Source organism: Streptomyces sp. NPDC046985 (assembly GCF_040644415.1).
Taxonomy (GTDB): Bacteria; Actinomycetota; Actinomycetes; order Streptomycetales; family Streptomycetaceae; genus Streptomyces.
Genome location: NZ_JBEYWK010000017.1, coordinates 112,522 through 169,582, shown reverse-complemented (window position 1 = coordinate 169,582; position 57,061 = coordinate 112,522). Strand labels below are relative to the sequence as shown.

Genomic DNA, 57,061 nt, shown 5'->3' with positions numbered 1-57,061 from the left:
AGGACGTGCGGGACGCTGGTCGGCGACGAGGGCGAGAGCTTGGGCGACGTGGTCGTCGAACGACACGGACATGGCAGGTCGAGTCATGGCGAGGTCCTTGGAGAAGTCGTGCTCGCGGGCGGCGGAGCCGGTGTCCGTCGAGCAGGGGATGTCAGAGGCGGCCGGCGCCGATGGGAACGAGGAGCTGGCTGCCGGGGAGTGGCTGGTAGGCGGCGGCCAGACCAGGGCGCAGGAGTTCGTCGGTGCGGTTGCCCGGTGCAGCGGATTCGCGCGGCTGGTCCCGGTGGTCGGGTTCGGTCGGCGGTCCTGCATCCGCGTTGGCCAGGGCGAGGACCTGGTCGACGTGCGTCTCCCGGGGAGGCGGAGTCGCCGGCCCGGTCGGGGCAGGGGGCATTGTGCCGCCGTGCCGGGCTACGGCGGCGGGGAGCCATTCGCTCTGTGAGGTGTGGAACTTGCGGGCCCGCGGCGTGCCGATGCCGATGATGCGGGCGCACTTGTTGATCCCATAGGCCAGCTTGCCGTCGCGGTGGCGGGGGATGAGACGCACGAAACTCTCCTCGACCTCTGCGTCCGTGAGGACGTCGCTCGTGCTGTCCGCACTGTCCATACCGGCTTCCACCTGCGGATTCCCGCTGGCTCCCGCACTGGCGGACGAGGTGGTATGGGCGGAACCGGCACGGGCCGGAACGGGTGCGGTGAATCCGATCAGCGTGCCGCGCATGGCTTCGAAGGCCGCCGCGGAGCGCAGATTCATACCGGCCCATTCCGTCTGGCGGACGCGCAGTTGAAGTCGGCTGACGACCTGTTCCAGCACCGCGGGATCGGCGCACCGCGCCCGCTCGCTGGCGTTCTGGGCGCGACCGTCGGCCCGTACTTCGAGAAGACGGAATGCCCAGCGGGTTGGTCTGCTGGCCTTGCGGACCGCGTCTTGGGCGCGGCGCAACCGGTACCAGCGGTAGGCGGCGCGGGAGATGCGTACCTCGGCGGTGGCCTCTTCCTGGGTGAGTTCCTGTCGGGCTGCGAGCAGGAGCGCGACACGAACGGCCTCGACGGGGTGGAGAAGGCGGGTCAGCGCCAGGCGACGGTCCGGGCGGGCCCGGTTGCTGTGGGCCGCGCGGCGTTCCTCCAAAGAGCCGAGTTCCCACAAGACTGCAGCCAGGATGGGCCACACCGCGCGTACGGCGGCGCCGAGCGGGGAGGCCGCTTCGGCCGCGGAGAACAAGGAGCTGGTGCCGGCCAGCACCCAGAAGAGGATTCCGGACAGGCCGGGCCCCTGGCCGGTGCGTGCGCGGCGGCGCGCGCGGCGGCCGCAGACCATCGCGGCAATGTCCAGGGCGATGAAGGGCAGGAGATCGAACGGATCGGCCAAGCCCATCTGGTGCCGGCCCACACGGCGAAGGCCGGTTGCGGACAGAGCCGCGGCGGCGGCTGCGATCACCAGGGTGAGGCGGTCTTCGACGCGGCGGCCGCGGAGCTCGAGCGCGGCGGAGCGCTGCTGCTCGTCGAGGGCGGCGTGGACTGCCCGCCGGCGCCGCAGGGCGAGCGCGGGGCCGAGGGTGAGAACGACCGTGCCGACGACGAACTGCCACGAGGTGAGCAGCTCGGCGAGGGTGAGCGTCGTACCGGGGAGCAGATCGAGGTTCACAGCCTGTCCTTCTGCTCTGCGGCGGCGGCAGCGCGGGCTTGGCATTCCTCGGCTACGAGGGGCGGCTCCTCGGTCACCCAGTCGCGGAACGCCTCACGTTCCAGGACGGCCTGGTGCCACAGCACGAGGAGCACGACGTTCAGCGGTGCGATGTGCTCGTCGTCGTTGGCGGCGGAGACAGGTACGTCGACGACAAGGTGGACGGGATCGCGCCGGGCGAGGTGACTGACCAGGGCGCGGTGGCGGCTGCGGAGCTCGGCCAGGTCTCGGCGGGCGGTTCGGGCGTCGTGGCGGGCGGTCGCCGCCGCACGCAGCAGCCGGTGCAGCGCGTCGGAGCGCAGGATGCGGATCACTGTTCACCCCCACTGCGGCCGGTACGCCGGCGCCGCGCCGGCGAGTCAGTGCTGGCGTGGTGGAGGACGGGCGGCACGACGTGGTGGAGCAGGGCCTGGTTCATGCCGCCTCTTCCCAGCCGGCCTGGGTGCGGTGGGCGCGGCGAAGGGTGTCGCGGCGCTCGACGGCCGAGAGGATCGCGGCCTTGTTCTCGGCTCGTTTGTCGGCCGGGACGGAGGAGCCCATGTACTGCTGGGCGATGCGCTGGACGTCGGCCGCGGCCCGGATCAGTTCGTTCTGGTCGTGGGCGGTACGCGTGTCCTCGGCGCGGGCGGTGGCCAGCCGGTCGTGCTCGGTCTTCAGCCGCAGCGCGAGCTTGCGCTGGACCAGGCCGCCGCGGACGCCGTGGGGGTCTTCGTCCCTCAGGGCGAGCTCGGCGCACGCGGCGCGGACGGGGCAGATCGCGCAGTGGTCGCGGATGGCGGCTGCCCTGCGGCGGCGCCAGTTGGAGTCGGGTTCCTCGTCGCCCTGGTAGAAGCGGTCGGGGTCGGGGGCCACAGCGTGGCAGACGGAGTGCTCCAGGGCTTGGCGCAGCTGGGGTCGGCGCAGCTGTCGGGCGATGAGGTGGCCGTCGCGGCCGGAGAGGTAGCCGCCGGCCGCGAGGACATCGACGGGGTCGGCCTGGGCGAGGTAGAGGGCGATCTCAGTCTCGTCGGAGTCGCCGGTGCCGGGCGTCTCGGCGGCGGTGGTGGTTCGGATTCGGGTGCTCATGGTGGGGCGGTCTCCATCACTCGTGATCACATCTGGCTCATTTGGCTTAGTCCAGATGAGCCAGATGGGGAATGATGCTGCACCGGAAGATCGCTCACGTCAAGGGGATCCGCGATGAAGCAGTTCAGGGCCCGGCCCGGGCTACGCCGGTACGGCAAGATGTGCGTCATGCCGAACCCGCTCCAGCAGGACAGAGTCACCGCCGAACTGCGCCGCGACATCGCGGCCGGCACGTTCGAGCCGGGGACCTTCCTGCCCTCCGGCCGAGAGCTCGCCGCCCGATTCGGCGTTGTCCGGAACACGGTCGCGGCCGGCATCACCCCCCTCGTCGAGGAGGGCCTGGTCCAGTCGCTGCCGAAGCGCGGCTATCAGGTCATCGGGGTGCCGGCCTCGGCCTTCGAGGTGACCTGGACACGGGAGGGCATGCTCCTGCCCGCCGGCGAGGAGCGGCTCGACCGCGGCGAGCAGCTGCGTGTGGAGAGGCTTCAGGCGCCGCAGGTGGTCGCCGATCTCCTCCAGGCCCCGGAGGGGATGGAGGTGCTGGTGCGCAGTACGGTCCACCACCGTGCGGGTGCGCCATGGGTCCTTCGGCGGTTCTACGTGCCGCAGTCGGTCGCCGAAACCGTCCGCGGGCTGTCGACGCCGACCCACGTCGACGAGGTCCGGCTGCTGTCGGAGCACGACCTCGACGAGACGGACCTGCGAAGCCGGTGGTCCACGCGCGCGGCCGCCGGTGACGAGGCGCGCCTGCTGAAGTCCGGCCCCTCCCCCGTGCACGTCATCCAGCGCACAGGCTTCCGCGGCGAGGAGCCCGTCTACTGCGAGCTGCTGACCGTCAGCACCGGTCGCGTCTTTCTGTCACAATCACGCGGATCTGTCCGTGAACGATCCATCTCGTAGGCATTTTTGGTGTGTGCACGCCATGTGCTGCGGCCATGAATCGGCTGTCCACATACGAGGAGGATGGGGATATGGTGACTTTCAGTCGATCTAGTGTCGACGCCGAAGCACGATGCCCCCGCGACTTTGAGCAGGTCACGGGGGCTTGTCGAACCGAGAACCGATAAGGCGGTCTCGTGGTGAAGCGTACTCGCGCCCACGCGCAAGCCCTCAGCCAGCCCGCTGATCGAGCGGCGTCCTCGACGCCGTCGTGGCGGGCTGTTGTGCTGAGCGGCTCGCGCTCCGGGCGCACCGCCCCGGTCAAGGGGGGCGGGATGTCGTAGCCGACCGGGCGGGCGCCTTTTGCCAGGCCGCTCCTCGCCCCTTCTCCGCCGGTCTCGGAGTTTGCCGCTCCTCGATCCGGCCTTCACCGCCCAGCGGGAGTTTGCCGCTCCCCTGAGCGAAGTTCAGACCTCTCGGTCTGATGATCACTGCCTCACCAGCAGCTGCCCCAAGCGGGGCTTTGTCGTACCCCGGGCCAGGCTCGGGGAGGACGGAGTACATCTTGCAGTACCGCCATGCTCTTTGTCAGCTCAGGCGGCGCGCGCTGCGGCCGATCCCGGCCACCATCGCCTGCGCCGCCGTGCCCGCGGACGCGCATCGCGCCCCGTCCCCGGGGTCCCGCACGGCGCCGCCGCCGATCTCGCGGACCCCTTGTCCGGCGGATCTGTCCGGCGCACGGACCCCTTGTCCCGTTCCTGGACCCGCTCGGTTCCGCCGGCCTCGGCGGCCTCGGCGGCCTGTGTGCGCTGCCCGCTGACCTCGCGTCCCGTGCCGCAGGACAAGGGGTCCCGGTGGTCCTCACCAACCCCCTTGTCCCGCAGGTCAGCCCAGGTCCCGCCGCGGTCTGGAGGCCGAGCGGACCGACGACGGTCCGGCTGTGGACAAGGGGGGCCGAAATCCTCCGCGCTCTTCCGTCACACCGAACCGGGTCCGTGCACCTCTATGCCCGACACCCACTTCTGACCGGCTGAGGACCGCACCCGCATCGACAACACAACAGTCCCGCCCACCGTCGGAGGGACTGCGACACCCAGCGCAGCGAGCCTCGGGCCGCTGTGCCAGGAGAAGTGTGCCCACCACCGTTCTGAACGTCAGCCCAACCGCCTCCCCGGACGCGCACGCAGCCCCCGGGGACGAAACGAGCACCGCACCGCCGGGCAGCGCAGCCCCCTTGCCGCGCCCCGGCACGACGGCGTGCCCAAGCCCCGGTGCGCCCGTGCGCCGCCAGCGGGTCAGGGTCCCGATGCGGTTGGTGACCTCCGCGTTCTACGCGGACATCGCCTTGGCGGTGTACGTCAAGGTGAAGGCGCTGGGTCTACGCGAGGAGGGGTGCCAGGCCAGAGCGGCGACGATCGCCTCGTACCTGGGCATCTCGAAGGCCTCGGTGGAGAGGGGGCTCGCTCAGCTGGCCCGTCCCGCGCCAGACCAGGTCGTGGAGCTGACCTCGCGGCGGCGCACGCTGCGCGGCGGGCGCGGCACGTCGGCGTTGCGCCGGACCAGGCCGCTGTCGCGCACGGAGGCGTTCGTGTGGGTGCCGGTCGCGGCTGCGGAGGACCTCTCCCCCCGTCAGCTGCGCGCGTACGCGGTCATCGCCTACGCCCAGGCGGTGGGATTGGCGCTGACCGAAGCCGAGCTGGCCGGCTCCCTGTTCCACCACTCCGGCGCGAAGGCCGGACAGCCGCTGACGACCACGGCGGCGGGCGTGGTCGTGGACGAGCTCGAGTCCGCGCGATGGCTGACCGTACGGCGCAGGGCGGCAGCATACGGACGGCACCAGTTCGTCGCGCACGACATCGTGCCGGACGAGGTTCCGCCCGCCCTGTGCGAGGACGACGACGGCGGCCGCGAGGCTGCGGAGTCCGGGACGGACGAGTCCGGCACTTCCCCGGTTGGTGAGGGATCGGGTCCGCTGGGTGGTGAGGGGTCCCTCGCGAATGAGGAATCACCTACGACTGACCGACCTGATGACGTGAGCGCGCTTGGCTCACCCGCCGTAGGCGAGGCTCAGGTAGTAGAGGGCGCCTGGCCTGTGGAAAACCCGCCGGGCGCTCCCGCGCGAACCCGGCCGGCGGCTCCTCTCGCGCTCCGCGCGGGTGAAAACACCAACTCCTCCATCCCGAAGCAGCGTGGCGAACCGGCGCCCGCCCCCAGGAGGCCGTACGCCGGACCGCAGCTGACGATGAGCGCGGAGATCTACGCGGTGCTGGAACCCGTGCACTGGCTGCTGGGCCGCGTCGGCAACGCGTTCGTGGCCCGGAAGATCGCGCGGGAAGTCGGCCGCCAGCTGCGGTCCGGCATGGCCGCGGAGCGGATCCGCCACCGGCTCACGACGCGGTTCGCCCAGACCATGACCTCGGACATCGACGATGCCGGCCGGTGGCTGCTCGGTGTCGCGCTACCGCGGTGGGGGTGCGGGCATCAGGACTGCGAAGCCGGGGTGATGTGGTCGACCGGACGCCGGTGCGACGTGTGCGCGGAGGTCGTGGCCGACCGGTTCTTCGCCCGCCAGCGAGCCCAGCGGCTGGAGGACGGTCTGTGCCCTGAGCACGGAACCCGCCCCGGTATGTCCGGAGCCTGCACCGACTGCACCGCGGACGACGCGGTCCGGCGGCCGGCGGCGAAAAAGGCCGTCCTCGATCTGCCGCCAGGGCCGCCTCGCGGAACCTGCACCGGATGCTGCACCAGGATCTTCCTCGTCGGCCGGGCCTTGGCCGACGGGCTGTGCCCCCCGTGCCGCTCGGAGGTATCGAGGCCGACCGCCCCGGCGTCGATCCCCATGCCGACCAGGCCCTGGATGAGTGAGCCGATGATGTGTACCGGAGCGAACGACGTCCCCTGCGGCCGCGAGGCCCTACCCACCCGAAGCGTCTGCGCCCGGCACCGGATCCTGGAACTCGCCTCGGAAGCAGCTTGACGCCAGATCGTCGCCGAGGGCAGAGCCGTTCCGATGCGGCGGAGCGCACCACGGTGGGAGGCCGGTGCACCGGTGCGCACCCCGGACCGCACCTGCCGCACCACCGCACCGCAGGTGCGGTGGTGCGGCAGGTGCGGTGGTGCGGTGCGGGGTGCGGTGCGGGCGGTCGTCCCGGTGCGGTGCGCACCGGGACTCCCCGAGACCTGATGCGGTGGTGCGGTGCGGTGGTGCGGCCGAGCCGGCGCACCCCGCACCACCATCGGGAGCACCCGGTGCGGTGGCGGTCCGGAGCTCGTCGGCCAACCAGGTGCGCACGGTGACCTGACCGCGCGCCCTGGCTGCGCCGGCTGCGGAGCGTGATCATTCCGACCCCTTGTCCGGAAGCGGCGCGCCTATCACAGGACCCCTTGTCCGGCTTCGGGCTCGACCCCCTTGTCCGGGATCGGTCCGGCCGATCACCCCCTTGTCCGGCACCGGACCGAGCTAGCACCCCCCTTGTCCGGCACCGCCCGACCCCCTTGTCCAGGTCGACCAGGACCACATTCCTCCTGGACCAGCTCTCGCCGGCTGCTGCCTGGATGTCGGCGTGGCGTTCCCACCGCCTCGCTTCCGAACTTCTTCTGCACGGGCCGCGAGGGGCCTCCAGCAGGAGAGATCTCTCCCCCACGTCACACAGCGCAGTCGGCTTCTGTCCGGTGCGCACCTCTCCGAAGAGCATCGGCCGAGGGGGAACCGGCCCGCCCGCACCACCGCACCTCGAGCGGGTCCGGAGGCGGTGCGGTGCGCACGGGAGGTCGGCGTCACCGCACCGCACCATGCGCACCGCACCGCTCATGGTGCGGTGCGCATGGTGCGGTGCGCCCCCTTGTCCGCGGACCGCACCTCTTTGTCCGCGGACCGCACCCCCTTGTCCGCGCACCCCTTGTCCGACCGCACCGCACCTGCGAATCCCCTGGACCGCGTCACGCCCCGGAGGCGATCAGACCGCGGACAAGGGGGGTGCGAAGAGCGTGAGCGACATCAGCCAGATGTCGCGAAAGGACGGACACGGACGTGGCCACCAAGAACCGCACCGCCTCTGCCACCGCTCCCTCCGGGTCCCGGTACGGCGCCGTACTGCGCATGAACCGGAACTGGACGGAGGCGGATGTGGCCGCCAAGGTCCGCACCGCCGCGGCCACCGCCCCCTCGGGCTCCGGGTACGGCGCCCTGCAGCGGATGAACCGGGACTGGGAGGTCCTGTGCAGTGATCCGCGCGCCGCCGAGGGGGTCACCCGCTGGTCGCAGGAGCACGCCGAGCTCGTCGACGTCCGCACCCCTCAGGACATCGTGCAGCTGCTGGTCTCGCTGTACCGGCGCGGGGACTGGGCCGGGCACGACCAGGTCATGACCGTGCTGGTGCAGCGGGCAGCGGGCGAGGGCTTCGACAGCCAGCTCGCCTGGAAGATCGCCGTTCGGGTCCTGCTGCCCAAGGCGATCTTGACGGCCAAGACCCAGCTCCGTCCCGGCGTCGATTGGGAGGTCGTCTTCGGCACCGTCCTGAGCGCGCTGTTCGAGAACGTCCGGACCTACCCGCTGGAGCGCCGGCCCCGCTCGATCTTCGCGAACCTCGCCATGGACACGCTGTCGCTGGCGCAGAGCATCCTGGCCGACGACTTCGACGACCGTCGCGAGCTCCGGAAGATCACCAATTCCCTCGCACCCCTCGCCGGCGATCCGCAGGTGCCGCTGCTCGGCGCCGACGGAGACGACCCCCTCCTCCAGGTCGAGCTCGCGGACCTCCTGGCCCACGCCGCGGAACTCGAGCTCGTGAGCAGCGAGGAGCCGGAGCTGACCGACGGCGAAGCGCGTACCGAACTGCTCGCCCTCGTCATGTGGGCGGTGGACATGGGGGCGCTGAAGGTCTCCGACGCGCAGCGGATCACGGAGTACTACCTCAGCACCGCGCTCGATGACGACCAGGCGTTCCGCACCACCCGTGCGATGGGCGCCGAGGGCGCCCGGCTCCGGCAGCGGGCGAGCCGCGCGGTCCGCCCCCTGCGCGACGCCGACCTGAACGGCTACCTCGCGACCGTCTGAAGTTCCCGGCCGCCGGCCGTCACACCGCGGGCCCGATCCGCACCTCTAGTGGCGATCCGCGTTCACGACCTCTTCCCCCCCAGCCCATCACCGAGACCGGGAGTCCCACCGTGTCCACTTCCCTCACCGGCCCGCCCGGATCCGCCGAACCCCTGCTCGACGAAGACGAGACCCGCGTCGCCCGGGCTCGGCGCCAGCTGACTCAGCTGGGCACCGCTCTCGTCCTCGACCCGCTCGACCGCGGTGTGCACCAGGCACTGCGCCACTTCATGGAGTCCGACTCCGAGGCCGCCCTGCGGTCCTGGGAGTCGATGCTCCGGCGGTCCCCCGAGGAACTGCGCGAGCGGATCCGCGCCGTCATCACCGCCCAGGCAGAGCGGAGGGCGTCGTGAGGTTCCGCCGGCGTCCGGCGGCCGAGGACGAGACATGGGACGACGTCCCCGCGGCGCAGACGGAAGAGGAAGCAGTCGACTCCGAAGCGGAGACCGGCTGGCAGACCACCACCGCCGGGCTGTCGGGGGCCGCGCGGCTGGCCCGGATCGGCGCCTGGGTCCTGATCGCCTCCGGCCCGCTGCTCGGGGTCGCCTCGTTGCTCGGCTCCTCCAGCCCCGCTCAGGGCGCGCCGGTGACCGCCCCGACCGCTCAGTCGGCCTCCGCCACCGGGCCTGGCGGGTGGGCTCAGCTGTACGTGACGGCTTACCTGGAGGCCGGGCAAGGGACCGAGTCCTCGCTCAGCCCGTTCTTCTCCGGTTCGGTCACCCTGACGAACACGCCGGGCAAGCGCAGCGCCACGAGCACGGTCGCGGTGGCCAGCCGTGAGGTGCAGCCGGGCTACTGGGCGGTGACCGTCGCGGCCCGTGTGGCGCAGAAGACCAGCAAGGGCGCCTGGGTCGACGCCGGCCTGCAGTACTACCAGGTCGCGGTCCAGGTGCTGGGCCCCGCGTCCGCCGGCGGGACCAAGAAGTCCGACGACTCCGCCGCCGGCTACGCGGCGACCGCGCTTCCGGCCCAGGTCGCCGCGCCCGCCTCGCTGAAGCCCAGCAGCCTCGGCTACGGAACGGACCGCGGCAACAATCCGGCCGACCCCGCGACGCAGACCATCTCGGGCTTCCTCAACGCCTACCTGGCCGGCAAGGGCGGCCTGGACCGCTACACGTCGCCCGGCGTGACCCTGCAGCCCGTCGCCCCGGCGCCGTACACCGGCGTCGAGATCACCGACGTCGCCGATGACTCGGGCAACGCCAGCAGCACAACGGTGCCCAGCGACGGCGCAGTCCGCCACGCCATGGCCACGGTCACCGCCAAGGACGACTCCGGTTCGAGCTACCCCCTCACCTACACGCTGTCGCTGCACTCGCGCGGCGGCCGCTGGGAGGTCGCCTCCCTCGACACCGCCCCGGTGCTCCAGCGCGACAGCGGCCCGGCGCTGGTCACTCCCGCCCCCGACTCCGACGACTCGGGCAGCACGGACGCCTCGCCGTCGCCGTCCCCCTCCTCCTGACCAACGAGAAACGAGAGAGAACACCCATGCACACCACCGATCCGAACACCGTCCTGCTGGCGGGCGACATCATCACCTGGGCCACGACCAAGACGAACCAGATCGGCACCCTCGTCAAGCTCGTGGCCGGCGTCGGCGTCGTCATCGCGATCTTCGGTGCCTACTGGCGCACCAAGAGCTGGGTCGCCACCGTGGTCGCCTTCCTCCTGGGCGCGCTGGTGCTGTGGGGCATAGCCAACATGCCGTCCCTGCAGACGAAGGTCGGCTCGGAGGTCAACAGCGCGCCCCAGCCGAAGGCCGTCCAGGTCGCGCCCCGAGAGGTGCCGTCGACCGTTGACGCCGGGCAGTCGGCATGAGCGCCGACGAGGAACAGCTGATCGGCCACTCGTACACGCGGGCGCGCCGGCACCCGCTGGTGATCGGGAAGCTCCCGGGCGCCGGCCGACTGCCGGGAGGCCCGTACACGATCACCCAGATCGTGACGATGGTCGCGGTGTTCCTGCTCCTGGTCATCACCCGGCAGCTGTGGGCCCACTTCGGCGTCATGAACATCCTCGTGATGATCGTCCTGCCCTGGGGCACAGCCTGGGTGCTGCGCTACGCCCGCCTGGACGGACGTGATCCGGCCCGCGCGCTGCGCAGCCTCCTGGTGTACGCCTCGACTCCGGCCGGCGGACGGCTGGCGGGCTCGCCCCAGCACGGGAGCCGGCCTCGACTGGCCCTTGCCACCTGCACCGTCCACGTGCGAACGCCCGCCCGGGACAAGCCGAAGGCCGTCCGAGCGGCTGCTGCCGTGCCGGTCGCCGCGGCGCCGGCCCCCACCCGGCCGGCGCGCACCGTTCCCGTCCCCCCGGCCTCGCCCGTCCCGACGCCCGCGGCTCCGCGCCGTCCGCCGGCCAGGTCGGGCCTGCAAGCCCTGCTCGCCTCCCTCGACGAGCACTGATCCCCCGCTCCGCTTCCAGAAGGACTTCACCATGAACGCCATCTCCCCCTCCCCCGCCGCCTGTGACCACGTCCGGACGGTCGCTCGCATCGAGACGCCGCTGATCACCGACCTGGTCGCCGCGATGGCCCACCTCGAAACGGCCGCCGAGCGCCACGACGGGCCGGTCGCCGAGGCCCGGCGCGGCCACGTGACCGAGGAGGTCTTCTCCTCCTGGGTCCTGGGCAACGCGGCGCGCATCCGCACCGCGCTGGACCGGATCACCGCGCCCTACTCCGAGCCCCGACCGGCACCGGCCCCCTGACCCCGGCACGACAACGCCGCTCCAGCCGGGTGGCGCGGCATCCCTCGCACGTCCAGCACAGAAAGCAGAAATGATCATGCGCCTCCCCGTCCGGCACATCAGCGGCCACCTCCTTTGGACCAAGCACGCCGCCGTGTGGGGCGTGTGGAAGGTTGACTCGGAGAACTACACCCACGCCAGCCGCGCCACCAAGCGGGAGCGCCTGGACGCGCTCGAAGCCCTCTTCAAGTCGCTGCGGGGCGAAGTCCTGCTGCTGTCGCTGTGCCCCCAGGTCGATGCCGCCTCCGTCGTCACGCGGATGACCTCGGGCGTGGACCTGGACAAGAGCCCGGAGTACATCGACCTGTCCCTGAAGGTCCTCGACCAGCTCGAGAACTGGGAGCTGACGGGCCGGGTGGACTTCATCGCGATGCCGCTGCCGAGCTCCGACTTCAAGGAGTCGGCCAAGGCCGTCTTCGCCTCCGCCCAGGGAGAGCTGCTGTCCACCCTCGGCCTGTCGGTACCGCCGGTGAGCATCGCCGAGGAAGAGAAACGATTCGCCGACGCCCGGCGGATGGCCGCGTCCTGGCCGACCGGCATCAAGCTGAGGCCGGCCACCGAGGCCGAGATCCTGTGGATCTACGGGCACAGCGCCCGCCGCGGCATCAGCGAGCCCCTCCTGCCCGAGGAGGGAGCGCCCCGCTCCCTGCGCGGCCGCGGGCACACCGTCACCGCGCACACGCAGGTCATCCTCGACGAGGGCGCGCGCGCCGACAGCACGTCGAAGGCGCCGGCCAACCCTTTCCGGCGCCGGTACCTCAAGTCGACGAGCGAGCACGGCGACAGCTACCAGGCGTTTCTGGTGCTCTCGGAGATGCCGGGGAGCTTCATCTTCCCGGGCAGCGAGTACTTGAGCGCGCTCGACGACTTCGGCTTCCCGGTCGACTGGGCGGTGAGGTTGAACGTAGAGACCGGCTCCAAGGCCGAGCCGCGCTCGCGCCGCCAGCAGCGGGAACTGGCCCATCAGCGCTCTGAGTACGAGGGGGAGACCGCCGGCGTCCCGGCGTCCCTGGACAAGGCCAGCTTCTCGCTGGACGAGTACCGCGACCGGCTGACCGCCTCCGCGACCGAAGTCGAGATACGGGCGACCGTGATGACGTGCGTGTGGGGCGCGGACGCGGACGAGGCCAACGAGAAGGCGAGCAGCCTGGCCGCACACTTCGGCGGCAACGACTACACCCTGGTGCGGCCGGTCGGCGACCAGGCCGCCCTCTTCCACGCGATGCTCCCCGGCGTCCCGACGCCCAAGCCGGTCGCGGACTACAACCAGTTCCTCCTCGCCAAGGACTTCGCCATGGCGCTCCCCTTCTGCGGCGCGGCGCTCGGCGACGACACCGGCAGCCTGTATGGGCTCCAGCTCAACGGCGGCGGCGTACGGCCGGTCCTGGTGGACTTCAGCCACGGACCGAAGGTCAACGCGAGCGCCTCCGCGGCGTTCGTCGGTGAGCTCGGGTCCGGCAAGAGCGTGGCCATGAAGACCGCGATGCACTCGATCCTGGCCACCGGCCACCGCGAGGGCACCGCCGGCAGCCGCGGCCGGGCGCTGGTCATCGACCGCACTCCCCAGCAGGAATGGAGCCGGTTCGCCGCCGCGTGCCCGGGCAGCACCCAGATCATCCGCGTCGACGAGAACGCCGGCATCTCCCTCGACCCCCTGCGGGTCTTCCGCGGCCCGCGGGCCGCCCGCTACTGCGAGAGCTTCCTGACCCCGCTGCTGGGCATCGGCTCCATGAGCGTCGAGGGCGTCACGCTGGCCGAGGCCATCGAGGCGACCCGGCTGGCGCCGAACCCGAGCATGAGCGCCCTGATGGACTCGCTGGCCCGCCGGGCCAAGACCTCGGACCCGGACGAGCCCAACGACGCCGCTGTGCGTGCGGCCGCATCCGAGTTGCTGCGCACCCTGCGGGCCCTGGCCAAGAAGGACCTGGCCAAGGTGATCTTCGATCCGACGCTGCCGGTCGTCCAGATCACCAATGCCGACTCGATCGTGTTCGCGGTCGACCGGATCGGCCTGCCCACGAAGGAGGAGCTCGCCGAGCACCGCCTGGGCAGCCTGGAGATCGAAAAGCTCTTCGGGTGGCGTCTGATGTACCTGATCACCGCGCTGTGCAGGGAGGTGGCGTTCTCCAACCCCGCCGAATTCTGCGGGGTGTTCCTGGACGAGTGCTGGTGGCTGACCTCGAGCGCGGAGGGCTCCAACCTGCTGCTCGAGCTCATCGCCGACGGGCGCAAGCACTTCGCCGGTGCCTTCGCCGGAAGCCATGACCCATACGACATCGGGCCGAAGAACGAGATCGGCGACAAGATCCGCTCGTTGCTCTCCCACATCTTCGTGTTCCGCCACCGCGGCAAGACGCTGGCCAGCCGGTGCCTGGAGTTCCTCGACCTGGACCCGGCCGATCCCCAGATGATCAAGGTGATCACGGAGAACCTGAGCCCCATCAACGTCTCGGACACCGAGCGTCTGCTGAGGGCCGGCGAATGCCTCTACCGCGACCTGCGCAAGCGCATCGGCGGCGCGAAGGTGCTGATCCCCGCGGACGAGCGCGCGGCGGAGGCGATCCACACCACCCCGGGCGGCAAGGACGCCGACGTCGAGGACCTGGACACGGTCCCGGTGCTTGAGAAGAGCTTCGCATGAGCGCCCGACGGGCTGCCCGGCGGCGGCCAGCGGGCAGGCGCCGCCGGATCTGGCTCCTCGCGATACCGATCGCCCTCATCCTCGCCCTGTTCGGCGCCCTGGCGTGGGCAGACCCGGTCCCCACTCCGGCACCCGGCCCCGCTCCCTCCGCTCCGGGCTCCACGCCGACCAGCAAGCCGACCCCGAAGCCGAAGCCGAAGCCGACCAAGACGAACCCGATCACCGAGCCGCGGCCGGGCCTGACCCCGGCTCCGCCGGACGGAAAGCCCGTCGAGGACCTGAGCACGTCGCCCACCGACGGCTCGGACGGACTGCTCCAGCCGTTCAACGTGAAGGACCAGTACGGCGTCCCGATCAGCGCCTACACGGTCAACGCGGACACCGGCGGCTGGACCGACATCGACCTGAAAATCTGGGACATTCTCGCGCAGCTGTTCTTCGGTGTCGCCAAGTGGTTCATCGGGTTCGCGTGCTGGCTGATCAAGTGGGCGCTGGACTTCGGGCTGGCCAAGATCCTCGTCGGCCCGGTCGACAACATCGCCACGACCATCCGCGACCAGGTCATCAACAGGATGGGCCTGCCCGGCCTGTTCCTGCTGTTCGCTGGCGTGTACGCGGGCTGGCACATCATGTTCAAGCAGAAGTCGCGCGGCTTCGCGGAGGCCGGCGTCTCCCTGGTCGTCGCCGCGATCGCCACCACGGTGCTGCTCTCGCCGGCCCAGGTACTGCTAGGCACCCAGGACCAGCCCAGCCCCGGCGGCTCGACCATGCTGCTCTCCCAGGACGGTCTGCTGGGCAAGGCGAAGGACCTGTCCCTGCAGATCTCCAGCCTGGTGCTGTCCAACGATCCCAGCCACACCCAGGCGCAGACCTCGAACGTGAGCAAGCCGATCACGGACGCCTTGGTCGATGCGTTCATCGTCAAACCGACGCAACTCATGCTCTACGGCCAGGTCTTCGACGGGAAGTGCGGCGAGGCATTCGCCAAGGCCAAGCTCGTCGAATACAACTACAAGCAGAAAGGGATCAACTTCTGGGAGGGCTCCCGGGCGAATCCCGAAGGCGCCTCCTACAACGACCAGTTGCTCAACGCCGGCGACCTGTTCACCAAGACGTGCAAGGGCCAGAAGACCAAGATCGAGGCCAAGAAGGCCTCGGCGGACCTGACGTTCTCCGCCGCGTTCGTCGCCATCGCCGCGATCATCGTCTCCGTTCTGGTGGTCCTGGTCACCGGCGGCTTCCTCACCGCGCAGGGCTGGATCGCGTTCGAGGGCATCCGCGGTCACTGGGCTCTGTGCGCCGGCATCCTGCCCGGCGGCGGCCGCGGCGTCCTGTGGCGGTGGGTCGCGGCGATCACCAAGGCCGTCCTGGCCGTGGTGCTGTCGATCCTCTTCCTGTCGATCTTCATCTTGATCATCATCGCGCTGGTCCGCGCTGACACCGGCAGCGTCTTGGCGGTGAAGTTCATCGCGATCGACATCACCGCGATCACAGGTCTGGCTGGCCACAAGAAGATCAAGGAGACCGCCCGGCAGATCTCCGTCAACCTCAACCGGCGCCTAGCCAACGCCCGCGTCGGCGGCTCCCGGCAGAGCGTCTTCAGCAGCCCGGGACGGTACGCCGAGACCGCGCCCGGCCTGAAGCAAATCTGGGATGAGGCCCGCAGCGAAGCCCGGAAGGTCACGCAGCCGCTCGGGAAGGCCGGCCGCACCGCCCGGCATCTGTGGACCGGCCCGCCGCAGGGCGGCAAGAAGGGCGGGCGCGTCCGCTCGGCGGCGAAGCTGGCGACCAACGTCGCCGCGGCGGTCGGCACCGGCGGCACCGCGACAGCGGCGAAGGTCGCGGCGCAGAACGTCGCCAAGCAGACCCTGAAGAAGCGTCTGGCGACGGCCACGGCGAACAAGATGTCCCAGACCCGCGGCGGCAGGGCGACAATGGCCACCGGCAAGGCGGGGGCCGCAGCCGGCAAGTACGGCTGGAAGGCCACGAAGTTCACCGCCCTGGCCACCGTCGGCGCTCCTGTCGGCATCCCGCGGGGCGTCGCTGCGACCAAGCGGGGCGCCGCGTCCGCCAAGGCCCGCGCCGACGAGGTCAAGGGCCAGCTCACCGCGGTCAAGAGCCGCACGACGGCCCGGGTGGACAAGAAGGTCGGCGAGGCGAAGGCCTTCAAGGACGAGTACGTACGCAACGTCGCCACCGCGAGCAAGTTCGTGGGTCGCCACGGAGCCAACGTGCAGCTCGGGATGGCGCAGCCGACCGCACAGCCCAAGCTGGCCACGCCGCCGGGCACCCGAGCCGCGGCCACCGCACCGCGTGTTCCGGGAACGGCGCCCCGGCCGGGGCCCTCGGCCCCGAAGGCCGCGCCCAAGGCCGGCCCCGCGGGCCCGGCATCGGTGCCGGTGCTGCCGCACGCGTCCACCACGCCGGCGGCCAAGCCGGCCGGCTCGGGCAGCGGCGCGCCGCCTGCGGCGCCGGGCCCCGGCGCAGGACCGCCCCGGCGCATCCGCCGGGCCACCCGGCCGGCCGGGCCACCCCGCTCGAAGTCCTGACGCCCCCGGTGGGGGCCGCGGCACGCGGTCCCCACCGGCCCCTCTCTCTTCTTCCGCGCCACGTCCGCGCGACCACCACGAACCACTGAAGGGGGCACCCCCTTGCCTCACACCGACCGCCAGCGACGGCCGCGCACCGCGGGCACCGTGGCGCTGCTCGCCGGATCGGCCCTGCTCGCCTGCTTCGGGCTCGTCCTGCTCGCCCACGCCCCGTCGTCCGCACCGCAAGCCACTGGAACCGCGACGGCCGCGCGCCGACACGAATCCACCCCTCCGGCCAGCACCCCGGCCCGGCCGAGCCGCACCTCGTCCGCAGACGCCAGTGCCTCGCCGACACCCTCCAAGCGCGGGGACGCGCCGAGGCCGGCCGCAGTGCCGGACGACATCGCCGCGGCCGCACGGCACTTCGTTCTGGCCTGGTCCGGTCACGACGCCCGTCCGGGCAAGGACAGCTCCTACGACGACGCCGCGCACCGCGCCGCCGCCTACTCCAGCAAGGACCTCGCCGAGCAGCTGACGACCAACTCCGCGGGCAGCGCCCGTCAGTGGCAGCAGTGGACCCGGAGCAAGGCCCTGGTCGCCGCGGATATCTCCCGGATCGCGGTGCCCGACGGCGCCCCGGAGCCCACGGCCGATACGGCCTGGATCCGCGTCCGCTACCGGCTGACCACCACTCCGGCGACGGGGCGCCCCAGCAGCACGGACGAGCAGGTCGCCCTCAAGCTCCAGCGCGACCAGGCGGGCACCTGGCTCGTCACCGCGCTGCCGTACGTGTGAGCCGGGGGCAGCGATGAAGAAGGTCCTGGCAATCCTGACCGGTCTGGGCTCCCTGCTGATCACCGTGGTCATCGCCGCGGTCGTCGCGGTCGCGATGAAGGTAGGCAGCGACAACACCAGCGGAGATCTGGAGAACGCCGGCTTCGGCGGCGGCATCGCGGACAACGCTCCCGTCCCCGCCGAGGTGCGCACGCTGATCCTCGACAGCATCGGCGAGTACGGCTGCGCCGAGGTGACTCCGTCGCTGATCGCAGCGCAGATCTTCAGTGAGAGCAACTTCGACAGGGACGCCCAGTCCAAGGACAAGAAGGGCAATCCCATCGCTGACGGGATCGCCCAGTTCACCCCCGGCACCTGGACCGCTCACGGAGTCGACGGCAACGGAGACGGCGTCGAGGACGTCTGGAATCCCCAGGACGCCGTCCCTGCGGCCATCGCCTACGACTGCTGCCTCGCCGACCAGGTGAAGAAGGTCGCCGGCGACAGCACCGACAACATGCTGGCCGCCTACAACGCCGGCCCGTACGCCGTGCAGAAGGCCGGCGGCATCCCCCCGTTCACCGAGACCCGGAACTACGTCAAGAAGATCCGGGTCCTGGCGAAGGAGTGGGCCTCCCTCGACGACTCCGACAGCATCCCGCTTCCCGCCGGATCGGGCGGCGCCGCCCAGGCCATCGCCACCGCGAGGTCCGTGCTCGGCAAGATGTACCAGTTCGGCGGCGACTGCAAGCCCCCCTTCGACCACGCCCGCAACAACGGGTGCGACTGCTCCAGCCTCATGCAGTACGCCTGGGCCTCGGCCGGCGTGAACCTCCCCCGCGTCACCACCGACCAGGTCAAGTCCGGCACCCCCGTCAAGGGCGTGTCCCAGCTCGCGCCCGGGGACCTGCTGTTCACCCCGGGATCCGACGGCAGCGCCTCCGCCCCCGGCCACGTCGGCATGTACATCGGCAACAAACAGGTCATCGAGGCGCCGCGGACCGGGAAGCCCGTGCGTCTGACCCCGTTGTCGCAGTGGACCGGCTCGGCCGGGGCGATGAACACGATCGTGGCGATGCGCCATATCGGATAGCGGACGGGGCCCGTTCCACCAGCGGGCCCCGTCACCGTGCCGGCGGCGTTCCGGAACTCCCTGGCGCGGCCTGTCACACCCTCGGGCCCCTCGACACCTCTATGTGCATCCACCGAACTCCACCCCGTTTCACCTGGAGCGCCGATGCACAACCGACCCGCCCGCCGCCCGTACATCCACGGGGACGGCCACCGATGACGACGAACGACGTGATCGACGAGCTCATCTCCGGCGCCGGCAACCTGCCGGAGCTCGCCGAGCACGCCCAGGAGTGGGCGCTGGGCAACCTGTGGTGGGTCATCAGCCTGGCCTTCCTCCTGGTGATCGCGCTCAGCTCGGTCCAGCGGCTGATGAGCCGGTCGACGCTGCGCAACCGCCAGGCGTTCGAGGTCCTGCCCACCAACGGGTTCGATCCCGCGCTGGAGGACGTGCTCCGTTTCGCGAAGCAGATCGCCCGTGCCCAGCGCAGCACGTCCCGGTGGGCGCTGCCGGCCCGCGGCACCGCGATGCGGGTGCGGCTGATGAGCGTCGGCGGCCCGCTGACCCTGCGCGTCGAGGGGCCCGCCCGCGCGACGACGGTGCTGCGGCACCAGGGCTACGCCCAGTGCGAGCTGCGCGCGGTCACCGGCAAGGAGAGCACGCCCGAGCGCCCGAAGATCCGCCTCGGCGTCCACAACGACGGCGCCGGCTCCGCGGCCGCGGCCTGAGCCCCGACACTGCACGAAGGAACACGATCATGACCAAGCCGTCGTCCGAGTCAGCCGTGAACCTGGCGAAGGACAACCCGTCCGGCCAGGACCGCCGCCTCTACACAGCGCGCGCCGAGCTGGCCCTGGCGCTACCCGATCACCTGGCGCTGCGAGATGTCCCGCTCAAGCCGGACCCGCTCGAGGCGCTGGCCGCAGCGGTCGCCGACGTCCGAGAATCCCTGCAGGAGAGGGTCGACCTGATCCTCGACCTCGTGCCCATCGCCCCGGCCAAGGTTGCGCGCAAGCGCAGCCGGCTCCTCGCCGCCGCCCGTCGGGGTCCGCACGACATGCCGGCCGTTCCGGGAATGCCGCGCCAGGGCGGTGCCGGCTCGGGCTTCAGCCTGGACCGGCTGTCCTCGATCGGCACGGAGATCGCCTCGGAGATGCGAGGCGTCCAGGCCCAGCGGCCTTCCGCGAGCCACCGCCCGCGGGCGCAGCGGATGCTCAACGGCACCGACATGAAGGCGGCGATGGGGAAGTTCCACCCCGGTGTCGACCCGGTCTTCGATCTCCAGCTGCTCCTGCGCGCCTCCTCCACCGACCCCCACCGCCCGCGCCTGCTGCTGGACCAAGTCCTCGCCGCGCTGGAGGGCTGGGCGGGCGACAACCACCTGAGGCCGGTCGGACTGAACCTCGGCCTGACCCGGCTGCGTGCCGACTCGATGTTCTACCGCCAGCACTTCGACCGCCGCTTCGAGAGCGGCCTGTTCGCCCCGCGCAAGCGCGGGTGGGTCACCGGGGAGGAGATCGCCGGGCTGCTGAAGCCTCCGACCCGGCACAACGCGGCCGCCAACGTGATGCGCTCCGGCGGTGTGGTCCCGCCGCCCCACCCGGGTCTGCCGTCGTGGACCGGCCAGCCCGATCTGCTGCCCCTGGGGTGGGTGGCCAAGCCCGGCGGCGGTGAGCGGCTCGTCGGCGTCCCGCTGCGCTACCTGCTCTTCGCGCTGTTCCTCGGCAAGGCCGGCTACGGCAAGACCGAGATGAGCCTGGTGCAGGCCATCGCCCTGGCCCACAACGGCCACGGCGTGCTGTTCCTGGACCCGCACGGCGACGGCTGGCAGCGGGCCCGCCCCTACCTGGCCCACCGCGAACTCGCGCCGAGGATCTGGGAGATCGACCTCACCTCGCCGGACCTCAGCGCGCGGGTCGCGTCCTGGAACCCGCTGTCGATGCAGAACCGCAAGGAAGATGACATCCCGGACATCGTGCAGTACATCGTCACGGGCTTCTCCAGCGCGCTGAACTGGAGCGACTCGGCGGGCCGCGCGAAGACGATCCTCACCAGGTCGGTCGAGTCGCTGGTGGAGCTGTCACTGCTGCTGTCGAAGGCGGGCCGGCCGGACCTCGCGCCGACGATCTTCCAGATCCGCACGATCCTGACGGACGAGGTCTGGCGCGACGCGGTGGCGCCGTACCTCTCGAAGAACCTGCGGGACTTCTGGGAGAAGACCTACAAGAAGTACCCGGGCGAGGCGACACCGGTCGTCACCAACATCATCGAGCGCCTCGACAGCAGCAACGCGGTAAAGGCGTTCCTGGGCTCCTCGCTGTCCACGTACGACATCCGCACGGCGATGGACGAGGGCAAGGTGGTCTTCATCTGCCCGTCCGGGACCGGCGACACCGACCGGATCGTGTCCTGCTTGCTGATCTACGACCTTTTCCGGGCCGGCCTGTCGCGCCGGGACATCCCCGTCGCGGACCGCAAGGACTTCTACTGCTGGATCGACGAACTCACCGCGGTCGACGGCGCCTCGAAGGGCACACTGGCCGCGATCGCCGAGCAACTGCGCAAGTTCCGGGTCAAGTTGCTCGCGATGACGCAGATGGCGCAGCGGCTGACGCCGACGACGCGCCAGGGCCTGCTGCAGAACCTCTCGATCCTCTCGACGACGGCCAGCGACGTCGACGAGGCGCAGCTGGTGACCCGGCGCTGGGGCAAGAAGGTCGACCCGGACACCATCACCGCCCTGCGGCCGTACCACTACGTGATGTCGGCGACTTTGGCCGACGGGCGCACGGACCCCTTCCGGGTGCGCGGCGCCAGTGTCGAGGAGTTGTACGAGGACTACCACCGGCCCGACGATCTGCCGAAGCTGTCGGCGTCCGTCGACCAGAACCTGCACCGCCGCCCGGTCCGCGACATCCTCGACGACCTCCGCCGGCTCGACAAGCGCATCCTGCGCACGCTCTCCGAGATTCCGGTGCCGCCGGACGACGACGAGGACGTGCCGGCCGACAGCCAGGATGGCGGCCAGGCCGACGGCGGGCCCGCTCAGGAGGAGCGGGCGGCGGCGAACGGGAGGGTCCGGATCAGCAAGGACCCGGGCACCGTCATCAGCGAGACCCACGAGGAGGAGCCGCCGGACGAGGAGGAAGAGCCGCCGGAGGACGAGGACGGCGGCCAGCCGGAGACGGTGCTCGTATGACGCTGACGATCGAGACCCCCGAGAACGCACCCGTGCAGCGGGCCAGCTTCCACGCTCTGGGAACCCGACTGCTCCACGTGCTCTACCAGCACCGCCTCATGTCCACCGACCAGCTTCAGCGGCTCCTCCTGCCCGCGGCCGGCGACGCCTCGTACCTGCGGCGCCAGCTGCGCGAACTCCTGACGGCCGGCCTCGTCCAGCGGATCTGGGCCGGCCACCGTCAGACGCTGGCCGCAGCTCCGGACGGCAGGAAGCGCCGGCCGGTCAAGCCGCCGTACCTGTGGTTCCTGACCGAGGAGGGCGCACAGTCCGTGGAGGACGGCGGGGAGCTCCAGCCGCGGCCCTACCGGATCACGCCGGAAGCCGTCGCCGGTGCCCGGCAGCAGCACACCCTGGCGGTCAACGAGATGGGACTGGCCTTCACCCGGCACGCCGCCCGGCTGGGCCATGAGTGCGGCCCGCTGGACTGGATGCCGGAAGTCGCGCATCGCATCCGGGACGGCGCACGACGCTTCGAAGACGATCACGTCATCACCGACGCCGTCATGAACTACGTGCACGTGCGCCGCGGCCGGCGGGCGATGATGACGCTGTTCCTGGAGATGGACCGCGCCACGATGACCTCAGCCCGCCTGGCGGCCAAGGTCGCGGCGTACGGCCGTCTGCACGAGTACGTGCCCCAGCACCCCGACCGGACCCGCCGGTCGGCGGCGACGAGCCGGCCCGCATGGCAGTACACCTACCCGACCTTCCCCCGGCTCCTGGTGGTCCTGGACGGCAGGCCCTCGCCCACGCTCGCAGCCCGGCTCGCCGCGAGGACCGAGGACCTCTACACCCTCACCCGGGCGGACCCGCGCCTGGGGCGCCTGGCCGGCCGGCTCTCGATCGGCGTGACCACCCTGCGACTTCTCCAGGAGCGCGGCCCGTTCGAGCCGATCTTCACTCCCCTGCTGCGGGGCGCGCCGGAGAAACGGCCCCCGCTGACCGACCTGTACCTCAAGACCGCCCAGTAGGACGGCCGCCTCCGGCCCGTCCGGGCCGGTCACTGCACGAAGGACACCAGTTCATGAACATCGCCACGGCGGAAGAAGCGCCGCCCGAGGGCGGCAGCATGATCCAGCTGACCGAGATCCTGCACCGCAGCACGAAGTTGCGGCAGCGCCGCTTCGACATGCTGCCGATGCGCGGCCCCGGCAGCCCCTTCACCGAGCCCCACGGGCGCAAGCCCGGCGACGCCACCGCGCCGGAGGAGCTGTCCGACCTCATCTCGTCCATGTCGGTCATCGGCATGCTCGAACCGGTCCTGGCCGAGGAGATCACCGTCGCCGGCCGCGCTCCGACCATTCGCCTCGTCACCGGCGAGCGACGGCTGCGCGCGATGCGCTGGGGAGCCCAACACCTGCCGGACAACCCGCACTTCGCGGCACTGCCCGCCGTCGTATGCCCGGGGCCACTCAGCGACGAAGAACGGCATATGTGGAGGTTCGTGGAAAATTTCGCCCGCGAGCCGTTGCGGCCGGGCGAGCAGGCCGCCGCCCTGATGTACCAGCGGTGCGCAGTACTGACCGGCAAGCTGCTGCGGGCGGGCAAACCCGTACCCGGCCACGTCTACGCCATCGCCGACAGCGTCGAACGCTTCAAGGCCCTGGAGAGAATCCGCGGCACGGATCAGACCTGCGCCGCACCGTGGACCGAGGTCCTCGGCCGTCTCGGCCTCCAGCTGACCGAACGCAAGGCCACCGAACTGGTACGAGCGTTCCGCGAGTTGCCGCGAGAGCTGACCGAGGAGATGGACGAGCAGGCCGTCCGCCTCAACACCAGGATCCGCTTCGCCGCGCTGCGCCGCGGGCGGGAGTCGGCGGCGGCGGACATCTGGGCCGCCCTCAAGGGAAGCAGCCGGCTGCACCTGCTCCCCAGCGCGGTCGACATCAGCCTGACAGCACCGGAGCTCGAGCCGGACGAGGTCATCGGTGCTGCTGAGGAACGCCTTGAGCGGGCCAACGCCAACCGCCGAGCGAAGCTCACCCGCGTCCCCTCACCGGGACCCTCGACCGGCGACAGGCCGGACGATGTCGACGACCACGCAGCGCCGTCGTCGGACGACGAGCCCCCGGCCACCGATGATCACCGGCCCGTCGCCGCCGTCCCCGAGCCCAAGGAGCAGGAGGCACCGCCTGCGCCGGCCGCACCGGCGGACGCCCAGCTCGTGCGCAACGCCCTGGACGGCCTGCGCGGCCTCCTCGCCGAGGTACGGGCCGGCCGCCAGGTCGGCCGGTACGACCGCGGTTCGCTCCGCCTGGCCGTCCGCGAACTCGAAGAACACCTGGCCGACGAGGCCGCCCCCTCCCAAGAGAGCGAGACCGCCGCATGACCAGCATTTCCCTTCCGATGCCCCGAGTCGGCCTCCCCCTTCCCGGCAGGGGCTGCGACTGCCGCAGCTGCGCGTTCTGGGCCGGCCCCGACGGACGGGGCGGCCCGGCTACGGTCGAACCGCTGTGCTCGGGCACCAACTCGGACTGCTCGTACTGCGGCTGCGCCGCGACCGAGGCCGGCTCACCGGCCGGTGCCTGCGGCGGATGCCCGATCAGGTGCGGCTCCAGGACCGACATCGCCCAGTGGATGGCCGATGTCGGCGGGACCCTGGCCTTCGACGACATCACCATCGACGGAGCCCTGCCCGAGCTGCCGGCGTTCATCCCCATGACCGACGGCTCGGCCGTCACGCATCTGGACGCGAGCCTGCGCTGGCCCGCCTACGGCGTGGGGCTGCGCCGGGTCTTCTCGCCCGACACCCACACGATCTACCCACGCTTCGCCGGCAAGTCGGCCCGCGAGGCCCTCGCCCTGCAGGACGGGCAGAAAGCAGTCCTCGTCGGGTACGGGGAGGACCCGCTCGTCGAGGCTCTCTGGACCTACCGCAAGCGCGACGGACTTGTCGAGGAGATCGCCTCCCAGGGCTGGGACCTGGTCCTCTCGCCCAACTACTCGATCTACGGGAACTGGCCGCGGACCGAGCACCTGCTCAACATGCGGCGGTGCCTGCTGATCGCCGAGGAGTTCGCCGACGCCGGTGTGGCCGCCATCCCGAACGTGTACTGGTTCCGGCTGGAAGACCTCCGGCGGTACACGGCGTGGATCGAGGACGCGCCGCCGCCGGCGATCGCCGTGAACGTCCAGACGGTCAGGGAGAACTCCAACTGGGACACCTGGGCGCTGCCGGGCCTGTACTGGCTGGCGGAGAACCTGCCCGCGGACATGCCGATCTTCCTCACCGGCCTGTCGCGGATCGACCGGATCGCCCAGGTCGTCGCGCTCTTCGGCGACCGACTGACCCTGATCAGCCAAAACGCACACCAGTACGCGATCCACGGCGCCATCATGACCGCAGCCGGACGGGAAGACGTCCACGCACGGCCGGCCGACGCCTTCGCGTCCACGGTCCAGTTCATGGCCTCCCTCCTTCCGCGCCGCTGAGCGCTGTCACACGGAAGCCGGGTTCGACACCTCTATCCGTCGAACCCGAAAAAGGAGGGCTTCCGCCATGTCGACACCTACCTCACCGCAGCCCGAGACGCCCGAGGAGCGGCCGGCCGCGGCCGCCTGGCAGCTGTGGATCCTGATGGTCTGGCACCCCACGGTGGGCATGGCCGTCGACCCGGTCGCCATCCTGGCTCTGGACACCGCGCCGGGCGCCGATCCGGCACAGCACACCGTGTGGGTGCCCCTCGTGTACGACGAGGCCAACCCATGGCGGGAGCGCCTGGCCGAGGGCGTCGGCCCGGAGCGGATCGCCCGATGGGAGTCCGAGGCCAGCGCCTGCCAGATCGCGCCGGCCGCGGTCCCCGAGGGGGCCGTGGACCTGCGGCACGCCGCCGAGCTCGTCCTCGACGAACTCCTCGGCGAAGTCATACCCGCCCTGCCGCCGCGGACCGGTGCCTGATGGGCACCAACTCCAAGAGCTCGCACGCCTCCTACGCCATCGCGCCCAGTGACGCCCCGGAGAAGGCCGAGGGGATCGAAGGCGCCGGGCCGGCGCCCGCCGCGGCCGAGCCCGAGCTCAGCGACGATCTCGTCAACGCCAAGACCGACCTGATGGTGGCCATGGACAACCTGGACGCCCTCGCGGTCGGCAACGGCGTGGCGACCGGCAACTACCCCGAGCTGCCCGACGACCCGGTGGAGCGCTACGAGATCTTCGCCGCCCAGATCCAGTCCGCCCGCGAGGCCATCGAGAAAATGAAGGAGGAGGGCGCCTCCGACGAGGAGATCAAAGCCCAGCTCGACGCCCTGCGGGCCCAGTCCCTGGCCTACCTCAACGCGCTGGAGCCCGAGGAACTGCAGCAGATCGCCGCAGCCAAGGGGTTCGAACACCCTGCCCTCGTGGGGTTGTCCGGGTCCGGCCAGCACCCGCTCGTCCACTGGCTTGACCCGTACTACGGCGACGACATCCCCTCCAAGCAAAAGATCCAGGCTGCCGCGCAGAAGCGGTACGAGCAGCTCGCGGCCGGCCAGACGGTCGGGGAGATGACCCTGGCCGACCTCCAGCAGATCGAGGGCACCAGCGGCGCTCCCGACGCTCCGCCCGGAACCTGGGCGGCCACCCCGGAGCAGGTCAAGGCCGCCGAGAAGAAGTGGGACGACGCGAGCGTCGAGGTGGCCAACGCCAAGGGCGTCCTGGACAGCGAGAAGCTGAAGAACCTCCTCGACGCGGAGAAGCAGGTCCTCACGGCGCACTCGCCGGATGCTCCCGATCTGGAGACCCTCAAGAACCACACCCAGATCTGGACCGCAGACCTCCTCTCGGAAGCCAAGATCAACCAGTCCACCGTGATGCCGCTGGTCCAGGACGCCCTGGCGTCAGGGGAGATGTCCCTGACCGAGGCCCAGCACCTCAAGCCGGTCGAACTGACCGGTCTGCTGCGCACCGGCACGCCCGAGGCCGAGAAGGAAGCGCTCAAGGCCACCGCCCAGGCTCGGAAAGACCAGCTCCAGGCGCTCGACAACGCCCTGGAGGTCCACCAGGGCGGAAAGCAGGACGTCCACACCGAGCTGACGCTGCCCGATCTGGCCGGCAACCCGGACGCCGCAGCTCAGGTCGCCTCCTGGGCGACGAACACCGGCGAGCTGCACACGATGCAGCAGGACGCGCAGGGGTGGATCCACGAGACCCTCCAGTCCCCGGTCGACATCGGCTTCGCCAACCCCGCGCTCCTCAACACCCACCAGGTCGACCCGAAGGCCCTGACCACCGAGTTCTACAGCTGGGCGAAGACCCAGAAGATCGGCGACCTGCGCGCGGTCGCCGGTGAACTGGGTATGGCGGACCCAGCCAAGGCCAACCGCGGTCAGCTCCAGAGCTACATCGCCGCCAGCTTCAACCCCGCCCTGGACCAGGACGCCATCAACACCAAGGTCCAGGTGACGGCCGCCAAGAAGCAGGCCGCCTCGGCGGCCGCCAAGGCGGCGGCCCCGCTCGCCTCCGACGAGGCGGTCAACGCCCTCAAGAGCAAGCTCACGGGCAGCACGGCCCCGACAGCCAACTCGGCGTCGGGTCCCGGCGGCCTGACCCAGGAGAGCAAGGTCGAGGCCGCCATCAAGATGGGCGCCAGTCCCGTCCAGACGCAGAAACTCGCCCAGGCCGCCGGCGCCGCACCGGCGAAGCCGATCCCGAAGGCGCCGACGAAGCCGGCCGCCCCCGGGTCGTTCAACGCCAAGGTCCAGGCCTTGGTGGCCGGCCTCCAGCAGGCCAAGGCCACCGCCCAGGACGTGCCGGCCCGGATCGACTCCGACGTCGTCAGCTCGTGGTCGTTCGGCTCGGGGACGCCCGCCCACCTCGGCGGCACCTACAACAAGACGCTGCATTCCGCGCCGGACGGCTCCAACTGGCTGTTCAAGGCCGACCACAACGGCGGAGTGATCGCCCATTCCGAGGCAGCCGCCTCGCACGCCCTCTCCCTGGGCGGCGTCCCCGCCGTCCCGGTGTACGTCAAGCAGGTCGGCGGCAAGGTCGGCAGCGTCCAGCAGATGCTCCAGGGCGCCACCCACTTCGCCTCCGACCCGCACAAGTGGTCGCAGTCGGAAGTCGACTCCATCGTGCGTTCCCACGTCGGCTCCTGGCTCGTCGGCGACCACGACGGTCACCAGGCCAACGTGCTGCGCACCGCGTCGGGCGGCTTGTTGCACATCGACCGGGGCCAGGCGTTCAAGCACTGGGGCAGCGACAAGCTCTCGCTCGGCTACGCGCCGTCCGGCGGCGGGACGTACGACCCAGTGCACCAGAAGCTGTACTCCGCCGCACTCGGCGACGGGCTGGCCGACGGCGTCAAGGTCAATCCGGCCGTCGCCCACCCGATCATCAAGAACTTCGAGGCGATCCCAGACAGCCAGTGGCGGTCCATGCTCCACTCCACCGCGTACGAGGGGGCGAAGTCCGGCAGCGGCGTGCACTGGGTGCCCGCGATGCGCAAGCGGGCCGCCATGAAGCATGGCGTCGCGGCCTCGAAGGTGAGCACCGAGCAGATCGCCGAGGCGTTCCTCGACCACGCCGTCGAGCGGAAGCAGAGCCTGCGCCAGGCGTTCGCGGACTTCTTCGTCAAGGACCTGAAGATGCCGCAGGCGGCATCGCTGAAGCACGGAGCTGAGTGATGGGCACGAATTCGAAGAGCAGCCATGAGTCCTACGCCGTCTCCCCGACGGTCTCGACCGAGGCCCCGCCCACACCCCCGGATCTCGCGGCCAGCGCTCCGAAGCCGGTGATGGAGATCGACCCGGCGCTGCTGGAGTCGATGCTGCTGCCCGACCCCGGCAGCGAGGTGCCGCTCACCGACCAGGGCGGTGCCTCGGCGACCGATGGTGAGCCGGCCTCCGGGGAGCACGCCGTTGGCGAGATACCCGCGGTCGAGCCGGCCGGAGACGAGGTGGCGGCGGCCGCGGAGGCGGAGGGCCAGGCGCCCGAGGCGGAGGAAGCCGACGATGCGGAGGAGGCCGCGCCGACGGCTGCGGAGACGGCGGACGCCGAGGGGACGGAAGGTGCCGGTGCCGCGGCGCAGGGCGAGGTCGAGCCGGTGGAGGAGGAGCCGGAGGAGACCGACCCCCCGCTGACGCCCGTGCCAGAGGCCCCGCCGGCAGGTGTCGCCGTGGGCACGCCGATCCTGGTCGGCGGCGAGGACTTCCTGAACTCGCAGGCGGCCCTGGTGTCCTACCTCTCCCCCGACGGGTCCCGAGAGGTCCTGCTCGCGCACGTCAGTGAGGACGCCGAGAGCAAGCTGCTCGACGCGCTGAGCGTGTCGGGCACCAAGATGGTCGACGTCCAGGTCGAGGAGCAGGTCAAGGAGCGGCTGGAGCTGGATAAGAAGGCGCAGCTCGCCGAGCTGGTGACCGCGGCGACCACCTCGGTCCAGCACAAGCTCAAGGGCGGCGAGCCGATGTCCGAAGCCTCGATCCAGAAGCACCAGAAGGCTCTGGACGCGGTCAACGCCGTGCTCGCCTCCCCCGGTCTCACGGACGACGAGAAGGCCATGGCCCAGTACTACCTGGACCAGGTCAACACCGTCGGGGAGAAGATCCAGAACGGCGGCGCGGCGATGGCGCACTTCAATCCGCACGGGCAGTTGGTCACCAAGATGGTGACCAAGCAGATACCGGCGCCGGCCGACGAGCCGGAACCGGGGACCCTCGCGGCTCAGCTGCGCGATGCCAGCCGCATCAAGGCCACGCTCGATGCGCAGAGCGGGGAGACGTCCTGGGACGGCAGGAGCCGTAGCAAGGCGACAGGGAAGGAGTACGCGATCGACTTGGGCGACGGCTGGAGCGCGGTGTACCGGCCGTACGCGGCCAACGACCCGCACAGCACCGAATTCTCGATGCGCGGCCAGCTCGAGGTCCATGCCCCGGTCGGCGCCGGCCACGGCAAGCAGCTCGTCGACCGGCTGGAGCAGCTGCATCTGGTCAACGCGCCGATGACGGCCGCCGAGGGCGAGTGGACCTACCTGTCCAACAACGTGACCGCCCAGAACCTGGCGGGAGCGCCCGGGATGAAGGCGGCCTTCGCCGAGGCCAAGGGGCTGGAGGACTTGCAGGTCCAGGAGATCGTGCACCAGCGCGCCGAGTCGCTGATCGGTCTCGGGGAGGACGAACTCCACTACCAGGTCAAGCGCATCCAGCTGGAGGCCGCGCAGAAGGTCCTGCCGAAGAAGGTGAAGGTCCTCCGCGAGGCGGTGGCCAAGGCGACCGGGTTCGACGGCGGTGACGCGCTCGCGGCCAGCGCCGGGTACGACCCCACCCCGGCGACGTCCCGCGGCTGGCTGACGTGGTCGCGGTTCGACGTCACGGGCAAGAGCGCGAAGATCAAGGAGGCGTTCAAGGGCCGGTCGCTGACGCACCGCATCGGCAGCGGCGACATGGTGGCGCTGTTCGGCACCGGAGTGCTGGCCTCCACCGAGAGGCGTGCGGTGATGGGCATCGGCAGCGGTGTCGGTATGTCCGAGCAGCAGGACAAGTACACCGGCGGCGCGAACAGCGTGTTCATCCGCGTCGCGAACACCCCGAAGTCCGGCCACGGCGGCCAGCTGATCTGGGACGACCCGTCGGTCCTGATGCGCCGCTCCGACTACTACGCCTACAACGGGGACAAATACGGGGTCAGCCCGGACAAGAAGAAGTCCGCAGGTCTGACCCGCGACCCCCTGAAGATCGCCACGCACGGCGCGTCCAACAACGAGATCATGTTCCGCGACGGCCTGGACCTGCTGGGCGCCGAGGCGCCCAGCCGCATCGTCTGCAACTACGCACATCAGCGCACGGCGCTGCTGGAGTCCTTCAAGGCCCGCGGCATCACCCACCTCGGCGGCAAGCCCGTCGAGGACGTCGTCAAGAGCAGCCACTGAGGCCCGCCCGGCCCACCCACAAGGAGAATGTCGCCATGAGCACTACCTGGCAGGACCGACTCGCCGAACTGATCGCCGGCAACCACAGCGACACGGGCGACCCCGTCGACGCCGGCGCCCAGCTGAGGGTGTTCGACGAGGAGGGCGACGAGGTGTTCCTGCAGGCCCTTGCCCGACATCACCGCTTCGACGAGGACGACCCGCAGCTGATCTGGATACGGCCGCTGGTCGGCGGCGCGGAGTCCGCCGGCCTCGGATACGTCTTCAACCTCAGCGCGGCTCGGCGCAGGGGGCTGGGGTGGACGCAGGCCCGGCTTGAGGAGAACGGGGACATCGTGCTGCTCCTACAGTCCGGCGAGACCGCGGTCGTACAGCCGGCCAACGGCGAGCAGCTGGCCGAACTACAGCGCTGGGACCGCTTCACCGACCGCCTCACACGCGAGGAGGAAGCACAGCTCGACGCTCTGGACTCCGACTCCTGGCACGGCCAGTTCTCGTGAGCGAAACCGCAGCATCCGGTCGGCCGGGAGCGTCTTGGCATGATGGTCCAGCCGGCGGCACTGCGCCGGCCCCCGAGCCGGCATCGAAAGGACGGAGGAGGTGCCATCATGCGGACCCAGCGACGCGGCGTCAGCAACTTCGACGGCCGGCGTCTGGCGCAGGCCCGGGTCCGGCGCGGATGGCCGCCGGCCCAGCTGGCCTCCGAGGCCGCCGTCACCGTGACGGTGCTGAACCAGTACGAGACCGAGAAGCGCGTCCCGGAGCCGGACACGCTCGCGCGGCTGGCCAACGCCCTCGGCTGCACGGTCGAGGATCTGCGCCAGCCGGCCGCTGTGACGCTGAAGGACTTGCGCCAGCGCGTGGGCGCCAGCCAGCAGGAGACGGCAGTGGCGTCCGGTCGCAAGCGCAGCGCGTACGCGATGCTCGAGCAGGGTCGCACCACTACCCTGCCACCGCAGGAGGCGGAGGTGCTCGCCCAGTTCTTCGGCGTGGACCGCGACACCGTGGCGGCCGCCCACGCCGCCTCGGTGGCCGGCCAGGCGTCGCGGCCGGCTCCCCTCATGCTTGAGGGCCCCCTTCTGGAGGGGCTGGCCGACCACTTCGCCATGACTCCGGAGGAGTTGCTGCACCTGGCGCAGCGGCTGGCGGTCGGCGGGGGAGGTGAGTCCAGGTGACCTACCACCGCGGTCACCCGCTGACCGTCGCCCGCCACGAGGCCCTGCTCAGCCCGCTTCCGCCCGGCCAGGCCCAACTTCCCGTGGACACGCGGTGGCTCCGGGCCCGAGCCGAGCTGTTCCGTGAGGCCGCAGAGCGGCCGTTCGCCCTGACCTTCGACTCCACCCGCTACACGGAGACCACCGGGCTGCATTTCCATCCGCACTATGTGGCTCAGGTCTACCGGGGCGAGGAAGATGCCCGTCTGGAGACGCCGCTCATGGTGGTGAACCTGGCGCGGGTTCCGACGAGGGCGGACGCCGACCGCGTGCTCGCCCATGAGTGCATGCACTTGCGAGTTCCCTCCTACGGACACAAGAAGATCGCGTTCGCCTACGCTCAGGAGATCCTGGACCAGGTCGCTTCGCTCACCGCGGCGGCCGCGTAGGACCCTCCTACCGAAGACGCCGCTGAGCCACGGGGCAGGAACACGGTCCCAGCGCGAGAGCGGCCCGCTGACCACGGGCCGCAACACATCATCGACACTTGCTTAAATCTATGAGACTTCATATAGTTCTTTCTGTGAGGGCGCGAGACGCCCCACCCCGAACCATCCTGTAGGAGCCGCCTTCGCGGCTCGCCCCTTCTCCTCGTTCCCCCCGAGGTGAAGGGGCCGCGAGGCCCGGACCGGGCTCACTCCCTCGGCCGGTCCGGGCCTCGCTTCCCCTCTGGGGCCACACCGTTGAGGAGAATGACGTGCACGCAACCCTGAGCCCCGTTCTGGACGCGATAGAAGACGCCGCCCGTCAGGCTGCTTTCGCCCGCGCGACCGGCACGGCGATCAACACCCCGCCGCACCCGGAGCCGACCGTCCTGGACGCGAACTCCGAGAATGAGGGCGTGGCAGCGGTGCTGCGCCACCGGCTCGGGCTGGACGACCGCATCCGGCTGAGCATCTACGAGGACGCGAACCACCCGCTGTTCCCCGCCGCGCAGCGCTTCCGCGCCGCCCGCATCCAGCTGTCGCACGGCCGTCGGCGCCACCTCTTCATCGCCACCTACGAGGACGGCTCCTCCAGGCTGTCCTTCAGCCTGATCGCGCCTTGCTACGCCTGCCTCTCGCCGGTTCCCTCCGTGGTCATCGACACCCTGGCGGACTTCGGCGACTGGCTCATCGACACCCGGGACCAGCGCGAGGCCCCGCTGTTCCGCTCCTCGCCCGTACACCGCGCCGACTGCCCGGTACGCGGCGACTGACCGCTCCATCCGCGCCGGGGCCCTGCCCCGGCGCGACTTCCCAGGGTGCCCCCGGCTCTTCGAGCCGGGGGCACCCTGCATGAACGGCGCACCGCGCCCCACTCACCACGCCCCGACGCCGCCGGCTGGCTCGGCCCACCACACGCCGGTCACCGGCGGACGCGTTCCGGCCCTCCGTCGGAACGCGTCCGCTCCAGAAGCGAGAGCAACCATGGACTCCCTCAGCCCCGCTACCGCAGTCGTACACGTGAAGGCGACCCGGTCCGCCCTGTACGATTTCACCCTGACGATCGCTCTGCCGGAAGGAGCCACCGCCCAGCCCGCGGCGATCTGGCAGCTTGTCGAGAACCTCCAGCCCGGCGTGCTCTCCGCAGAGTGCACAGACTCCACCCTGGACCGGATCACTGATGTCGTGCTGGTGGACGTTCTCGATATCGAGTTCCCGGCCAAGAACGCCATCGGGGGAGCCCGCGATGAGCGCTGACGCACACGGCCCCCTTGGCCGCGTGGTTCTCGACCCCGAGTCCCGCACCAATGGGACCGACGGTGACGGGTTCCGCGAACGGCTGGCCGACTGGCTGCTGTTCATGGTGCCGATGTTCATCGCGGAGCAGCGCGACGCCTCCGCCAAGGAGATCGAATTCGCCCGCGTCGAAGCGCTCGAACAGATCGCCAGCCACGGCGACGACCTCCAGTTCGGGGGCAGGCACCAGGGCACTTCCCGGACGGCCCTGGCCAAGGGTTTCGCCGTCCTGGCACGCGCCGAAGGCGGTGTCAGTGCGCTCGGCGTCCACGCGTGCACCGCCCCGCACCTCCACTGTCCCGGCGAGCGCCACGGCGCCCCCGACCTCGCGAAGGCCAAGAAGTGAACAACACAGCGGACAACAACGGAACCACCAAGCCGCAGCCCCGGAAGTGGCTTCTCACACAGAACTCACAGCTCCGCAAGGAGGGCATTTTCAATTGGACTCTCCCAGCTTTTGACGTGAAACTCCCAGATGGCTCGAATTTCAACGTGTGCCCCCAGGCAGGCGCTTGCGCATCGCTTTGCTACGCGCCCGCCGGAGCCTAGCTCCGGACGAGTGGGAGAAGCGCATGAAGGAGGAGTTGGGCCACAAGCGCTACAAAGGCAAGTGGATTCGTCTCCACGACGCTGGTGACTTCTTTTCCGACAGTTATTTGTCGGCTTGGCTTCGCATTATGGATGCATCTCCTGACGTGCGGTTCTACTGCTACACCAAGGAAATCAGCCGGTTCAAGCGTATCGTTGAACCCTCCGCACCGGAAAACTTCCTGTGGTGCTACAGCCTCGGCGGGCGCGAGGACCATCTCATCGACCGGGGAGCATGAGCGACACGCTGATGTATTCCCTGATGCCGAGGCCGTCGCCACAGCCGGGTACACCGACCAGACCGAATCGGATCTACTGTCGGTCCTCAACGAATCTCCTCTCGTCGGAATTCCAGCCAACGAGATTCCACACCTGAAGAAGCGCCAAGGCTCGGAAACCTTCGGAAGTCTTCAGGAAGCGCTGGACGCCAAGCTGGCGGAGAAGAAGATCCGAGCGGCCGGGCGAGCATTCCACCTGGCCTCCTGACCAAGCCATTTTCTTTCCCGGGAAAGGGGCGGGCCCAGCGTCAAGCTGGACCCGCCCCCGTTGGCGTCCGGGACACACCCCGACCGGATTGCGCAAGTCTATGAGTTTGGGTAATCTCGCTGGCGAGGTCGCACCCTGCGCCTCTCAGCCGGCGCACCACACCGGCCGGCGTACGGAGTCGCCGGCCCTGAACAGCAGCAGAACCCGGCCAGCCCACCCGGGGCAGGCCACGATGATCCGCCGGCTCAGCTGGCCAGGGACGGAGCGACCACCATGATCCCTGCGGGCACCGACCGCAAGTACACCAACTACGACAAGATGGCCGCACGGTACGGGGTGGACCGTACGACGGCGGCCACGTGGTCGCGGGAGGAGGGGTTCCCCGAGCTCCTCTACGCCGCAGGTCAGGGCGGCCTCCAGATCTACGATGAGGACGACGTCCACGACTGGGTGCGCGAGCACCACTTCGGCTCGTGGGTCCAGTCCCAGCGAGACAAGAAAAACCCCCTCAATCTACCCAAGGGCGGCCCCCGCGACCTGTTGTCGCTTCGACGGATCGGCGAGCTCGAGGGCCGAGCCCTGAACCGGCCGGCCACGCCGACCAGCACCCTGCGCACCTACCTGTCCCCATCCAAGGGGATCCTGCCGCCGGCCGACCGCACACCGGACGACGGCCTCCAGCCGAAGGTCACCGAGCCCATGTGGTTCCGCGAGACCGCCTACACCTACATCAGCCGACCGCGCCGCACACGCCGTACCACGAGTTCCGACGACAACCAGTCGGGCAGGAAGGCGCCGACGAAGCAGCCGGCGGGCGACGAGGCATTGCTCGACCTGGACCTGCCGCCGGGCGACGACACCGACCTGCTGACTTTGCAGCGGATCGGAGAGCTGGACGGACAGGCCCGCGGCCGCGGCAAGGCCACCACCGTCGGCACCCTGAAGAACTACCAGTCGCAGAAGCTGCTTGCGAAGCCTGACAGGACACCCGGTGACGGCCAGGAGCCGGCCGTAGAGGAGCCCATGTGGTTCCGCGCCACCGCCTACCGCTTCATCCGCCGTCCGGGACGTACACGCCGCGCGATAGACACCGACCAGTCCGGCGGCTTGCTCAAGCTGGATCTGCCGCCCGGTAAACATGACGATCTGCTGACCTTGCGGAAGATCGGGCAGATCGATGGGAAAGCCCGCGGGCGCGGCAAGGCCACCACTTTTTCGTCGATGCGGACCTACTGGTACAACGGATTGCTCGCGAAGCCGGATCGGACGCCCGACGACGGCCTAGCGCCAGCCGTAGAGGAGCCCATGTGGTTCCGGATTACCGCCTACCGCTTCATCCGCCGCCCCGGCAAGGTCGGCGGTGCCCGCTGATGGCCGGCGATCCGACGGTCGGGCGTAGCCGGCCGGCAGAGCCGTGCTCGACCTGCCCTGACAGGAAGGTGGAGCGATGAGCTCCGGCAAGCGCCCTGCGGCCCGGCTGGACCGGGCAGGCATCGCCGACACGTACGGCGAGCTGCCCCGGACGGTTGACGCATGGGTGAGGCTGCTGAACTTCCCCGGCCCGGTCGGCGAGGAGGAGTGGGACGCGCAGCAGGTCGACGACTGGGTGAAGGTCAGCCGGCCGCAGTCCTGGCCGGCCCGCGCCCAGCGGGCGGACGCTTCGGCGAAAGAGCCGACGGCCGCGCAGACAGGCTCGGAGAGCGCCGCCGAGACGGCTGCCCCGGGCACCGCGGGCGGCGGCGAGCTGGAGGACAAGGCCGGGCTGGCGCTCCGGTACGCCGTCAGCGAGGCGACGGTGGGGGCGTGGACCCGGATCGAGGGCTTCCCCGGATCGGTGGGCGACCGATGGCGTACGAGCGCTGTTGACGGCTGGGTCGAGCAGCACAGGGCGCACGTCTGGGCGGAGTTCAAGGGTGAGGGGCCCACGGTCGTGGTCCCGCCCCCGCAGGGCGATCCGAAGGATCTGTACGACGTCGGCGGTTACGGCGTCATTCTCGGCAACGCCACACGGGGCAAGCCGCTGGCGCGTACAACCGCGCAGACGTACAAGCGCCAGGGGCACCTGGAGCCTCCGGACCGGACTCCGGGCGACCGGAAACGGCCCGAGGTCTTCGAGGACATGTGGTTCCTGGAGACGATCACCAAGCACGTCTACTCGCGCAGGGGGCAAGGCCGGCTTCGCGCCGGCCGAACGCGCCGCACGAACAAGAAGAAGCGGTGAACACCGGCTCCTCGTCGCGGAGGCAGGCAGCAGGTATGGGTGTGGCCCCAACGGAACTCCGTTGGGGCCACACCCACATGCGCCGGACTCAGCGCCGGTGGATCAGCTCCCGCCACCGCGAGCGCCGGCGCACCGGGAAGGCGTCCCGCTGCGGCTCCTCGCCCGCCAACTCGAATACGGCGTCAAGCATTTCGGGGTGGTTGGGCAGCGTCCAGTAACCGCTCAGCGCGTGGTTGATCTCGCGCAGCGCGTCCAAGGGCGCCACGCCGTAGGCCAGGTGGCTGTAGACGGCCGCGACAGCGGGGGTGCGGCTGCGCCCGGCGACGCAGTGCAGCAAGACCCGCTTGCCCTCCTGGCGGAGCCGGAGGACCTCGCGGGCAGCTTGGTCGAGGGTGAAGTGGAGGTGCGAGTTCTTACCGGACTTGTCCACCAGCCAGACGCGTACGTGCTGGACGTCCGTGCCGATCAGGATCGGATTGGAGCCCACCCGGCACAGGGACACGACCGCATCGACCGGAGCGGGGCCCGGGTGCTCGGTCAGCGCCAGGTTGCCCAGGACGAGGCCGGGGTCGTGGGGGTGCCGCGCGTTGAACGCCTTGCCCGACGAAACGGGGGTGGTGACACGGGGCGCGGAGGGCCAGCCGTCGCGGTCGTCCTGCCCGGCGCGGGCAGTGAGAACGGCGAGTCGGATCAGGTCCGCGCTGGTGTTGGTCGGCCAGCCGTGAACCTTGTTCTGCCAGGCCAGCGGGACGGCGGATGAACCCCAGCGCGCGCCGAGCAGTGCTCCGGTGATAGCGGCGACGGTATCGGTGTCATTCCCGGTCCGTACGGCGGCCTCCAGCGCGAGCTGGAAATGCTGAGCGGCGAAGCTGCCCTGCTCGGGCAGGTCCTCGGGGACCGGGGTACGGGTGATGGCGGACCATGCGGCCTGAAGGGCTTCGACCACCCAGCCGTTGCGCCGGAAGTGGCGCGGCGGGTGGGCCTCGGCCGCGTCGAGCCGGGCCGCCCAGACGGCGCGGCGCTCCTCGGGCAGAAGGTCAAGGCCCTCACGGACACCGTCGAACGTCCCCGTCAGGACGGCGGTCCTGATGCCGGAGCACCACAGGATGCACGCCTCGGCGCAGTCAGGGTCGGCGTGCGTCAGCTCGCTGACCAGCTTCGCGGCCTCGGCCATGGCCGTCGCGTCGTCCAGGTAGGCGAGTGCGACGATGCCCGTCCTCATGAGTGAGCCGTTCCCGGCGCTGTTCCTCGGGTGGGCGGCGGCGTGTCGGCGGGACACGGCCAGCATCGCTTCGGAAGGTGAAGTCCCCTTGGCGCGCATGGTGGTGCCCAGGACGCTGCGCGTCTGGTTGCCCACGTCGGCCGGGCCGCCCCCGTACCAGCGGAGGAAGTTCATGGCGATCGCGTCGAGGGCTTCCGGGGTGCGCAGATCCGCGCCGGTCGCGGCGACCTCGGCGATGCAGACGTGCATCTGGGTGTCGTCGCTGTACTCGCCGGGAGCGAAGTTGAACGGACCGCCGCCCTTCATCTCCGGGAGACGGTCGTCGCTCATGCTCGGGCGGAACTCGTACGGCACGCCGAGCGCGTCACCCGATCCGGCGCCCAGGAGCACTCCGGCGGCGCGGTCCGTGGCCTTCTCGTCCAGACGCGCGGGGCCGCCCTCGGCGGACCACGGCCCGAAGTCGGCGTAAGGGAGCGGGGAAGCGGAGTTCGAAGACATGAGATCTCTTTCTGCGGGGCCGCTGAGGCCGAGGACGCCCCGCACATGAGCGGAGTCGAGGGAGCACGCGGCGTGGAGTCAGCCGGGCGGTGCGCCGCACGCTCTGCGGTGGCGACGCATTGACAAGTTGTCATAGCGTCACGCTGCACGTCAAGGACTTAAAAGTAGTTGCTTAAATCTTAGAGTCTGTGTATTGTCCTGAGTGTTCTGGGGGCACGGCCTCCTCGGATACCCCTGTAGCTCAGCGGACAGAGCTGCGGCTTGCGGAGCCGCGTGCGGAGGTTCGACTCCTCCCAGGGGTGCTCCCGCCCAGGTGCCGCCGGCTCAGGCTCGGCACCGCACCACACCGCCATTAACCCGGAGTACGTCATGCTCGCGCCCGATCTGGCCCGGCTCGTCCGGGCCGCCGACCGAAACCGGCTCGTCGCTGCCGTACAGGCGGCCGTCGATACCGTCGCCTGGTACGCGCCGGCCCCGAAGCCCGACTACGCGGACACCCACCTGAGCATCGCCCGCAGTGAGGCGAAGGCGGAGCTGGCCGAAGAGGTGGTGGACGCCATCGTGCTCACGTTGAGCGCAAGCTCGATGGCGGCCCCCGCAGCCAACGCCACGAACTCTCCGGACTCACCCAACTCTGCTAAGGAGCAACGACCTTGACCGCCCACTGGCGATCCATTCCCATGCCGCCAAACGTCGCGCGGCTGCCGCGCAACACCGCGGGCCGGCCGGTTCCCATCAACACGCCCTGGTACGAGACTGCCGACGACGGCGGGCAGATGGCCATCAGATCCAGCGCCGACCTGGGAGAGCACGTGGTGTGCCCGTGCGAACCCGGTCGCGGAACGGCCGCGTTCGGCGACCAGTGCCCTCCCCGTCAGCGGAAGTTGATGGAGCAGCGCCTGTGCGGGATCTGCGGCAGGGCGATCAAGAAGACGAGCAGTCTGGTGTTCATCGGCGCCCCGAACGCGGGCTTCTACATCGAACCTCCCGTTCATCCCCGGTGCGCGGCATACGCACTGCTGGTCTGCCCGACGCTGTCGGCGGCCGACGACGTCGAGCTGACGATCGCCCGCAGCTACGTTCTGCGCGAGCGCCGCATGAACGGGGTCTCATTCGACCTCAAGATCATTTATGACCTCTTCCCGCACCGGGACCCGAACGCACGCCGCAGGGGGCCGCTCGACTTCTATCTGGCCTTCCCCGAGAACGCCCACCGCATGGCCGCCAAGGACTGGCTGACCAGTCACGCCCCCCCGGCTGTAGCCCGTCGACGACGAGAGAGCCCATGACGTGCAAGTGCAGAGCCCGGACGTACGAGGGCCACCTGAAGAAGACCCAGGCCGGCTACCGCGGCACCGTCTGGCTGCCGCCGCAGCCGCCCCGATCGAATGGAAGCACCGAACGATGCGAACTCCCGCCGACTCCCGAGCAGACGCCCAGCGCCTGATCGAAGCCCTGGCCGGCCCACTGCCCCGGGACGAACGAGGCCGCGCCGGCGCCGTGCAGGCCGGGCTGCTGCGCAGCGGACTGCTCGACAAGAACGACCTGGGCACCCCGGCCGTCGTATCCGCCACCCGAGACGGTCTGACCAGCCTGGCCCACCTCCTGGACGAAGCCGCCCCGGGACACGGGGCCGGACACCTACTGCTGCTCCTGTTCGCCGAGCGCGCGCAGTTCACGCCCCATCCCGTCCCGGAGGCATGGCAGCTCCGGGCCCGTGACGCGGCCATCGCCTTGCTGGACCATGCCCTGCGACACGCGGAGGACCCGCTCCGCCTCCTCGGCGCGGCCCTGGAGGTGCACGCCGAGGAGAGGCGCGAGTGCAGCACCTTCGCCCCTTCCCGTCGCGCCTCTGGGCAGGCACCGGCCGCCGTCACACCGGCCCTCACTCTCGACCAGACGGAGCTGCACCTGGCCGTCGGGGCCTTCGAGCCTGGGATTCTCACCGTCTGCGGGCAGCAGGTGGAGCAGAAGGCCGCAGACTCCGCAGGCAGCGCCGGCGGCCTCCCGCCGGAGTGCGCGGGCTGCTTCGGCAGGGCGCCCCTGGACCCGGCGCCGATCTTCACCCCCGGAGAGCACGACGCCTGGACCGCCTTCCTCGTGGACCACCGCCCGGAGGGGGCATGAATCCCGAGCAGGGATCGGCCATCGAGCGGCGGCGGGCCGCGCAACTGCCGCCCGGCATCGCGGCCTTGCCGCGGGACGCGCGCGGGTACCCCATCAGCTTCGTGACCGCGGTGGGGCCCGACGGCACGCCCGACTTCACCGAGTTGGACGGCCCTCGACGGGCCCGAGCCATCGTCGAGCACCTGTGCGGCCTGTGCGGGCGGGCTCTCCCGCTGGTCCGCGCCGTGATCGGAGGACCGCAGGTCGTGGAACACCACCTCGCGATGGACCCGCCGATGTGCGTACCGTGCGCGGTCTTCGCCGCCACCCACGCGGCAGCCGGCTGCCCCTTCCTCCTGATGCCCGCCGCGCGCTTCCGCAAGGACCGCGGCACCCGGCCGTCGTCGCCGCTGGTGGCCAAGGAGCGCCCGCAGACCATGTACCTGGCCCGCACCTTCGCCCATGAAGCCATCCGCCTCCGGCTCCCCGACGGCTCCGAGGAGGTCATGGCGCTCTGCGACAGATGGACCAGCCTCGAAGAGATCCGGGCGGGGAGGCTGGCCGACGCGCGGCACCTCCTCTCAAGATGACTGCTTAACACTATGACTAGAAGTGCGGTTCGGTCGGTGTCGCCGACGCGCGCCACCGACCCGACCGCCCTCCCCGCACCCCAAGCGGACTTATCCGCGGAAGGACTTCCATGCCCCGCCGATTCCTGATGAGCCTGCTGCGCCGCACTCCCCGACCGGCCCCCGCCACTAAGACCGTGTCCTATGTGGTGAGTCGGAGCAGTCGTTTGTAGCAGCAGAGGGCTGCGGCGAGGCCGAGGAAGGCCAGGTAGTTACGGGGGTGGCGTTCGTAGCGGTGGTTCAATCTGCGGTAGCCGGTGAGCCAGGACATGGTGCGTTCGATGACCCACCGTCGGCGCCCTAACCGTTCGCTGGACTCGACTCCCTTGCGGGCGATGCGCACGCCGATGTGCTTGCCCCATAGCCATTTTCGCAGGTGAGGAATGTCGTATGCCTTGTCCGCATGGAGCCGCTGCGGCTTGAAGTTCCGGCCTCGGTGGGGGTCATGTCTCGTTTGGTGACCCATGATCATCGGCTTCAGCGCGAGGCTGTCGTGGGTGTTCGCCGCGGAGAGGCCGACGAGGAGGGGCAGGCCGTTCGCGTCCGACAGGACGTGCATCTTGGAGCCCGGCTTGCCCCGGTCCACGGGGCTAGGACCTGTGAGTTCGCCCCTTTTTTAGCCCTCACGTGCGCGGAGTCGAGCACCGCCCAGGAGAGGTCGAGGAGACCGGCGTCGTCCAGACGGTGCAGGATCTCCTCGTGCAGCCGGCCCCACACGCCGGCCCGCGACCAGATCAGGAACCTGCGGTGTGCCGTCGACTTCGATATCCCGAAACACGGCGGCAAAGCCCGCCAGGCACACCCGCTGACCTGATCCGCGAAACCGCCACCCGCCATACCGGCGCGCCCGATCGCGCCGAACACGACCACCACTGGGGAGAGGAAACCCAGCGCTGGAAGGTCGAGGAGCGGTGGAGCTGGCGCTGCCCCAACCCGCACCGCCACAAGGCCATCGTCGACGCAGGAGGTACCTGCCCGAAGGTCAGGGTGCGGGTCAAGGAGCACGTCAACGGCCCCAGGGGCAGAGAGCTCGACATCCGCCGTACCGCCCGGATCAGCACCATCAGCACCATCAGCACCAAAGTGGGAAAGCCGGGATGATCTTGCACGAGCACTCCGGGAGGGGTACCGATGAACCGACGCGCTCCGCCGCAGCACACGTCCGCCGCAGCGAGAGGCGCGGCTCTGTCATGCGCGCGGCCGACGCCCGGCTCAGGAGGAGTTAGCGATGCCGTCCCCCGCCAACGCGTCGCCTCGCGCCTTGGAGCACCTGGTCGACGGACTCGCCGACGAGGTCGGCGTGCACGCGGCCGTCTCCTGGGCCCACGGCGTTGCCCTGGTGCGGCACGCCGCAGAACACCGTCTGCTCGCCTCCCCCGTCGAGCTGGAAGGGGGACCCGACGCCGTGCGGCGCGGGCTGGAGGCCCTGGCTGCTTCCCATCCGGCACTGGATTCGCTCACCGACCCCCAGGTGGTCGGCATGTGGAAAGAGCCGATCAGCCAGGCCGGCTGGGCCCGGGCTGCACAGATGTGGACTCACACACCGATCGGCGACGTCGGCCACCGCGTGGACGGATTCCGCCTCGGAGACGCCTACCAGGCACTGTCGGTCGACGCACGCAAATCGAGGGCCTTGCGCCAGACACCGATCTGGGTCGCCGAGTTGCTGCTGGACCTGTCCCTCGAGCCCGCGCTCGACGAGGTCGGGGCCGACCGGGCCCGGATGATCGACCCGTCGTGCGGAACCGGGCACATCCTCATGTCCGCCTTCCACCGCGTGCGAATCCATGTCCCCAAGGGGCGCGGCCCGCGCGCGACGGTCCCGGTGGAACGCTCGCTGGAACGCGCCCTCGAAGCCGTACACGGTGTCGACCTGGACCCTTATGCGGTGATACTGGCGCGGTACCGGCTCCTCGCGGCCACCGCGAGCTTCCTGAAGCTGCCCATCGCATCCGTACCCGCCGGCTGGCCTGTGCAGGTGGCGGCAGCCGATGCGCTGCTCAGCACCGAGGAACCGCTGCTCCGACCGGGCCGCTATCACGCGGTGGCGGGCAACCCGCCGTACATCACGGTCCGCGACCCCCATCTGCGCGAACAGATCCGCCGCACCTACCCGGAGGTGTGCAGCGGCAAGTACTCCCTCGCTCTGCCCTTCACCGTGCTGATGACGAGGCTGGCCAGACCGGCCGGCACCATCGCGCAGCTCACGGCCAACTCCTTCATGAAGAGGGAGTTCGGCAAGAAGTTCATCGAGCAGTACCTCCCCACGGTGGACCTGACCTGGGTCATCGACACCAGTGGGTGTGTCATCCCGGGGCATGGCACGCCTACGGTGATCATGGTCCACAACGCGCAGCCCCCGCAGGGGGACACCATCATCACCATCCGGGGGAACCGCGGCGAACCGCGGATGCCCGAAGACCCCTCTCAGGGCCTGGTGTGGAGGGCGATCGAGGAAGCGGTTCACCAGCGCCTGGCGCTCGATCGTCTCCGGCGAGGCATCGAAGTGAGCCGAAGCACGTCAGCTGTCACATAGGCAGGATTCTTGTCACCAGAACTACGGGCGAGCCTTCCGTCTTGGTCTCCAGGGTGTGTCGAGCCGCTAGGCTTGAGGGATGAGCGATGACCGTCCTGTTCTCCTCCCGTCCAGCTGCGAGTGGAGCGAGGATGCGCGGCTGGTGGGTGGGGCCCTGCGGACTGTTCAAGCAGCCGCGTCGGCGACCGGTGATGAAGCGCGCTACGTCCTTCCGCCCCTGCCCTGGCAGGTCGCGGCCGATCTGGTCGAGAAATGTCCGACGGTTGATCATCATCATTCGAACATCAGGATCATGGTGGTGCCGGAGCGCGACTTGCGCGCCCTGTGGGCCTGTTACGAAGCCCTTGTGGGTGCGCACGAGGGGCACGCCGAAGCCACGAAGTTGGCCGACCTGCTCTCCCCTTTCCTCCGCGCTTACGACGACACAGATCTGGAGGGCCTCGTCGCGTGCGTGGGGCGCGTACTTGCCGTCCTGAGCCTCGGAATCGACGCCGCCCGCGCCCTCTACACGCACCTCTCCTCGAAGGAGTGCGACACGCCGGAAGCGGTCGATGCGGTGACCGAGATCCTCACGGCGTGGCGCAAGGCTGGCGTCGCTCCCTGAAGGCCGGATGTGGTCTTCGAGGAGTGGCTTGCGGGCGCCGCAGTAGGGCTAAGCAGGCCGCTGTGCGGAGCCAGCGGAAGACGTTGTGCTGCGCAACGCAGGTCTCGCGCAATGGCCGGAAAGACGGCCGAAGGTGGCGTCAGCCAGCGATCGGACACGCACTCATCGACGGGACGGGACCAACGAAGTTGCTTAAAACTATGAGTGCAGTTATGGTTGTCTTATCCGGGCCGCCAGACTTCAAGCGCACACCGTCGCCGGCCCGCCTCCATACCCCTTCGAGAGGGAAAACCCCATGACTTCCCCGACCATCCCGCCGCCCGTCGTCGGCCGTGGAGCCATACGCATCAAGCTGGACCGCGGAATTCACCCGGCCACCCTCAAGCCGCTGTTGGAACCCGGCACCACCACGCCCACCTCCCGGTGCGGATCATGCGCCTTCCTGGTGGAACGGCTGGTCGGAGACGGGACGACAAGGATGAAATGTGCCGTCAAGGCCCAGCGGCGGAGGGGCCCGGACATCAAGCCCGACTTCCCCGCATGCGTCGAATTCACTGCCACGTAGCGGCAGTTCCTCATCAGCCCGGCGGTCGGCGCGGCCGTGAGGCCGCGCCCCCGGGCCCTCTCCCCATCCAGACCGTCAAGAGGTGCCGTTGTGGCGAGCGTTGACCAAACCCTGACCGATCTCATCCGCAGCTTCCCCTGTGCTTATCCCGATCGCACCCAGGCGCTCCACCAGGTCCTGGTAGTGCTCGGCGCCGGGTACGAGTGGCAGGGCGGCGAGGTCGTCCAGCGATTCGACTCGGACGGGAGCAACTGCCTGAGGGTGCACGGCATGTTCAAGGTCTCCGCAGACGAAGCAGACCTCATGTGTGGACCCGGGGAGACGATTTTTCGGGAGGACCGCGACGGGACCTGCCCCTCCGAGCACCTCCGCAGCCGCGCCGTGGAGCTGGCCCGCACTCCTGGGCCGCTGCGCCAGGACCCGTATCCGGCGAGCACGCTCGCACCGCTGTTCAACGTCCCGGAGGATGCCGCCGCGGACTGGGTCGAGGCCGCCCGGGAGATCGCCGAGGTCGTCGTCCCGCTCTGGGCCAACCCGTCCCCGTACGAGCTGGCCCTCACCTTCTCCTACACCGCTGAACAGCGGGCGTACGCTCACCGCCAGCACTCGAAGGCGCTCGCCCTTCTTGAGCAGCGCTTCGGTCCCGGTTGGCTCTCCGACGGTCCGCGCTGATGCCGTCCGAGCTCATGCTCTCCCGAGGCGAGCCGTGCATCAACTGCGGAGTGCAGGTCGGCGAGGAGCACGCGGCCGGCTGCCTGGAGACGCACTGCCCGCGCACCGGCCTCCCGCAGACTTCCTGCCCCGGTCGGCATGGCCACAGCGGAGGGGGCGTGTGGACCGGCCTGCTGCCGGGAGAGGGAGCCGCAGTGGCCTTCGGCTGGTTCGCCGCGCTTCGTCCCGGTCAAGGCTGGGTGCCGGTCGCTCCCCGGACCGACGCCGTCGACTATGGGACCGACTACATGCCCGACTTCAACAGGGTCTTCTCACAGGCCAGATGGGACCAGGCGGCCCAGAGATGGGTGAAACCACCGGCCCCTGGGGAATCGCGGCCGCACTCGGCGCCGCCACACGAATGAAGAAATTGACTCCAGCGCAAGCAAGATCACCCGACTTTACGCAAGAGGTCATCGCGTCGACCGGCCCTTCCGGTCGGGGTACGCCCCCCACGCATCCCCTGTTCGAGCCCGACTGAGTGCCGTTCACCCGGCTCCCCCATACCACCCTGGTCCTGTGGCGCGTATCAACGGCGGCTCGGGCCGCCGTGCTCACCGCAGTGGCCGCAGGTATCGCGGTGGCCCTGCCGAAGCTGTGGCCGGCCTGCCCGACCTGGCTCGTCTGGAGTGCCTGGGCGGCCGCCGGCGCGGCGACCGTGCGCGGTGCTGTCCACTGGCAGCGGCTGAGCAGCGCCTGGCGGTTCAGCGGCTACAGCCTGGCCAGGGAAGCGTTCTGGGTACGGGGCGGCATGTGGCACCGATACCTCGAAGAACTTCCCTACGGGCGCGTCCAGGCCGTCGAGGTCGAGTCCGGTCCCCTTCAGCGGCGCCTGGGTCTCGCCTCCGTGACCGTCGCCACCGGGGCCTACCACCGCGTCCCGACCTGGACGCGACCGACGCCGAACGGATCAGGGACGTCCTGTCCTGGGCCGCGCGGGAGAGGGCGGAGGTCCTGTGAGCGAGACAACGTTGCTGGAGGGTCGGCTGCACCCCATCACGCCCTGGCGCCAAACGTGGGCGGCAGCCACCGGCATCGCCACCTTCCTCTTCCGCGACCTGCACGAATGGTTCACCAGCGCCGCCTCGTGGCCATGGTGGGCTCTGGCACTGATCGCCGCCGCGGTGACCCTCCTGGCCGCCGGCTACGGATACGTCTCCTGGCGGCGAACCTCCTACCGTCTCACCACGGACGCGTGCACGTGCGGAAGGGCATCCTGTTCCACCGACGCCGACGGTTCGAGTTGGCGCACCTCCAGGAGGCGGACACCCACCGGCCGTTCCTCGCACGATGGCTCGGCATGTGCTCGCTCCGCTTGTCGGTATCCGGTCAGAGCGCCCACCTCAGCTACCTGTCCGACACGCAGGCCGCCGTACTGCGCAGCGCGCTGCGCCGACACATGGCGACCGAGGTGCCCGCCTCCGGGGCCGCCACCACGGCAGCGGAGTCGGACGTCATGCTGTCCGTTCCGGCTCGCATGCTGGGGATGTCGCTCCTGCTGGAGGTGCACACCTGGTTCGCCGCCGCGGTGAGTATCGCTCTCGGCCTGGTGCCCTACGCGGTGTTCCACCAGCCGCTCACCCTGCTTTCGGCGGCCGGTTCGCTGGGCGCGACATGGCGGCTGACCGCCTCGCGCTGGCCGCGCTGGCACGGCTGGACACTCACCGCCGAGCCGGGCGGGTACCGCGCCGACTACGGCCTGTTCGACCGCCAGCACCAGACACTCCGCCATCAGCGCACGCACGCTGTCGAGTTGTCGCAGCCGCTGCTGGGGCGCCGTCGTGGATGGGTCCGGATCTCTCTGGCGACGGCCGGCCACCAGAGCCCGCTGCTCGTTGCTCCCGTCGCCACCTGGGAGCAGGCCGAGCAGCTGGTCCGCAGCCTGTACGGCGCGAACGGCGCCGAACTCCTCCGCGTCAGAACACCTTCGCCCCGGCGGGCCCGCTGGGCCACTTTGTGGAGCCACGTGCTGTCCTGCACCGCGAACGCCGAGTACCTGTGCATCTGGGACGGATGGTTCCTGCGGAACAGAATTCACCTCGCGCCGGTGCCGAAAGCACAGAGCGTCGAGGTCACCCAGGGGCCATGGCAGCGGTTCCTCCGCCTGGCCACCGTCCGCGTGGCTCTCGCAGGGGGCTCCGACTTCATCGCCCGCCATCGCCGAAGCCGTCGAGACCGCCGCACGGCTCCGCGCGACCAGAGGGACAGCGGCCGACTGAAGGCTGCCGTCGTAGATGAGAGTTGACCGCGCTTCTGAGCTGGGCACTGTCAACATCGCGACGGTGGTACGGCCCGAGGGCAGGTCGCTGGAAATGAGAGCGCTCGTCGGACGGGCCGCTACCCGGGTCGCGCAAGGCGCGGGAGCGCCGCGCCCCGTAGCCTGCGCAGCAGGGTCGAAGTGATAACGCGCAGGTCAGAGCGCCGAGCACTCTCATCTGCACTCTCATGTTGAGGTATTCACTCTCATTTTGGAGCGCCGCTCTCACCGACTTCGCGCCGCGCTGCCCCGGTTCGGAGGTGAAGCCCCAGAATCTTGCTTAAATCTATGAGATTGGTTATAGTTGAGGTGTTGGTGGCCGAGCCTCTGGGCCGACCACCGACACCTCACCCCTCCGAGACTCACGGGAGCCACGATGCCCTCCATCGCCGACAAGCGCGCCGCCCAGATCCACGATCGCCTCTCCGGCCGTGCGCAGCGGGCGGTCGAGGACCAGAAGAAGAAGCTCGCCGAGCACTGGGACCGGTTCCAGAACATGAACCCGGCGGTCATCAACGCCTCGGCCGTCTTCAAGGGCCTGGAACTACGCCAGAAGCTCATCGAGTTGTGGTCCGCCGTCGTCGGCGAATGCGCTCTCCGGAACGCCTCGCTGGTCTTTCAGGACGCGATCGCCCGGGCGGAGACGACCGTCGAGATCGGCGTGACGGCGGGCATGGGAACCCAGGTGTCCAATGCCCGACAGGAGATGTACGTCGAGGCGTGCCAGTACTTCCACGAGGAGGCGGAGCGCATCTACAAGGCGCTGTCCTGAGCCTGGCCCCGCTGTCCCACCGGCCCCGATCCGACCACGAGCAAGGAGCACGCCTTGGGCGCCATCGAGAATCACGCAGCCATGATGTACGGGTACCGCCTGGGAGGTCCGGCCGACGGCTGGGCCGGGCTGGCGAACGAGCTGGTCCGTTGCACCGACAGCATCGACGGCTCCTCGTGGTTGATGCCCAGGGTGTCGTGGGAGACGGAGGACATGCGCGAGGAGAACCACCCCGACTACTTCGCCGCCGCAGCCGCGGAGCGGCTGGCCGCCTCGGGCCTGGAGTCGCTGTTCCTTCGGACGTACTCGCTCGGATGGGAGGTGGAGGGCCACATCGTCGCCGCCGTGATCCACCAACCTGAGGGCGGGCCACTCGCCCTAACCCCCGCAACGATGGCCGCCGCGTCACAGCACGATGCAGTCCTGGCGCGGGCGCTGTCGGTTCTGGAACTGCGCACCCTCGCCACCAAGCCGGAATGGATCATGGCGAACTACTACGCGTGACCTTCGCTTCGGATGCCCCCACGGCGTCAACGGGGAGTTCGTACCCGGCCGCAGCTCGCGGCCCGCCTCAGCCCATAACGCGTACCGAAGGAAGTCATGGACTGCTGGAAGTCCGGGAGAGTGTCGGGACCTCGCGCCCCGTGGGCGGCCGGTGACGCGCGGCGGCGATTCGCCTCACGTCCGGCCGGGCCGGCGGTGCGGAGTGCACCTCGCCCGAGACCGCGGGCCGGGTGGCCGCAGGGAGGTTGAGCCTGATGGGCAAGTCCGCACTGCGGCGCACCAAGGTGTCCGCGACCCGCAAGCGCGCCTGCCTCGACAAGCGGCGATACCCTTCGCCGGAGGCGGCGCAGAGCGCTGCTGAACGGCTGGCGCGCGACGAGCCGTGGCGGCATCCTCGGGTGCCCTACGAGTGCCAGTACAGCGGGCGGGAGCCACACTGGCACATCGGCCGCCCTTTCGGAATTCCTCGGAGTAGGCGGCGATGAAAACTCCAGAGACTGCTTAACGCTATGATTACGAGTATTGTCTAGGTACATCTTCACCGATCCAGTCGAGCCCGCCCGCAACGGAGCCCGCTCCTGGCACGGTGCCTCACGCTCTGCGAACGGAACCCCCGATGGCTTCACGACATGCCCTTGTGTGCCTGCCCCCGCACGCCGCCGAGACCTCATACACCCTCGATACGCGGCTGCGGCGCGCACTCAACAAGGTTCGCGGCGGCCACTTCGACAGCTATGAGATCACCACGGGCCGGTACACGGAGCACTTCCCGCTGGAGCCCGGAGCTCAGGCCGACGACCCTCGTCTCGTACGGTCCGCGTCCGGTCCGGCCGACCGGTGCGCCGGTGGTGTCCTGAGCCTGCTGGATCTCGCCGCGCTGCGCGATCGCCACGCGGCGGAGGCCGCCGCGCTCCACGACGCCTGGACACAGGCCACCGACGGCATGCCCCCGGCCGAGCCGTGGGAGCGGTTCGAGCGGCACTTGGGCGGGGATTCCTTCCAGGCGCTCCTCGGCTTCCGCGCGCAGCCGCGGCTCAAGGTGCTCGACGCGATCAAGACCGGTCCCCGCCAGCGCGGCGAAGAGGCGGCCCTGGTCAGGCTGGACCGGGCCGGGTTCATCGCCCGGGCCCGGCGGCGCGCCGTCCCCGGCAACAGCCTCCGCGAACTCGACGGCACGTGGCTCACGGACCCGGCCTGGCTGAACGCGGACGACCCCTTGGAGTCCGGCAGCACGGCCTACCACGACCACGTGAACGCCTACATCGACGCGCGCGACGGCGACGTCCTCGTCGTGGGCGTGGACTGCCGCCGCTGACCGCCGTTTTCCCCCTCCGCACCGGGGCGGCACCGAGGCCGCCTGCCCATCCCCTCCGAGGAGCCAATTCCATGTCCTGGGACCTCGTTCCTGGTCAGCACGTCGACCGCGCGGCTCTCCACGCCAGTTACGGCGGCCGAATCCATCCGCGTATCAGCCCCTCGAAGCAGAGCCCGAACGTCTTCTTGTTCATCACCCCGGACGCCGAGGCGGGTGCGCTCGACGGCTGGACAGGGGAGCACCTGTACTTCGGCGGGGAGGGCGGGCTCGACGGCAGGGACCAGAAGGTGTCGCAAGGCAACCGCTCCGTCGTCGAGCACGAACAAGACGACCGGGCGTTGCGCGTGTTCCTCCAGCCCTACGACGGGCCGGTCCAGTACGTGGGCCAGTTCCGGCTGGACCCGGAACTGCCGTTCGTGCACGTCGACGCGCCTTTCGACATGCGCAGGCCGCAGGACGTCAGGAGGGCGCTCGTCTTCCGGCTCCTGCCGCTGAACGGGCCGCCGGTGGGACTGCGTACGGCCGAACCCGTCGCCCGGCGCACGGTGCTTGAGCAGACCGCTCCCTGTCCGGCGGAACGCGCCGTGCTGCGGGGGCCGGTGCAGACCTCCGCGCAGACGGCCGCGCGCAAGCTGCTCCAGCAGTACGAGCATCACGCTCGCTGGGAACTGCGAGCCGACCTGTCCGGCTACCGGATCAAGGTCGCCGGGTCCGTCACGGAGCTGGTCGTCGACCTGTACGACATCACCCGCAACGAGCTGGTGGTGGCCCGGGCCACGCAGGCACGTGCCGCCGTACGCGAGGCCATCGGAGAACTCCACGACCTCGCGCGCTACTTCACCCCCGAACCGGCCCGGGTCATGGTGCTCCCCGCGCGCCCGGACGAGGACCTGTCCGAACTCCTGCACCGGCAGCAGGTCAGCGCGGTGTGGCCGATCGGCCCGCGCGGCTTCGGCCGCACCGATCCCTCGTCCTGACCCCGTACCCGCCCCCGGTGTCCTGCCGCCCGGCGGCAGGACACCCTCACCCGGAGATGAACATCCCCATGGAAGATCACACGGCTCCGCTGGCAGGCTGCGTACCCGCCTTCGGCCGGCACCGGACCTACCCCCCACGCCGCGGATGGCTTCTGAAGGTGCACACCGCCCTCCAGGACGATCCGCACGTCTTCCAGCGGCCCGACGCTCCCGTCGTCCTCGGCGTCGGCTCCAGCATGGTGGCCTCCATGCGGTTCTGGGCCGGTGCCTTCGGTCTCGTGGAGGAGGACTCCGCAGGAGCGCCCGGGGCAGCGGTCCCCACCGCCCGGGGGCGCTGGCTGCTCGACGAAGAGGACGGCGCCGACCCGTACCTGGAGGACCGGGCCAGCCTGTGGCTGCTCCACTGGTGGCTGCTCACCGGCACGCCGTGTTCCGTGCCGAGCTGGTACTACGTGTTCGCCGTCTACGGGCTCTCCCGTTTCACCCGCGCCGAGCTGCTCTCCGGCATCCAGCGCGCCGTGGCGCGCAGCGGATGGCGGTCCCCGGCCGACGATACCGTCCGACGCGACATCGCCTGCCTGGCCACGATGTACGCGCCGCAGGTCGGCTCCGTCGACCAGCCCCGCGCCGGCCTGGAAGACGTCCTCGCCAACCCATTCGGCGACCTCGGGCTGCTGAGCACCGCGACGCCGAGGTCCCACCCGCGCGGAGACCGGAGCCACGAGATCACGCTCGCCACGGGCGCGGGCCGGTCGGCTCCGGCCGCCGTGCTGCTCCACGCCTGCCTCGACTACGCGGCCCGCGACACAGCCGCTCCCGGCAGCATCGCCGTCGCCCGGCTGGCGAGCGGACCGGGACGGATCATGCTCCTGGACAGCGGCGCGCTGCGCCGGGCGCTCGAACGCGCGGCCCGCCGCCACCCGGCCGTCTCCGTCGTGGAGTCCGGGGCCGGCGAGATGCTGCTGACCTACGACGCACCCCCTGCGTTCCTGGCCGACCAGGTCCTGGCGGGCCTCTTCCGCAGGCCAAGCGGCCCCATCGGTCTCTGACACCCACGGCCTTCACCAACGACACCGGCACACCGCCGACCCGCCGCCGCGACGCAGCGAGCACAACCTGCCGCCCCCCTTACCCGCCCCCGGAGTACCCGCACGTGACCACCGACCGCCCCTACCTCGCCTACCTGGGCCCCTCCGACCCCGCCCGGCCTCAACCCGGCCGGGCCACCGACGAGGACGCCGACCGCCTGGAGAACGCGGTGCTGACCGCCTATCTCACCCACCTGGAGGCCGAGGGACACCGCGTGCTGCGCCACCGCGTCGTCACCCATCCCGAACTGGCCTCCACCGACCTCTTCGACGCCACCACCGACGAGCTGGTGATGGCCTGCCACCGCACCCACTACCTCGCGCTCATCGCCGCGTACGGCGTGATCATCGACTGCGCGCGGCTCTTCCCCCGGCCGCGCCGGGCACTGCTGCTCACCACCGCACCCGGCACCTTCGTGCGGGACTTCCTGAGCTATCACCAGATCATCGCCATCTGGCCCGAGAACGGCGCCTTCGTACGCGCGGAGCCGGCGCCCGAGGGGAGCGCGCCGTGAGGCGCCAGATCTTCGGGCCGCCCGCGGACATCGACGCGGGCCGCGCCTGGCGCGCGGCCGGGCTCCTCGTCGACGTCGCCGGGCGGACCCTGCCGACCGCGCGCCGGCCCTGCGCGTTCTGCGACGGCGAAGACCTCGGCGACACCTGCCCGGCGGCGCTGACCTGCCCCACCTGCCGCGCCGGGCCCCGGACACGGTGCCAGCGGCCCAGCGGACACACGGCCGATCAGTGGCACCGGGCGCGTGTCCGCGCCGCCGACACGGAGGACCAGCGCCGTGAGGACGGCGGCGAGACCAACCTGCCCGCCCGGTGGCTTCAGCCGGGCGCCAACCGATCACAAGGAAAGACGATGACCACCGAGCACCAGCACGCCAACACCGCTGACCCGGCCGCCCCGACCGGGCCGGACCGGACCCGCTCCTCCGCCCCGCGCATCACCACCGCGCAGCGCCGCGCCCTCCTCGCCGGCGCCAGGGACCCGCTCGGGCTGCTGCCCAATGCCGTCAACCTGCGGACACTGGCCTCCCTCGCCGAGGCCGGCTACGTCGGCCTCGACCAGAGCCGGGACATTCTGCGTGGTCGCGAGGCGACACGGGACGAACTCGACGTCTGGGGCGGCGCCCTGACCGAGGCCGGCTGGGTGCGGGCCCGGGCGGAGGGCGCGGGCCCGTACCGGATCGTCGTGGTGGGCTGCGGGAAATCCAAGCAGGACCGCCGCGTGCCGGCCGGGGCGATGTACGTGGGCCCGTTCCATGGCTCCTGCCGGGAGACCGCCAAAGCCCTGCTCCAGGACGGCGGCCGACAGTACATCCTTTCCGCTGCCCACGGGCTCCTGGATCTTTCCACGGAGATCGACCCGTACGACATCACGGTGGGCGATCCCGGCAGCATCAGCGCGGAGCTCGTGCAGGCGCAGGTCCGGGAGCGCGGCATCGAGTCGGCGGAGGTGACGGTGCTGGCCGGCGGCAAGTATGTCCAGCTCGCGCGGCCGGCATGGCCCCTGCTGCGGGCCCCGCTCGCCGGCGCTGCCGGGATCGGCGAGATGAAGCAGCGCCTCTCCCAGATCCGCCTCGCCGCGCGCGCCGACGCCGGGCGGCAGTGGTGAGCGCGGCGTCCGGGCCCGACCCTCAGCGGTGGGAGGAGATGGCCGCCGGCCGTGCCGACGGGTGGACGCAGCGGTGGAGCGGCCGCGTGCCGACCTGGCGCCACACGTCGCAGGGCGGCTTCGACCGACGCCGCTACGAGGTGGTCGAACTGGCCGAGGCGCCCGCCCGGGAGTACATCCAGGCGAACCACTACCTGTCGGGATGGCCGCCGGCGGTGCACCGGTACGGGCTGGTGGACCTCGAGCCCGCAGGGGCGGAGATCGGCCACGACGTCGGCGGCGGCCTGCTGGTGGGCGTCGTCGTGCTCGGCGTGCCGATGAGCCGCCGTGCTTTGACCAGGGTTTTTCCGTCGCTGGTCCCTTCTGCGAATCGCCTCTGAGCATCGACTGACTCGTACCGTTCGCGGGAAAGTGCTCCAGTGAGGCGAGTCATCCACCCACTCGTTGATGCACTCGCGTGCAGTGCCAACCGTGCCAGCAAGCCGCGCATCGCACTGGGCAGGGGGACTGTAGCCTGTCGCGTCTGGGTGGCAGCATCGCTCACCGGACGAGACGGATCGGCTTGGGGGCACGGTGCAGGGCAGGAGCGGCTTACCGGGCGGGGACCGTCGGCGGATCCACACGGCGGTAATGGGCACGATGAGCGGCTTCTTTTTGTCGTCGCGTCCCGGGAGAGGGTCCAGGCGCGGGCACAACAGAACCAGAGCAGAGCTGCGACCCGCAGCACGGTGTAGCCGCGACTCCGCAACTCGGCACGCGGTAATTGCCCAGCGCCGGTGCTCTGCCTGCCGTCCACGTACACCCCTGGGGGATCGGTGACCGGATCGACAATGACGGATTCGGCGCTCAAGCGCGCTCGGCTGGCGCAGAACCTGACCCAGGAGGAGGCTGCTGACCAGCTGAACGGGATCACGGGCGGCGCGACGGACGCGAGTCTGCTCAGCGCGTGGGAGTCGGGGCGCAAGCGTACGGGGGTGAGGAATCGCCGGGCGTTGAGCCAGCTCTACCGGGAACGCTCCGAGGTGCTCTTCGCCCACCAGGACGGGCGTGATACCGCCAGTGCTCTGGAGGCCACCGGAACCGACGTGGTCGTGCGGGTGCTCACTCGGTACACCGATCTCGTGGAGGCCATGGTCGAGGTCGTGGCCGGTGCGCGTGAACACCTGGTGGTCACGGGATCTCGCAGTCGGGAGAAGGCGTACCTGGCGGCGATCGAGACAGCCGTGGCGCAGCAGCCCGACCTGGTGCACTACCGGGTGCTTTACGGGCCGCCGCGTCACCGCGGGTTGTTCGAGCACCTGGTGCGGCTGCTGGAGCTGCGCGACCCCGGCGAGCGCCGCAACGGCGTCAAGACGCTCCACATCGGGCTCGTCGAGCCGCTGGAAGCGATGGAACGCTACTTCGTGGCGTCGGAGACCGCGGCCGTGGTCCCGTTGCCGAGCTTCCACGGGGCCGAGGGGTTCGACTGCGGGGTCATATTGGGGCGCGAGGCCGCGGTGGGACTGGTGCAGCATGGACGGGAGGCGTGCGCGTCCGCGCGGCCGGTGGAGACGTTGGAGGCCGTTCGCGCGCTGCCGGTCCGGCACGGCGCAACGCCAGGACTGGGAGAAGCGTGAAGAAGGACTTGGTGGCCCATGCCGCTACGCGGTCGGCATCTGTGATCGAACTGGCCCAGGAGCTGATCCGCAGGCCCAGCCGCGGAGGAATCGACGACTACGCGCCGGTCCTGACCGTCCTGGAGGACTGGCTGACCAGGGGCGGGCTGCCGCACCGGCGTCTGCATGACGAGGCGGGCCAACTGGTGGGGCTGCTGGTCGAGATCGCCGGCGGTCGGCCGGGGCCGTGGTGGACCTTGGACGCCTGCGTGGACACCGCCTCCTTCGGCGACGAGGAAGCGTGGACGTTCCCGCCGACGGCCGGAGACATCGTCGAGGGGTTTCTGCGGGGCCGGGGGGCTGCCGACTCCAAGCTCGCCGCTTCCGCGTTCTGCCACATCGCCGCCGACCTGCTGCCTCATGCCGCAACCCTGCGTGGTGGTCTGGCGGTCCTCCTGGATGTCGACGAGCACACCGGCGGCTTCGGCGGAGCCCGCGCGTACCTCGCCGACCCGGAGGCCGCCATCCCGGCGGGCGTGATGATCGGCTACCCCGGCTTGGACGACGTCGTCGTCGGCGGCCGGGGCCTGTGGCGCGCGACCCTCATGGTGTCCGCGCACTCCGGGCATTCCGGCTCCAGCCGGAGCGTGCTGAGCGCCGTCTCCCGTGCCGCACGCCTGGTCCAGCTGCTGGACACCGCCGATCTGCCGGGCCCGCCGGCGGCGGACGCTCCGTTCATGCTGCCGCCGAAGCTGTCGGTCACCGCGATACATGGGGGCGAGGGCTTCTCTGTGGCCGCGGACCGGTGCGATCTGAACGTCGATGTACGCACGACCCCGGCCTTCGACTCCCATGACGCCGAGACGCTGGTCCGCAAGGCCGCCGCCGAGCTCGACGCCGAGCTGCCCGGCCCCGCGCCCACCCGGATCACACCGGTCGCCAGCTGGCCGCCCTTCCAGTTGCAGCCGCACGAGCAGCCCGCCGCCGCGCTGATGAAGGCCGCCGCCACTATGGGTCTGACGGTGCGGGCCAAGACCGCCGGCCCGTCCAACATCGGCAACCTGCTGGCCGGACAAGCCGGAGGCATTCCGTCGACCGCCGGATTTGGCGTTCCCTACGAGGGCCTGCACGGGATCGACGAGCGAGCCAGCCTCGCGGAGCTCCCACACGTGTACGCGGTCTACCACCGAGCCGTCCTTGACCTCCTGAACGCGCGCTGACCTCAGCACCTCCCGCTCGAATACCAGTTCTGTTCCAG

Annotated in this window: 54 protein-coding genes, 1 tRNA gene and 2 pseudogenes; 52 read left to right on the top strand and 5 right to left on the bottom strand. The window is 70.5% G+C overall.

What is annotated here, in order from left to right:
• Positions 1-151: 151 nt before the first annotated feature.
• The 3 genes from ABZ861_RS22630 to ABZ861_RS22620 form a co-directional block, all read right to left on the bottom strand.
• Positions 152-1,645 (bottom strand): hypothetical protein, encoded by a 1,494-nt coding sequence (locus tag ABZ861_RS22630; RefSeq protein WP_361632851.1) that lies wholly within the window; start codon positions 1,643-1,645, stop codon positions 152-154.
• Positions 1,642-1,998 (bottom strand): hypothetical protein, encoded by a 357-nt coding sequence (locus ABZ861_RS22625; RefSeq protein ID WP_361632850.1) that lies wholly within the window; start codon positions 1,996-1,998, stop codon positions 1,642-1,644. Before ABZ861_RS22625 ends, ABZ861_RS22630 begins: the two co-directional genes overlap by 4 nt.
• A gap of 100 nt (positions 1,999-2,098) precedes the next feature.
• A complete protein-coding gene (locus ABZ861_RS22620; RefSeq protein ID WP_361632848.1) occupies positions 2,099-2,749 on the bottom strand; it encodes a WhiB family transcriptional regulator in 651 nt (216 codons plus the stop codon).
• 114 nt (positions 2,750-2,863) lie between these two features.
• Between ABZ861_RS22620 and ABZ861_RS22615 the strand changes: the two genes are divergently transcribed.
• From ABZ861_RS22615 to ABZ861_RS22465, 31 genes are all read left to right on the top strand, one after another.
• Entirely contained in the window at positions 2,864-3,649 is a 786-nt protein-coding gene (locus tag ABZ861_RS22615; protein WP_361632846.1) for a GntR family transcriptional regulator, read from the top strand.
• A gap of 1,285 nt (positions 3,650-4,934) precedes the next feature.
• Positions 4,935-6,605, top strand: a complete 1,671-nt coding sequence (locus tag ABZ861_RS22610; protein WP_361632844.1) for a hypothetical protein — start codon at positions 4,935-4,937, stop codon at positions 6,603-6,605.
• 1,053 nt (positions 6,606-7,658) lie between these two features.
• Positions 7,659-8,684, top strand: coding sequence for a hypothetical protein (locus tag ABZ861_RS22605; protein WP_361632842.1), 1,026 nt, complete (start codon positions 7,659-7,661; stop codon positions 8,682-8,684).
• Positions 8,685-8,794: 110 nt separating this feature from the next.
• The gene (locus ABZ861_RS22600; RefSeq protein ID WP_361632840.1) at positions 8,795-9,076 is read left to right on the top strand and encodes a hypothetical protein; all 282 of its coding nucleotides are present in this window, start codon (positions 8,795-8,797) and stop codon (positions 9,074-9,076) included.
• Positions 9,073-10,185, top strand: a complete 1,113-nt coding sequence (locus ABZ861_RS22595; RefSeq protein WP_361632838.1) for a conjugal transfer protein — start codon at positions 9,073-9,075, stop codon at positions 10,183-10,185. The genes ABZ861_RS22600 and ABZ861_RS22595 overlap by 4 nt, the downstream gene beginning before the upstream one ends.
• 26 nt (positions 10,186-10,211) lie before the next feature.
• Positions 10,212-10,541: a hypothetical protein gene (locus ABZ861_RS22590; protein WP_361632836.1), complete on the top strand. Its 330-nt coding sequence runs from the start codon at positions 10,212-10,214 to the stop codon at positions 10,539-10,541.
• Positions 10,538-11,128 carry a hypothetical protein gene (locus ABZ861_RS22585; RefSeq protein WP_361632834.1) on the top strand — a complete coding sequence of 197 codons (591 nt, stop codon included), beginning with the start codon at positions 10,538-10,540 and terminating at the stop codon, positions 11,126-11,128. Before ABZ861_RS22590 ends, ABZ861_RS22585 begins: the two co-directional genes overlap by 4 nt.
• 31 nt (positions 11,129-11,159) lie before the next feature.
• Positions 11,160-11,432, top strand: coding sequence for a hypothetical protein (locus ABZ861_RS22580; protein ID WP_361632832.1), 273 nt, complete (start codon positions 11,160-11,162; stop codon positions 11,430-11,432).
• Positions 11,433-11,508: 76 nt separating this feature from the next.
• The gene (locus tag ABZ861_RS22575) at positions 11,509-14,112 is read left to right on the top strand and encodes an ATP-binding protein (RefSeq protein WP_361632869.1); all 2,604 of its coding nucleotides are present in this window, start codon (positions 11,509-11,511) and stop codon (positions 14,110-14,112) included.
• Positions 14,109-16,661, top strand: coding sequence for a hypothetical protein (locus ABZ861_RS22570; protein ID WP_361632830.1), 2,553 nt, complete (start codon positions 14,109-14,111; stop codon positions 16,659-16,661). Before ABZ861_RS22575 ends, ABZ861_RS22570 begins: the two co-directional genes overlap by 4 nt.
• Positions 16,662-16,763: 102 nt before the next feature.
• Positions 16,764-17,438, top strand: coding sequence for a hypothetical protein (locus tag ABZ861_RS22565; protein ID WP_361632828.1), 675 nt, complete (start codon positions 16,764-16,766; stop codon positions 17,436-17,438).
• 13 nt (positions 17,439-17,451) lie between these two features.
• Positions 17,452-18,510 (top strand): NlpC/P60 family protein, encoded by a 1,059-nt coding sequence (locus ABZ861_RS22560; RefSeq protein ID WP_361632826.1) that lies wholly within the window; start codon positions 17,452-17,454, stop codon positions 18,508-18,510.
• 194 nt (positions 18,511-18,704) lie between these two features.
• Positions 18,705-19,217, top strand: a complete 513-nt coding sequence (locus tag ABZ861_RS22555; protein WP_361632824.1) for a hypothetical protein — start codon at positions 18,705-18,707, stop codon at positions 19,215-19,217.
• 29 nt (positions 19,218-19,246) lie between these two features.
• Positions 19,247-21,688, top strand: a complete 2,442-nt coding sequence (locus ABZ861_RS22550; protein WP_361632822.1) for an ATP/GTP-binding protein — start codon at positions 19,247-19,249, stop codon at positions 21,686-21,688.
• Positions 21,685-22,701, top strand: coding sequence for a replication-relaxation family protein (locus ABZ861_RS22545; protein ID WP_361632820.1), 1,017 nt, complete (start codon positions 21,685-21,687; stop codon positions 22,699-22,701). The genes ABZ861_RS22550 and ABZ861_RS22545 overlap by 4 nt, the downstream gene beginning before the upstream one ends.
• A gap of 53 nt (positions 22,702-22,754) precedes the next feature.
• Positions 22,755-24,059 (top strand): ParB N-terminal domain-containing protein, encoded by a 1,305-nt coding sequence (locus tag ABZ861_RS22540; RefSeq protein ID WP_361632818.1) that lies wholly within the window; start codon positions 22,755-22,757, stop codon positions 24,057-24,059.
• 248 nt (positions 24,060-24,307) lie between these two features.
• A complete protein-coding gene (locus ABZ861_RS22535) occupies positions 24,308-25,162 on the top strand; it encodes a DUF4417 domain-containing protein (protein ID WP_361632816.1) in 855 nt (284 codons plus the stop codon).
• A 67-nt stretch (positions 25,163-25,229) separates the two neighbouring features.
• On the top strand, positions 25,230-25,628 hold the full coding sequence (locus ABZ861_RS22530; protein ID WP_361632814.1) for a hypothetical protein: 399 nt from the start codon (positions 25,230-25,232) through the stop codon (positions 25,626-25,628).
• A complete protein-coding gene (locus ABZ861_RS22525; RefSeq protein ID WP_361632812.1) occupies positions 25,628-28,333 on the top strand; it encodes a hypothetical protein in 2,706 nt (901 codons plus the stop codon). The genes ABZ861_RS22530 and ABZ861_RS22525 overlap by 1 nt, the downstream gene beginning before the upstream one ends.
• The gene (locus ABZ861_RS22520) at positions 28,333-30,573 is read left to right on the top strand and encodes a hypothetical protein (RefSeq protein ID WP_361632810.1); all 2,241 of its coding nucleotides are present in this window, start codon (positions 28,333-28,335) and stop codon (positions 30,571-30,573) included. The genes ABZ861_RS22525 and ABZ861_RS22520 overlap by 1 nt, the downstream gene beginning before the upstream one ends.
• 35 nt (positions 30,574-30,608) lie before the next feature.
• On the top strand, positions 30,609-31,073 hold the full coding sequence (locus tag ABZ861_RS22515; RefSeq protein WP_361632808.1) for a hypothetical protein: 465 nt from the start codon (positions 30,609-30,611) through the stop codon (positions 31,071-31,073).
• Positions 31,074-31,181: 108 nt separating this feature from the next.
• Entirely contained in the window at positions 31,182-31,748 is a 567-nt protein-coding gene (locus ABZ861_RS22510; protein ID WP_361632806.1) for a helix-turn-helix transcriptional regulator, read from the top strand.
• A complete protein-coding gene (locus ABZ861_RS22505; protein WP_361632804.1) occupies positions 31,745-32,176 on the top strand; it encodes a hypothetical protein in 432 nt (143 codons plus the stop codon). The genes ABZ861_RS22510 and ABZ861_RS22505 overlap by 4 nt, the downstream gene beginning before the upstream one ends.
• 308 nt (positions 32,177-32,484) lie before the next feature.
• Positions 32,485-32,985 (top strand): hypothetical protein, encoded by a 501-nt coding sequence (locus ABZ861_RS22500; protein ID WP_361632802.1) that lies wholly within the window; start codon positions 32,485-32,487, stop codon positions 32,983-32,985.
• A gap of 247 nt (positions 32,986-33,232) precedes the next feature.
• The gene (locus ABZ861_RS22495) at positions 33,233-33,469 is read left to right on the top strand and encodes a hypothetical protein (protein ID WP_361632800.1); all 237 of its coding nucleotides are present in this window, start codon (positions 33,233-33,235) and stop codon (positions 33,467-33,469) included.
• Entirely contained in the window at positions 33,459-33,854 is a 396-nt protein-coding gene (locus ABZ861_RS22490; protein WP_361632798.1) for a hypothetical protein, read from the top strand. Before ABZ861_RS22495 ends, ABZ861_RS22490 begins: the two co-directional genes overlap by 11 nt.
• Positions 33,782-34,057 carry a hypothetical protein gene (locus ABZ861_RS22485; RefSeq protein ID WP_361632796.1) on the top strand — a complete coding sequence of 92 codons (276 nt, stop codon included), beginning with the start codon at positions 33,782-33,784 and terminating at the stop codon, positions 34,055-34,057. The genes ABZ861_RS22490 and ABZ861_RS22485 overlap by 73 nt, the downstream gene beginning before the upstream one ends.
• Before the next feature lie 23 nt (positions 34,058-34,080).
• Positions 34,081-34,335 (top strand): hypothetical protein, encoded by a 255-nt coding sequence (locus ABZ861_RS22480; protein ID WP_361632795.1) that lies wholly within the window; start codon positions 34,081-34,083, stop codon positions 34,333-34,335.
• The gene (locus ABZ861_RS22475) at positions 34,253-34,582 is read left to right on the top strand and encodes a hypothetical protein (RefSeq protein WP_361632793.1); all 330 of its coding nucleotides are present in this window, start codon (positions 34,253-34,255) and stop codon (positions 34,580-34,582) included. Before ABZ861_RS22480 ends, ABZ861_RS22475 begins: the two co-directional genes overlap by 83 nt.
• Positions 34,583-34,855: 273 nt before the next feature.
• Complete coding sequence (locus ABZ861_RS22470; protein ID WP_361632791.1) at positions 34,856-35,953, top strand: hypothetical protein; 1,098 nt, start codon at positions 34,856-34,858, stop codon at positions 35,951-35,953.
• A 76-nt stretch (positions 35,954-36,029) separates the two neighbouring features.
• On the top strand, positions 36,030-36,803 hold the full coding sequence (locus ABZ861_RS22465; protein ID WP_361632789.1) for a hypothetical protein: 774 nt from the start codon (positions 36,030-36,032) through the stop codon (positions 36,801-36,803).
• Positions 36,804-36,891: 88 nt separating this feature from the next.
• On the opposite strand, the gene ABZ861_RS22460 is transcribed toward ABZ861_RS22465, so the two are convergent.
• Positions 36,892-38,523: an ADP-ribosylglycohydrolase family protein gene (locus ABZ861_RS22460; protein WP_361632787.1), complete on the bottom strand. Its 1,632-nt coding sequence runs from the start codon at positions 38,521-38,523 to the stop codon at positions 36,892-36,894.
• 230 nt (positions 38,524-38,753) lie between these two features.
• On the opposite strand from ABZ861_RS22460, the gene ABZ861_RS22455 reads away from it, so the two are divergent.
• The 5 genes from ABZ861_RS22455 (at position 38,754) to ABZ861_RS22435 (ending at position 41,219) form a co-directional block, all read left to right on the top strand.
• Positions 38,754-38,825: transfer RNA gene (locus ABZ861_RS22455), tRNA-Arg, on the top strand.
• A gap of 67 nt (positions 38,826-38,892) precedes the next feature.
• Entirely contained in the window at positions 38,893-39,180 is a 288-nt protein-coding gene (locus tag ABZ861_RS22450; protein ID WP_361632785.1) for a hypothetical protein, read from the top strand.
• Positions 39,177-39,812 carry a hypothetical protein gene (locus tag ABZ861_RS22445; protein WP_361632783.1) on the top strand — a complete coding sequence of 212 codons (636 nt, stop codon included), beginning with the start codon at positions 39,177-39,179 and terminating at the stop codon, positions 39,810-39,812. The genes ABZ861_RS22450 and ABZ861_RS22445 overlap by 4 nt, the downstream gene beginning before the upstream one ends.
• A 115-nt stretch (positions 39,813-39,927) precedes the next feature.
• On the top strand, positions 39,928-40,650 hold the full coding sequence (locus tag ABZ861_RS22440) for a hypothetical protein (RefSeq protein WP_361632781.1): 723 nt from the start codon (positions 39,928-39,930) through the stop codon (positions 40,648-40,650).
• Complete coding sequence (locus ABZ861_RS22435; RefSeq protein WP_361632779.1) at positions 40,647-41,219, top strand: hypothetical protein; 573 nt, start codon at positions 40,647-40,649, stop codon at positions 41,217-41,219. Before ABZ861_RS22440 ends, ABZ861_RS22435 begins: the two co-directional genes overlap by 4 nt.
• Before the next feature lie 181 nt (positions 41,220-41,400).
• On the opposite strand, the pseudogene ABZ861_RS22430 reads toward ABZ861_RS22435, so the two are convergent.
• A pseudogene (locus tag ABZ861_RS22430) lies at positions 41,401-42,068 on the bottom strand (IS5 family transposase); the annotation flags it as partial.
• Between the two features lie 451 nt (positions 42,069-42,519).
• Between ABZ861_RS22430 and ABZ861_RS22425 the strand changes: the two are divergent.
• From ABZ861_RS22425 to ABZ861_RS22350, 16 genes and pseudogenes are all read left to right on the top strand, one after another.
• Entirely contained in the window at positions 42,520-43,794 is a 1,275-nt protein-coding gene (locus ABZ861_RS22425) for an N-6 DNA methylase (protein WP_361632777.1), read from the top strand.
• A 79-nt stretch (positions 43,795-43,873) separates the two neighbouring features.
• Positions 43,874-44,398, top strand: a complete 525-nt coding sequence (locus ABZ861_RS22420) for a hypothetical protein (RefSeq protein ID WP_361632775.1) — start codon at positions 43,874-43,876, stop codon at positions 44,396-44,398.
• Positions 44,399-45,053: 655 nt separating this feature from the next.
• The gene (locus ABZ861_RS22415; RefSeq protein WP_361632773.1) at positions 45,054-45,635 is read left to right on the top strand and encodes a hypothetical protein; all 582 of its coding nucleotides are present in this window, start codon (positions 45,054-45,056) and stop codon (positions 45,633-45,635) included.
• On the top strand, positions 45,635-46,039 hold the full coding sequence (locus tag ABZ861_RS22410) for a hypothetical protein (protein ID WP_361632771.1): 405 nt from the start codon (positions 45,635-45,637) through the stop codon (positions 46,037-46,039). The genes ABZ861_RS22415 and ABZ861_RS22410 overlap by 1 nt, the downstream gene beginning before the upstream one ends.
• Positions 46,040-46,155: 116 nt before the next feature.
• Positions 46,156-46,545: pseudogene (locus ABZ861_RS22405) on the top strand (PH domain-containing protein); the annotation flags it as partial.
• 330 nt (positions 46,546-46,875) lie between these two features.
• Entirely contained in the window at positions 46,876-47,919 is a 1,044-nt protein-coding gene (locus tag ABZ861_RS22400) for a PH domain-containing protein (RefSeq protein WP_361632867.1), read from the top strand.
• A 388-nt stretch (positions 47,920-48,307) separates the two neighbouring features.
• Positions 48,308-48,703: a hypothetical protein gene (locus ABZ861_RS22395; RefSeq protein WP_361632769.1), complete on the top strand. Its 396-nt coding sequence runs from the start codon at positions 48,308-48,310 to the stop codon at positions 48,701-48,703.
• Positions 48,704-48,757: 54 nt separating this feature from the next.
• On the top strand, positions 48,758-49,207 hold the full coding sequence (locus ABZ861_RS22390) for a hypothetical protein (protein WP_361632767.1): 450 nt from the start codon (positions 48,758-48,760) through the stop codon (positions 49,205-49,207).
• A 616-nt stretch (positions 49,208-49,823) separates the two neighbouring features.
• On the top strand, positions 49,824-50,522 hold the full coding sequence (locus ABZ861_RS22385) for a hypothetical protein (RefSeq protein ID WP_361632765.1): 699 nt from the start codon (positions 49,824-49,826) through the stop codon (positions 50,520-50,522).
• 71 nt (positions 50,523-50,593) lie between these two features.
• On the top strand, positions 50,594-51,499 hold the full coding sequence (locus tag ABZ861_RS22380) for a hypothetical protein (protein ID WP_361632763.1): 906 nt from the start codon (positions 50,594-50,596) through the stop codon (positions 51,497-51,499).
• Positions 51,500-51,567: 68 nt separating this feature from the next.
• Positions 51,568-52,548 (top strand): DUF4007 family protein, encoded by a 981-nt coding sequence (locus tag ABZ861_RS22375; RefSeq protein ID WP_361632761.1) that lies wholly within the window; start codon positions 51,568-51,570, stop codon positions 52,546-52,548.
• A 104-nt stretch (positions 52,549-52,652) separates the two neighbouring features.
• Entirely contained in the window at positions 52,653-53,102 is a 450-nt protein-coding gene (locus tag ABZ861_RS22370; RefSeq protein WP_361632759.1) for a hypothetical protein, read from the top strand.
• The gene (locus ABZ861_RS22365) at positions 53,099-54,208 is read left to right on the top strand and encodes a DUF6884 domain-containing protein (RefSeq protein ID WP_361632757.1); all 1,110 of its coding nucleotides are present in this window, start codon (positions 53,099-53,101) and stop codon (positions 54,206-54,208) included. Before ABZ861_RS22370 ends, ABZ861_RS22365 begins: the two co-directional genes overlap by 4 nt.
• Positions 54,209-54,246: 38 nt before the next feature.
• Positions 54,247-54,588: a hypothetical protein gene (locus ABZ861_RS22360; RefSeq protein ID WP_361632755.1), complete on the top strand. Its 342-nt coding sequence runs from the start codon at positions 54,247-54,249 to the stop codon at positions 54,586-54,588.
• A gap of 450 nt (positions 54,589-55,038) precedes the next feature.
• Positions 55,039-55,824 (top strand): helix-turn-helix transcriptional regulator, encoded by a 786-nt coding sequence (locus ABZ861_RS22355; RefSeq protein WP_361632753.1) that lies wholly within the window; start codon positions 55,039-55,041, stop codon positions 55,822-55,824.
• A complete protein-coding gene (locus tag ABZ861_RS22350; protein WP_361632751.1) occupies positions 55,821-57,023 on the top strand; it encodes a M20/M25/M40 family metallo-hydrolase in 1,203 nt (400 codons plus the stop codon). Before ABZ861_RS22355 ends, ABZ861_RS22350 begins: the two co-directional genes overlap by 4 nt.
• The last annotated feature ends 38 nt before the right edge of the window (positions 57,024-57,061 follow it).

What these genes read in the sequence shown, in the direction of transcription:
- ABZ861_RS22355 (WP_361632753.1), top strand. Translation starts at nt 55,039, where the DNA reads ATGACGGATTCGGCGCTCAAGCGCGCTCGGCTGGCGCAGAACCTGACC.
- ABZ861_RS22450 (WP_361632785.1), top strand. Translation starts at nt 38,893, where the DNA reads ATGCTCGCGCCCGATCTGGCCCGGCTCGTCCGGGCCGCCGACCGAAAC.
- ABZ861_RS22620 (WP_361632848.1), bottom strand. Translation starts at nt 2,749, where the DNA reads ATGAGCACCCGAATCCGAACCACCACCGCCGCCGAGACGCCCGGCACC.
- ABZ861_RS22550 (WP_361632822.1), top strand. Translation starts at nt 19,247, where the DNA reads ATGACCAAGCCGTCGTCCGAGTCAGCCGTGAACCTGGCGAAGGACAAC.
- ABZ861_RS22385 (WP_361632765.1), top strand. Translation starts at nt 49,824, where the DNA reads ATGGCTTCACGACATGCCCTTGTGTGCCTGCCCCCGCACGCCGCCGAG.
- ABZ861_RS22375 (WP_361632761.1), top strand. Translation starts at nt 51,568, where the DNA reads ATGGAAGATCACACGGCTCCGCTGGCAGGCTGCGTACCCGCCTTCGGC.
- ABZ861_RS22615 (WP_361632846.1), top strand. Translation starts at nt 2,864, where the DNA reads ATGAAGCAGTTCAGGGCCCGGCCCGGGCTACGCCGGTACGGCAAGATG.
- ABZ861_RS22480 (WP_361632795.1), top strand. Translation starts at nt 34,081, where the DNA reads ATGAAGGAGGAGTTGGGCCACAAGCGCTACAAAGGCAAGTGGATTCGT.
- ABZ861_RS22510 (WP_361632806.1), top strand. Translation starts at nt 31,182, where the DNA reads ATGCGGACCCAGCGACGCGGCGTCAGCAACTTCGACGGCCGGCGTCTG.
- ABZ861_RS22575 (WP_361632869.1), top strand. Translation starts at nt 11,509, where the DNA reads ATGCGCCTCCCCGTCCGGCACATCAGCGGCCACCTCCTTTGGACCAAG.
- ABZ861_RS22465 (WP_361632789.1), top strand. Translation starts at nt 36,030, where the DNA reads ATGAGCTCCGGCAAGCGCCCTGCGGCCCGGCTGGACCGGGCAGGCATC.
- ABZ861_RS22590 (WP_361632836.1), top strand. Translation starts at nt 10,212, where the DNA reads ATGCACACCACCGATCCGAACACCGTCCTGCTGGCGGGCGACATCATC.
- ABZ861_RS22360 (WP_361632755.1), top strand. Translation starts at nt 54,247, where the DNA reads ATGGCCGCCGGCCGTGCCGACGGGTGGACGCAGCGGTGGAGCGGCCGC.
- ABZ861_RS22540 (WP_361632818.1), top strand. Translation starts at nt 22,755, where the DNA reads ATGAACATCGCCACGGCGGAAGAAGCGCCGCCCGAGGGCGGCAGCATG.
- ABZ861_RS22580 (WP_361632832.1), top strand. Translation starts at nt 11,160, where the DNA reads ATGAACGCCATCTCCCCCTCCCCCGCCGCCTGTGACCACGTCCGGACG.
- ABZ861_RS22435 (WP_361632779.1), top strand. Translation starts at nt 40,647, where the DNA reads ATGAATCCCGAGCAGGGATCGGCCATCGAGCGGCGGCGGGCCGCGCAA.
- ABZ861_RS22420 (WP_361632775.1), top strand. Translation starts at nt 43,874, where the DNA reads ATGAGCGATGACCGTCCTGTTCTCCTCCCGTCCAGCTGCGAGTGGAGC.
- ABZ861_RS22515 (WP_361632808.1), top strand. Translation starts at nt 30,609, where the DNA reads ATGAGCACTACCTGGCAGGACCGACTCGCCGAACTGATCGCCGGCAAC.
- ABZ861_RS22470 (WP_361632791.1), top strand. Translation starts at nt 34,856, where the DNA reads ATGATCCCTGCGGGCACCGACCGCAAGTACACCAACTACGACAAGATG.
- ABZ861_RS22490 (WP_361632798.1), top strand. Translation starts at nt 33,459, where the DNA reads ATGAGCGCTGACGCACACGGCCCCCTTGGCCGCGTGGTTCTCGACCCC.
- ABZ861_RS22525 (WP_361632812.1), top strand. Translation starts at nt 25,628, where the DNA reads ATGGGCACCAACTCCAAGAGCTCGCACGCCTCCTACGCCATCGCGCCC.
- ABZ861_RS22440 (WP_361632781.1), top strand. Translation starts at nt 39,928, where the DNA reads ATGCGAACTCCCGCCGACTCCCGAGCAGACGCCCAGCGCCTGATCGAA.
- ABZ861_RS22570 (WP_361632830.1), top strand. Translation starts at nt 14,109, where the DNA reads ATGAGCGCCCGACGGGCTGCCCGGCGGCGGCCAGCGGGCAGGCGCCGC.
- ABZ861_RS22410 (WP_361632771.1), top strand. Translation starts at nt 45,635, where the DNA reads ATGCCGTCCGAGCTCATGCTCTCCCGAGGCGAGCCGTGCATCAACTGC.
- ABZ861_RS22395 (WP_361632769.1), top strand. Translation starts at nt 48,308, where the DNA reads ATGCCCTCCATCGCCGACAAGCGCGCCGCCCAGATCCACGATCGCCTC.
- ABZ861_RS22545 (WP_361632820.1), top strand. Translation starts at nt 21,685, where the DNA reads ATGACGCTGACGATCGAGACCCCCGAGAACGCACCCGTGCAGCGGGCC.
- ABZ861_RS22530 (WP_361632814.1), top strand. Translation starts at nt 25,230, where the DNA reads ATGTCGACACCTACCTCACCGCAGCCCGAGACGCCCGAGGAGCGGCCG.
- ABZ861_RS22555 (WP_361632824.1), top strand. Translation starts at nt 18,705, where the DNA reads ATGACGACGAACGACGTGATCGACGAGCTCATCTCCGGCGCCGGCAAC.
- ABZ861_RS22585 (WP_361632834.1), top strand. Translation starts at nt 10,538, where the DNA reads ATGAGCGCCGACGAGGAACAGCTGATCGGCCACTCGTACACGCGGGCG.
- ABZ861_RS22535 (WP_361632816.1), top strand. Translation starts at nt 24,308, where the DNA reads ATGGCCGATGTCGGCGGGACCCTGGCCTTCGACGACATCACCATCGAC.
- ABZ861_RS22610 (WP_361632844.1), top strand. Translation starts at nt 4,935, where the DNA reads ATGCGGTTGGTGACCTCCGCGTTCTACGCGGACATCGCCTTGGCGGTG.
- ABZ861_RS22380 (WP_361632763.1), top strand. Translation starts at nt 50,594, where the DNA reads ATGTCCTGGGACCTCGTTCCTGGTCAGCACGTCGACCGCGCGGCTCTC.
- ABZ861_RS22460 (WP_361632787.1), bottom strand. Translation starts at nt 38,523, where the DNA reads ATGTCTTCGAACTCCGCTTCCCCGCTCCCTTACGCCGACTTCGGGCCG.
- ABZ861_RS22560 (WP_361632826.1), top strand. Translation starts at nt 17,452, where the DNA reads ATGAAGAAGGTCCTGGCAATCCTGACCGGTCTGGGCTCCCTGCTGATC.
- ABZ861_RS22520 (WP_361632810.1), top strand. Translation starts at nt 28,333, where the DNA reads ATGGGCACGAATTCGAAGAGCAGCCATGAGTCCTACGCCGTCTCCCCG.